The organism is Pontibacter brevis (assembly GCF_054779655.1).
The window spans coordinates 115,344-170,466 of record NZ_BAAGXV010000007.1 but is presented as its reverse complement, the minus strand read 5'-3'; the positions used below and the strand labels follow the sequence as shown (position 1 = coordinate 170,466).

General features: G+C 48.7%; 47 protein-coding genes and 1 pseudogene. 21 read left to right on the top strand and 27 right to left on the bottom strand.

Translation table 11 applies throughout. The features are described from left to right. Positions 1-292, top strand: a pseudogene (locus ACYVB1_RS02095) (transposase); the annotation flags it as partial. 26 nt (positions 293-318) lie between these two features. Here the strand turns inward: ACYVB1_RS02095 and lepB are convergent. The 14 genes from lepB to dinB form a co-directional block, all read right to left on the bottom strand. Continuing rightward, positions 319-1,425, bottom strand: coding sequence for a signal peptidase I (lepB, locus tag ACYVB1_RS02090; protein ID WP_460920003.1), 1,107 nt, complete (start codon positions 1,423-1,425; stop codon positions 319-321). A gap of 15 nt (positions 1,426-1,440) precedes the next feature. After that, positions 1,441-2,157 carry a 4-hydroxy-tetrahydrodipicolinate reductase gene (dapB, locus tag ACYVB1_RS02085; protein WP_460920001.1) on the bottom strand — a complete coding sequence of 239 codons (717 nt, stop codon included), beginning with the start codon at positions 2,155-2,157 and terminating at the stop codon, positions 1,441-1,443. Next, positions 2,154-2,819 (bottom strand): DUF5683 domain-containing protein, encoded by a 666-nt coding sequence (locus tag ACYVB1_RS02080; protein ID WP_460919999.1) that lies wholly within the window; start codon positions 2,817-2,819, stop codon positions 2,154-2,156. Before ACYVB1_RS02080 ends, dapB begins: the two co-directional genes overlap by 4 nt. Before the next feature lie 9 nt (positions 2,820-2,828). Next, entirely contained in the window at positions 2,829-3,743 is a 915-nt protein-coding gene (locus ACYVB1_RS02075) for a ParB/RepB/Spo0J family partition protein (RefSeq protein WP_460919997.1), read from the bottom strand. A 12-nt stretch (positions 3,744-3,755) separates the two neighbouring features. Further along, on the bottom strand, positions 3,756-4,538 hold the full coding sequence (locus tag ACYVB1_RS02070) for a ParA family protein (protein WP_460919995.1): 783 nt from the start codon (positions 4,536-4,538) through the stop codon (positions 3,756-3,758). Positions 4,539-4,546: 8 nt separating this feature from the next. Next, the gene (locus tag ACYVB1_RS02065) at positions 4,547-5,227 is read right to left on the bottom strand and encodes a metal-dependent hydrolase (protein WP_460919993.1); all 681 of its coding nucleotides are present in this window, start codon (positions 5,225-5,227) and stop codon (positions 4,547-4,549) included. A gap of 379 nt (positions 5,228-5,606) precedes the next feature. Next, positions 5,607-6,485, bottom strand: coding sequence for a YsnF/AvaK domain-containing protein (locus ACYVB1_RS02060; RefSeq protein WP_460919991.1), 879 nt, complete (start codon positions 6,483-6,485; stop codon positions 5,607-5,609). 46 nt (positions 6,486-6,531) lie between these two features. Continuing rightward, on the bottom strand, positions 6,532-7,086 hold the full coding sequence (locus ACYVB1_RS02055; protein WP_460919989.1) for a YsnF/AvaK domain-containing protein: 555 nt from the start codon (positions 7,084-7,086) through the stop codon (positions 6,532-6,534). Positions 7,087-7,446: 360 nt separating this feature from the next. Beyond that, positions 7,447-7,935 (bottom strand): DUF6438 domain-containing protein, encoded by a 489-nt coding sequence (locus tag ACYVB1_RS02050; RefSeq protein WP_460919987.1) that lies wholly within the window; start codon positions 7,933-7,935, stop codon positions 7,447-7,449. Between the two features lie 10 nt (positions 7,936-7,945). Beyond that, on the bottom strand, positions 7,946-8,554 hold the full coding sequence (locus tag ACYVB1_RS02045; RefSeq protein WP_460919985.1) for a hypothetical protein: 609 nt from the start codon (positions 8,552-8,554) through the stop codon (positions 7,946-7,948). A 95-nt stretch (positions 8,555-8,649) separates the two neighbouring features. After that, positions 8,650-10,479: a membrane protein insertase YidC gene (yidC, locus tag ACYVB1_RS02040; protein WP_460919983.1), complete on the bottom strand. Its 1,830-nt coding sequence runs from the start codon at positions 10,477-10,479 to the stop codon at positions 8,650-8,652. Positions 10,480-10,507: 28 nt separating this feature from the next. Then, the gene (locus ACYVB1_RS02035; protein WP_460919981.1) at positions 10,508-12,121 is read right to left on the bottom strand and encodes a CTP synthase; all 1,614 of its coding nucleotides are present in this window, start codon (positions 12,119-12,121) and stop codon (positions 10,508-10,510) included. A 304-nt stretch (positions 12,122-12,425) separates the two neighbouring features. Beyond that, on the bottom strand, positions 12,426-14,918 hold the full coding sequence (locus tag ACYVB1_RS02030) for a zinc-dependent metalloprotease (RefSeq protein ID WP_460919979.1): 2,493 nt from the start codon (positions 14,916-14,918) through the stop codon (positions 12,426-12,428). 221 nt (positions 14,919-15,139) lie between these two features. Continuing rightward, positions 15,140-16,261 carry a DNA polymerase IV gene (dinB, locus tag ACYVB1_RS02025; protein WP_460919977.1) on the bottom strand — a complete coding sequence of 374 codons (1,122 nt, stop codon included), beginning with the start codon at positions 16,259-16,261 and terminating at the stop codon, positions 15,140-15,142. A 100-nt stretch (positions 16,262-16,361) separates the two neighbouring features. On the opposite strand from dinB, the gene ACYVB1_RS02020 reads away from it, so the two are divergent. The 4 genes from ACYVB1_RS02020 to ACYVB1_RS02005 all read left to right on the top strand — a co-directional run bounded on the left by ACYVB1_RS02020 (position 16,362) and on the right by ACYVB1_RS02005 (position 20,799). After that, positions 16,362-17,660 carry a PQQ-dependent sugar dehydrogenase gene (locus ACYVB1_RS02020; RefSeq protein ID WP_460919975.1) on the top strand — a complete coding sequence of 433 codons (1,299 nt, stop codon included), beginning with the start codon at positions 16,362-16,364 and terminating at the stop codon, positions 17,658-17,660. 89 nt (positions 17,661-17,749) lie between these two features. Continuing rightward, positions 17,750-18,433, top strand: a complete 684-nt coding sequence (locus ACYVB1_RS02015) for a type 1 glutamine amidotransferase domain-containing protein (RefSeq protein ID WP_460919973.1) — start codon at positions 17,750-17,752, stop codon at positions 18,431-18,433. Positions 18,434-18,734: 301 nt separating this feature from the next. After that, positions 18,735-19,616 (top strand): cysteine synthase CysM, encoded by an 882-nt coding sequence (cysM, locus tag ACYVB1_RS02010; protein WP_460919971.1) that lies wholly within the window; start codon positions 18,735-18,737, stop codon positions 19,614-19,616. 328 nt (positions 19,617-19,944) lie between these two features. Next, on the top strand, positions 19,945-20,799 hold the full coding sequence (locus ACYVB1_RS02005) for a pirin family protein (RefSeq protein WP_460919969.1): 855 nt from the start codon (positions 19,945-19,947) through the stop codon (positions 20,797-20,799). Between the two features lie 146 nt (positions 20,800-20,945). Here the strand turns inward: ACYVB1_RS02005 and ACYVB1_RS02000 are convergent, their stop codons facing one another. Then, positions 20,946-23,393, bottom strand: a complete 2,448-nt coding sequence (locus ACYVB1_RS02000) for a zinc-dependent metalloprotease (protein WP_460919967.1) — start codon at positions 23,391-23,393, stop codon at positions 20,946-20,948. A 483-nt stretch (positions 23,394-23,876) separates the two neighbouring features. Here ACYVB1_RS02000 and ACYVB1_RS01995 point away from each other — a divergent pair, with 483 nt between their 5' ends. The 10 genes from ACYVB1_RS01995 (at position 23,877) to ACYVB1_RS01950 (ending at position 34,837) form a co-directional block, all read left to right on the top strand. Continuing rightward, the gene (locus tag ACYVB1_RS01995; RefSeq protein ID WP_460919965.1) at positions 23,877-25,556 is read left to right on the top strand and encodes a GMC oxidoreductase; all 1,680 of its coding nucleotides are present in this window, start codon (positions 23,877-23,879) and stop codon (positions 25,554-25,556) included. A 47-nt stretch (positions 25,557-25,603) separates the two neighbouring features. Beyond that, positions 25,604-27,070, top strand: a complete 1,467-nt coding sequence (locus tag ACYVB1_RS01990) for a Gfo/Idh/MocA family protein (RefSeq protein WP_460919963.1) — start codon at positions 25,604-25,606, stop codon at positions 27,068-27,070. Between the two features lie 77 nt (positions 27,071-27,147). After that, complete coding sequence (locus ACYVB1_RS01985; RefSeq protein WP_460919961.1) at positions 27,148-27,711, top strand: gluconate 2-dehydrogenase subunit 3 family protein; 564 nt, start codon at positions 27,148-27,150, stop codon at positions 27,709-27,711. A gap of 128 nt (positions 27,712-27,839) precedes the next feature. Further along, a complete protein-coding gene (locus ACYVB1_RS01980; protein ID WP_460919959.1) occupies positions 27,840-29,009 on the top strand; it encodes a Gfo/Idh/MocA family protein in 1,170 nt (389 codons plus the stop codon). 8 nt (positions 29,010-29,017) lie between these two features. Further along, a complete protein-coding gene (locus ACYVB1_RS01975) occupies positions 29,018-30,070 on the top strand; it encodes a sugar phosphate isomerase/epimerase family protein (RefSeq protein WP_460919957.1) in 1,053 nt (350 codons plus the stop codon). 20 nt (positions 30,071-30,090) lie between these two features. Beyond that, positions 30,091-30,687, top strand: coding sequence for a c-type cytochrome (locus ACYVB1_RS01970; RefSeq protein ID WP_460919955.1), 597 nt, complete (start codon positions 30,091-30,093; stop codon positions 30,685-30,687). An 82-nt stretch (positions 30,688-30,769) separates the two neighbouring features. Then, positions 30,770-31,435 carry a 3-keto-disaccharide hydrolase gene (locus ACYVB1_RS01965; protein ID WP_460919953.1) on the top strand — a complete coding sequence of 222 codons (666 nt, stop codon included), beginning with the start codon at positions 30,770-30,772 and terminating at the stop codon, positions 31,433-31,435. Positions 31,436-31,649: 214 nt separating this feature from the next. Then, on the top strand, positions 31,650-32,915 hold the full coding sequence (locus tag ACYVB1_RS01960) for a nucleoside permease (protein WP_460919951.1): 1,266 nt from the start codon (positions 31,650-31,652) through the stop codon (positions 32,913-32,915). A gap of 24 nt (positions 32,916-32,939) precedes the next feature. Continuing rightward, on the top strand, positions 32,940-33,827 hold the full coding sequence (locus ACYVB1_RS01955) for a hydroxypyruvate isomerase family protein (RefSeq protein ID WP_460919949.1): 888 nt from the start codon (positions 32,940-32,942) through the stop codon (positions 33,825-33,827). A 53-nt stretch (positions 33,828-33,880) separates the two neighbouring features. Further along, positions 33,881-34,837, top strand: a complete 957-nt coding sequence (locus tag ACYVB1_RS01950; protein WP_460919947.1) for a sugar phosphate isomerase/epimerase family protein — start codon at positions 33,881-33,883, stop codon at positions 34,835-34,837. Between the two features lie 118 nt (positions 34,838-34,955). Here the strand turns inward: ACYVB1_RS01950 and ACYVB1_RS01945 are convergent, their stop codons facing one another. Continuing rightward, entirely contained in the window at positions 34,956-35,579 is a 624-nt protein-coding gene (locus tag ACYVB1_RS01945) for a class I SAM-dependent methyltransferase (RefSeq protein WP_460919945.1), read from the bottom strand. A 100-nt stretch (positions 35,580-35,679) separates the two neighbouring features. Between ACYVB1_RS01945 and hutU the strand changes: the two genes are divergently transcribed. From hutU to hutG, 3 genes are read left to right on the top strand one after another with little or no spacing between them, the layout of a single operon-like run. After that, positions 35,680-37,392, top strand: coding sequence for a urocanate hydratase (hutU, locus tag ACYVB1_RS01940; RefSeq protein WP_460919943.1), 1,713 nt, complete (start codon positions 35,680-35,682; stop codon positions 37,390-37,392). A 19-nt stretch (positions 37,393-37,411) separates the two neighbouring features. After that, positions 37,412-38,668 carry an imidazolonepropionase gene (hutI, locus tag ACYVB1_RS01935; protein ID WP_460919941.1) on the top strand — a complete coding sequence of 419 codons (1,257 nt, stop codon included), beginning with the start codon at positions 37,412-37,414 and terminating at the stop codon, positions 38,666-38,668. A gap of 31 nt (positions 38,669-38,699) precedes the next feature. Further along, positions 38,700-39,674 (top strand): formimidoylglutamase, encoded by a 975-nt coding sequence (hutG, locus tag ACYVB1_RS01930; RefSeq protein ID WP_460919939.1) that lies wholly within the window; start codon positions 38,700-38,702, stop codon positions 39,672-39,674. Between the two features lie 104 nt (positions 39,675-39,778). Here the strand turns inward: hutG and ACYVB1_RS01925 are convergent, their stop codons facing one another. The 9 genes from ACYVB1_RS01925 to ACYVB1_RS01885 form a co-directional block, all read right to left on the bottom strand. Continuing rightward, entirely contained in the window at positions 39,779-40,192 is a 414-nt protein-coding gene (locus ACYVB1_RS01925; protein ID WP_460919937.1) for a hypothetical protein, read from the bottom strand. A gap of 80 nt (positions 40,193-40,272) precedes the next feature. Further along, entirely contained in the window at positions 40,273-41,193 is a 921-nt protein-coding gene (locus ACYVB1_RS01920; RefSeq protein WP_460919935.1) for a hypothetical protein, read from the bottom strand. A gap of 88 nt (positions 41,194-41,281) precedes the next feature. Then, on the bottom strand, positions 41,282-42,157 hold the full coding sequence (locus ACYVB1_RS01915) for an SMP-30/gluconolactonase/LRE family protein (protein WP_460919933.1): 876 nt from the start codon (positions 42,155-42,157) through the stop codon (positions 41,282-41,284). A gap of 68 nt (positions 42,158-42,225) precedes the next feature. After that, a complete protein-coding gene (locus tag ACYVB1_RS01910; RefSeq protein ID WP_460919931.1) occupies positions 42,226-43,338 on the bottom strand; it encodes an AMP-binding protein in 1,113 nt (370 codons plus the stop codon). Between the two features lie 194 nt (positions 43,339-43,532). Beyond that, positions 43,533-44,012 (bottom strand): DoxX family protein, encoded by a 480-nt coding sequence (locus ACYVB1_RS01905; RefSeq protein ID WP_460919929.1) that lies wholly within the window; start codon positions 44,010-44,012, stop codon positions 43,533-43,535. A 197-nt stretch (positions 44,013-44,209) separates the two neighbouring features. Further along, entirely contained in the window at positions 44,210-44,674 is a 465-nt protein-coding gene (locus ACYVB1_RS01900; protein WP_460919927.1) for a DoxX family protein, read from the bottom strand. Positions 44,675-44,849: 175 nt separating this feature from the next. Continuing rightward, the gene (gene menD / locus ACYVB1_RS01895; protein ID WP_460919925.1) at positions 44,850-46,553 is read right to left on the bottom strand and encodes a 2-succinyl-5-enolpyruvyl-6-hydroxy-3-cyclohexene-1-carboxylic-acid synthase; all 1,704 of its coding nucleotides are present in this window, start codon (positions 46,551-46,553) and stop codon (positions 44,850-44,852) included. A gap of 188 nt (positions 46,554-46,741) precedes the next feature. Next, the gene (locus tag ACYVB1_RS01890) at positions 46,742-47,950 is read right to left on the bottom strand and encodes a chorismate-binding protein (RefSeq protein WP_460919923.1); all 1,209 of its coding nucleotides are present in this window, start codon (positions 47,948-47,950) and stop codon (positions 46,742-46,744) included. 5 nt (positions 47,951-47,955) lie between these two features. Continuing rightward, positions 47,956-48,381 (bottom strand): PaaI family thioesterase, encoded by a 426-nt coding sequence (locus ACYVB1_RS01885; protein WP_460919921.1) that lies wholly within the window; start codon positions 48,379-48,381, stop codon positions 47,956-47,958. A gap of 53 nt (positions 48,382-48,434) precedes the next feature. Here ACYVB1_RS01885 and ACYVB1_RS01880 point away from each other — a divergent pair, with 53 nt between their 5' ends. Next, a complete protein-coding gene (locus ACYVB1_RS01880; RefSeq protein ID WP_460919919.1) occupies positions 48,435-49,064 on the top strand; it encodes a histidine phosphatase family protein in 630 nt (209 codons plus the stop codon). Positions 49,065-49,178: 114 nt separating this feature from the next. Further along, positions 49,179-50,885 carry a pyruvate dehydrogenase complex dihydrolipoamide acetyltransferase gene (locus ACYVB1_RS01875; RefSeq protein WP_460919917.1) on the top strand — a complete coding sequence of 569 codons (1,707 nt, stop codon included), beginning with the start codon at positions 49,179-49,181 and terminating at the stop codon, positions 50,883-50,885. A gap of 176 nt (positions 50,886-51,061) precedes the next feature. On the opposite strand, the gene ACYVB1_RS01870 is transcribed toward ACYVB1_RS01875, so the two are convergent. After that, complete coding sequence (locus ACYVB1_RS01870) at positions 51,062-52,363, bottom strand: DUF2254 domain-containing protein (protein WP_460919915.1); 1,302 nt, start codon at positions 52,361-52,363, stop codon at positions 51,062-51,064. 427 nt (positions 52,364-52,790) lie between these two features. Here ACYVB1_RS01870 and ACYVB1_RS01865 point away from each other — a divergent pair, with 427 nt between their 5' ends. Then, a complete protein-coding gene (locus tag ACYVB1_RS01865) occupies positions 52,791-54,299 on the top strand; it encodes a Do family serine endopeptidase (protein WP_460919913.1) in 1,509 nt (502 codons plus the stop codon). 186 nt (positions 54,300-54,485) lie between these two features. Here ACYVB1_RS01865 and ACYVB1_RS01860 read toward each other — a convergent pair whose 3' ends face one another. Next, positions 54,486-55,064: a DUF7009 family protein gene (locus ACYVB1_RS01860; RefSeq protein ID WP_460919911.1), complete on the bottom strand. Its 579-nt coding sequence runs from the start codon at positions 55,062-55,064 to the stop codon at positions 54,486-54,488. Positions 55,065-55,123: the final 59 nt, after the last annotated feature.

Genomic DNA, 55,123 nt, shown 5'->3' with positions numbered 1-55,123 from the left:
AGAGCAGAGCTTCCGATTCTCCAAATCAGAGCTGGGAATGGAGAGCTGCCGGCTCTGGTTCTGGGAAAACAGGATGAAGCTGCTGCAGACTGTGACGCTGGTGTATGCTTTCCTGCTCTCTTTGCTCGAGGAGCGGCTAACAGAAAGGGTGAAGCAACTGCTGCGGCAGGGCTGCCATAGAACAGGAAAGCGGTATAGAGAAGCCTCTACACCGCTTTACCGTATCCGATTGGCGCTGGCCAACATCCTCAATGAATTTACCGCCTACTCCCGGTTAAAAAGTTCGGGATGATTCATGTTTTTTGTGTTTTATTTGAATTACTCTATTGACTTAAAGATTCGGTTCCAGCGGATTCTGCTAAAGAGACTGCCTTCAGGGTTGGTAGACATCCATATCATCACGGCCTTACCTACAATATGGTCTTCCGGTACATAGCCCCAATAACGGGAGTCCATGGAGTTGTGGCGGTTATCGCCCATCATAAAATAATAGTTCTGCTTAAAGGTATATTCGTTTACTTCACTGCCATTGATAATCAGTTTTCCGTCACGTACCTCTGCATTCTCGTTGCGCTCATATTCCAGAATAACCTTTTCGTAAAAAGGCAGCGTTTCAGGGGTGATTGCCACCGTAGCGCCTTCTTTCGGAATATAGATTGGACCGTAGTTGTCTTTGTTCCATTCATAACGGCTCGGCAAATGCGGGAATACTTCCGGGTCAGCCTTGCCAGCCAAGTCCTTCAGCAGAATAACATCAGTGATGAAGTTTAGCTTTGCCATTTCTGCAGCCAGCTCCGGTGATGCATCCACCACGTATCCGTTTTCATAAGGGTAGACGTCGCGCAGGTTGATATTGCGGTCCTGGAAAAACTTCTCTGAAAGCTGCGTATTCGGCACCAGCAGGTATTTATACTGCACCCTTTCTGGCGCGGAAACCGCATTTCCGTTGATATACACCTGCATATCTTTTAACTGCAGCGAATCGCCGGGTAAGCCGATAGCACGTTTGATGTAGTTGGTTCGCAGGTCGGCAGGGTGTTCTTCTTCCGGTGGGTAATTGAAAACCACCACATCGTTGTGCTTTACCTCAGAAAAACCAGGAAGGCGGTGCGGCTCCAGTTGGATGGCATCGGAATAGGAGGGGATGTTAGTGCCCCAGATAGTCTGATGCGTTAAAGGAACCTGTAAGGGTGTAATGGGGGTGCGCGGACCGTAGTGCAGCTTGCTTACAAAAAGGAAATCGCCTACCAGCAAAGACTTCTCCATAGACGGAGTAGGAATGGTATAGGCTTCAAATGTTGCCCAGCGGATTAAACTGGCTGCCACCACTGCAAAAAGAATTGCGTCGCCCCACTCACGGGCAAAGCTCTTCTTTTTTTTCGGTGCCTTTGTCACTGGTTCTTTTTCCCAGAATTTCACTTTCATCTGCAATAGCTATGGTTACAGGTTTAGCATGTCCTTCATGCCATACACGCCCTCGCGGCCAACCAGCCACTCCGCTGCCATTACGGCACCTTCGGCAAATCCTGCGCGGCTGTGGGCTATATGGCCGAGTTCGATTTGGTCTACCTCAGAGCTGTAGGTAACAATGTGTGTGCCCACTACATCCGGTTCACGCTCTGAAGCAATGTTTAATTTAGTTTTTTCTTCCGGATTATCAGACACCCATCCTTCTAAATTTGTGTAGCTGGACAAAATGCCTTCTGCGGCAGTGATACCGGTACCGCTTGGTTTATCTACTTTCTGCAGGTGATGTACCTCCTTAATGGATACATCATAAGCCTTGTAAGCCTGCATTTTACTAGCAATGTATTCATTAAAATGAAAGAACAGGTTAACACCCACGCTATAGTTTGAAGCATAAAAGAAGGCTCCTTTCTGCTTGAGGCACAAAGTAACGGCTTCCTCAAACTTGTGCAGCCAACCCGTAGAGCCAGATACCACCGGAATGCCGTGCACCAGGCAATACGATACATTGCCGAATGCAGACTCAGGATGTGTGAATTCAATGGCTACGTCTGTGTTCTCAGAAGTATAATTTTTTAATTCATCAGCATTATCATGGTCTATTTTGCCAATGATGTCGTGGCCTTTTGCCAAAGCCGTCTGCTCAATGGTTCTACCCATTTTGCCGTAGCCTATCAGGAGAATTTTCATTTGGTTCGGGTGTATAATGTAAATGTTATAGCAGGTGCCATGGAGTTATTGACAGAGGCAACAGGTACTATACCGGGATTAATGCGTAGTGCCAGATTATCACTCACGTCAAACTCCTTGAGGTGGGCATGTACGTAAGCTTCAGCAATCTGCAGCGCATGGGCACCAATAGAAAGTAAAATGGTCAGATCCCTGTTGCGGCGGTAATAGTCACGGCGGTACTTCAGGTTATTGTAAGCGGAGCTACCCGGTGTTGTTCCGTTGCTCACTCCCAGGTAGGGGTGGTCCGCGTATTCATCCACAGTGTTTGGGTCGCCGTCTACTCGCTGAATAATAGCGGTTCGGTAACTTTCGTAATTCTGGTGGTTGTTAAACAGGAAGTAGCCGAGCACGGCACCCGTTGCATAAACTATTGGTACTTTCCAGTACGCCCTGTTGTAAAACTGCCCGGCTCCAGGCAGAATAGCGGAATATAAAGCCGCTTTGCCTGGCCGGTCCAGGTCTTTGAGATTGCTTAAAAAGAAGCCTTTTTCTTGATTTAGCGTGTCAGGAACAAGCACGCGCACAGAATCTGCACCCTCGGTTATTACCTGCGCGCTAGCAGGAGTATAGCAAAGCAGTATACCCAATAGCAGTGCGGCAATGCCGGTGTACAGCCTCATGTAATTTTCTTAGTAGTTTAAAATATCCAAAATACGGTTCAGCTCGTCCACCGACAGGAAAGGGATTTTGATCTCACCCTTTCCGTCGTTGTTTGCCTTTACCTGTATTTTAGTGCCGAACTGGGAAGACAGACGTGATTCTACGTTTTTCAGTTCTCCCTCGTATTTGTTGAACTGCAGCTTTTGCTGTGGGTCTGGTTTTTTATTGGCATTCTGTAGGTTCCGTACCAGCTCCTCTACTTTACGAACAGACAGTTCCTTGGCAACTACTTCTTTAAATACATCCAGCTGTTTCTCTACTGTATCAATATTGATAAGTGCGCGGGCATGACCCATGCTGATAACGTTGTCGCGCAGGGCAATCTGGATATCCGGTGGCAGCTTTAGCAGGCGCAGGTAATTGGTAACGGTCGTACGCTTTTTACCTACACGGTCACCTAATTCCTCCTGCTTTAAACTGCACTCCGACAGCAGGCGCTGATAGGAGAGGGCAATTTCAATTGCATTCAGGTTTTCACGCTGAATGTTTTCAATGAGGGCCATCTCCAGCATCTGCTGGTCGTCTGCCTTGCGGATGTAGGCAGGAATAACGGTAAGGCCGGCAATTTTCGATGCCTGGTAACGTCGTTCACCTGAAATCAGCTGGTAGCTGTTCTGGTCTAATTGCCTTACCGTAATGGGCTGTATAATTCCCTGTACTTTAATAGACTCCGCCAATTCTTCCAGCGCTGTTTGGTCGAAGTGGGTACGCGGCTGGAAAGGGTTTGTCTGGATTTGATCTATGGCTATATCTGCGATGGTATTAACTTCGTTTATAGTGGAAGACTCGGTTTTCCCAGTGTATTTGTTACCCTCCAATAGAGAGCCAAGACCTCTTCCGAGGCCGCCTGTGCGTTTAACTGCAGGTTTTTTGTTGTCAGACATGTAATGGTAAAATTATTTAGCCAGCGCTACACTGTTCTTCTCTGCAATTTCGCGGGCTAAGTTAAGATAGCTCAGGGCACCCTTGCTTTCTGCATCATGCAGCAGGGCAGGTATACCAAAGCTTGGAGACTCGCTCAATTTCACGTTTCTAGGAATGATGGTATCGAACACCATCTGCTGGAAGTGTGTTTTCACTTCTTCCACTACCTGGTTGCTCAGGCGCAGGCGCACATCGTACATCGTCAGCAGGATACCTTCAATGGCTAAATCTGTATTGAGGCGCGACTGGATGATTTTGATCGTGTTCAGGAGTTTGCCTAAGCCCTCTAGGGCGAAATACTCACACTGCACCGGGATAACCACGGAGTCTGCGGCTGTAAGTGAGTTCACAGTGATTAATCCCAAAGAAGGGGAGCAGTCGATGATAATGTAGTCGTAGTTTTGCTTCAGGCTTTTCAGGGCCTCCCGCATTTTTTCCTCGCGGTTAGGCACGTTGATCATTTCAACCTCTGCACCCACCAGGTCGATATGCGATGGGATGAGGTCAAGGTAATCAATGTTTGGCGATTGCAGGATTATCTCCTCCGCTTTTACATCCTCCACCATGCACTCATAGATGCTGCTGGTAATAGTAGCCGGATCGAAGCCCAGACCGGAAGTGGCATTTGCCTGCGGGTCTGCATCGACGAGTAAAGTCTTGAATTCGAGAGCTGCCAGGCTTGCCGCCAGGTTAATGGCGGTGGTGGTTTTACCAACCCCACCTTTTTGGTTAGCAACCGCAATTATTTTTCCCATTATAAAAATTAGAGATTTATAGTTTGACCTATCTCCATCAAAATAAGTTCCTTGTCTACCATCTTCGCCACTTCCTTCACCTGTTCTTTGTCTATCCTGATGTACGGGAAGGTATCGTAGTGCATCCCAATCACTGTGTCTACCTGCACAAAGTCAGCGGCAACCATGGCATCATGTATATCCATTGTAAAGTTATCGCCGATAGGAAGCAGTGCAAAATCCAAATCAAACTGCTCCGGTATAAGCTTCATGTCGTAGGTCAGGGCTGTGTCGCCGGCGAAGTAAAAAGCCTGGTTTTCTGTTTCTACGACAAAGCCTGCTGCAATCCCGCCGTTTGAACCGTCTGGCAAAGAACTGGAGTGCACAGCGTTGACCATTTTCACCGTGCCGAAAGGAAGCGTCACCTTGCCTCCAATGTTCATAGGGTGTGTGTTTTCTACTCCTTTGTTACCATACCAGGTCGCAATCTCATGGATGGCAACAATGGTGGCTTTGTTATTATTGGCAATCTGCTCTGCATCGTGCACATGATCCTGGTGGCCATGGGAGAGCAGGATATAATCCGCTTTTATGTCGTTAACGTCTATTTGGGAAGCTAGCTCGTTTGGGGAGATGAACGGATCGAACAGCACGCGATGCGCTCCGATTTCAAATAAGAAACAAGACTGACCGTAGTACGTTATTTTCATAGTGTTACTGTTTTAGGGTTTTCTTGAGCTTTGCAAGATACTTTAAACTTGCACAAAGATACATTTTTTTACCCATAAAGGCTGATGCAATTCTGAACTGGCTGTATATTTTTATGCACATGCCGGAGCACTTAATTGCCAATAGTAGCCCTCTGAAAATACAACGGACAAACAAGTTGTTCGGTATATTCTCCCGTGATTTTCCACCGCCTCAGGCAAGAGACTTCCCCCGGCAGCTTACAACCTGTTAGTGCATGCCAAAGGATTAGAAGCTGCCTTTGGCAACTTCCTTTTCTTGTGCAAACAAAAATAGGGCAGCTGATGAATTTCAGCTGCCCTATTATGCTTAACAGTGCAAATCTACTGTCAGAAAAGCATTTTACTTAGTTGCAGGACCCGTCTTCGGGTCGTTCTTTGTATTTATCTTGTCAACCTCTACATCCTGCTTTTTCACGGTATCGCGAATGGTTTCTTCGCGTGTGCTGGTTTGCTTGCCAATGTTTACTTCTTCTACCACGCGGGCTTGTTTGTCTACCATTGGTACCTCTGCACGCTCTATAAATTCTTTGTCACCTTTCTTGAAAGTGGCTAAGTCTTGCTCGTTAGCAGGGCGGTTTACCGGGTTACGTTCAACACGTACGTGCTCTTCACGCAGGCGCAGGTGCTCTTCTACCGGTTTTTCGATAATGCGGCTTCTCAAGCGTACGCCGCCTGTTTCTACTTCCCGCTTCCCTACTTTCATTTGCTCCTGCACTACAGGTATAGAAGAGTTAATCCATTGTGCTCTCTTCTCACGTGGCATAGACTTGTACTTTTCGGCACGTTCGTCCACATCTATAGCTCCACATTTGTCAAGTAGTTCCGCTGCACGCTGTGCCTGGTCTCTTGTTTCGGCATGTACCGTTACAATAGAACCATGCTGGGCAACTTCAGAATACTTATTCCTATCATCGTTATCTGTAAACAAGGAGCTAAAGAAGTTACCGTCGTTATCTGTTCTGTTTGCGGCAGATGCGTTCGGGTTAGGTGTTGTGGTTGCATTCGGACCAGTTGCTGTAGAAGCAGTTGGATTTGGTCGGTCAGCAGTTGTGTTTGCAGCAGTAGCAGTGTTTGCTGTGTTCGCCGTATTGTTATCTCTTGCGCCTCTTACGGCAATGTCAATGTTATTTTCTGGGATGCCGTTAGACATTAGCTGTTGTGCTGCCATCTGAGCATCTACTCCATAATCGAATATTCCTATTACTGTTTGTCCTTTCATAGTTTGGTTATTTTTGGTTTATGTTATACATTGTCAAGTCTGTTTCTCAGACTTTGTTTGGGTTTTCTTTGTCTAAGTCAACCCGGCTTACTTTCACTTCTTCTTTTCGAAGTGTGATGTGTTGATTTTCGTGGGTTTCGTGCCTGCGTTTTGTTACGTGCAGTTCCTCTACCAGCTTCAGGCGCTTCACAACAACCAGTTCTTCCTTTAGTACAGGAATGATCATTACTTCGCCTTCATGGCGAACAGGGGGTGGAGGCGTATCAACGTATTCATTTATCGGAACCCGCTCAACACTTACTTCCTCATGAACAGTCGGGACATCTACCGTAACTTCCTCCTCGTGCACATCTTTATGTACATGCACGCTGCCTGTCTCTACAGTTTTTTTGTCTATCCTGACCTGTTCTTCTACTACAGGAATCATCTCAGGCTGCTGCCTGTCCCGAGCATTTCTGTCTGCTGTGTCTGTCTCCCTCACCGGCTTGCCGGCAAGGTTGTCAGGCTCATTTGTAACTGTTTTAGAGTTGCTGTTCAGTGTCCCGCTTTCCCTGAGTTTCTGCTCAAACTCAGATTGTATTTTATTTGATGAATCCTTCATTTTATTTGAGTATGGCCATATAAAAATATAGCTTTGCCGAGTTCTTGATTATTAAACTTTCTATATTTTCTTACGGCGCTAAGTAGTAATTGTTGGGAAAAATACGGAATCAGTACAATGAGAGGCTGTAGGATGCAGGCTTGATTTCTCCTCTTTCTCAGTAGATTGTACCCATACTTGCTGCTCCAGGATCGGCACCAAAACATAGGTATGTGGTGAATCCAGTGCAATAAATAAGCGAGAATGTAGCAATTAAGTGGGTTAAAGAAGCAGAAACAGGAGGTAAGGACAGGCCACGGTGAGACACCTACATGTTGCTCGTAATTTATCGGAACAAGAAAGTGAAAGCATTGCTATGTACTAATACGTAGGTGTTTTTTTCTCTTCTGCCCGTTGCCATATTATCTGATGAAGCCACTCCTGAAACTTTATCAGCTGCCGGGGACCACCTTCCTCATGCTTCACCCGCTTTGCCTCTTTGCCAGCCTCAAAGAAAGTAAGGTAGGTGGAGGAAATATCACTCCACTGCGTGAGGTACCTGTCTTGTAACTTCTTATAGTCTAAAGCCGCAATTTCTCGTTTCAGTTGTTGCAGTTCTTTATCCGACAACTGTAGCTGTAAGGTATCCTGGGCGAGTGCGTTTTTAAATTCAACAAACGAGATGCTGCCGTTATCATAGATAGTGGCGTTATAGGCGGGGCAGTTGCCAAGGCAGGGTGTTTTCTGAAAGAGCAAAAGCAGTTCTTTGTCCTGAGCTGCGGCTGCGTTAGGCATTCCTTTTCCCGTGTTACAACTCATGACAAGCATCCACTGGAAGCTTATGAGGAAGAAAACAACTACTCTTCGCATGTTCGTTTTGCTATTTTACTTCCGTATCAGTCAGCTTTCGGAACTGGTCGTCTTCAAAGATATAAGCTTCAGGCTCACAGCCACGGCATTCATTGTAGTTAAGGGTTGAATCAGGCGGATTGATGATAAAAAGGCGGCTATCCGGTGCATAGCTTGCTCCTGCACTGCTTTGTAGTTTGTCCAGCACCTTGCCGTTTTCCCTGTCTACCACATAATGCTGCTGGCAGCTGGTGCCACAGCCAACTGTTACCACCGTATACCTTCCAGCGAAATTTATACCTGCTTCCAGGCCTTCTCTCAGGGCTCTCCGGTAGGTGCGGGTGTCGGCGTGGCTGCTTTCGTCCAGAGGAGCTAGTCTGCCCCTGTACATGTCGCCTACGTCATACCGCCCGCTGCGCTCGTACTCTTCCATCGTGATGCGGTACCGCTGGTAGAGGTCCGGGTTCTGGTTGTCCGAGATTGGCATGGTCACCGAATCCTTTTCCAGTTGTTTGGCCAACTCCGGGTGCGTGCTGGCAATAGAGCCCTCTTCTGTGTTAGACTGGCAACTGACTATAGTTAGCGACAAGAGGAAAAAGAGCAGCTTCGCTGATTTAGATTTCTGTAACATCAAATTCATAGTACCTCTACATACGGGCCATGCACAAGTATAGCCAATAAAAAAGCCTCTCCGCATCCGGAAAGGCTTTTTTTATATAGATGTATAGGCTAAGCTTATTTCTTTGCTTTACGCTTCAGTTGCTCTTTCTCAGAGGCCTGACGCATTGCTTCCTGCATACGCTCGGCAAAAGAAGGCCCACCTGTTTTTTTCTTCTCCTTTATCTTGTGCTTGTTCTCTTCCAGTTTCGCTCTTACTGTGCCTTCATCTACAAACGCGCGGATAGCAGCCTGCTGACCAAATGTTACAATGTTAGAAACGAAATAGTAGAAAGAAAGACCAGCAGGGAAGGAGTTCAGCACGAACATGAAGATAACAGGCATCAGGTAGCTGTAAAACTTCATTGGGCCCTGCATGGTGTTCATCTGGTTGTTAGACCAGGTATATAGGATGGTAGAAGCTGTCATGAGCAACGTAAACATACTCACGTGGTTGCCATAAAACGGAATCGTGAACGGCAGCCTGGCAAACACATCGTAAGTAGAAAGGTCACTTGCCCACAAGAATGCCTCCTGGCGCAGTTCAATAGAGTTCGGGAAGAAGTTGAACATCGCAAACAGGATAGGTATCTGCAGCAGCATTGGTATACAGCCACTCATCGGGTTTACCCCCATCTCCTGGTAGAGTTTCATCGTCTCCATCTGCGTCTTCTGCATGTCTCCATCATTGCGCTCCTTGATGGCGTCAATCTCTGGCTTCAGCACCTTCATCTTCGCCATCGAGATGTAAGACTTGTAAGTCAGCGGGAAGAGAATGGTTTTAATGTAGAGCACCAGCAGCATGATGATGATGCCGTAGTTGGTGATGTAGTTCTCCAGGAAGTCGAAGGCAGGGATGATCAGCCACTTGTTTACGTAAGAGAAAATTCCCCAGCCCAAGTCAAGGTTCCTGTCGAAATCGTTGCCGATTTGTTTCAGGATGTTGTAATCATTCGGGCCGAAGTAGAACATAAACTCCCCGTTGCCTGATAATACATCCTGTGCTGGTATCTGAATCTGGGAGGCCAGGGTTTTCACAACAGTGGTATCAGCCTCATCCACAGAAGTCTCCATTTTGGCGCCGGCAAACTGGTTGCCAGCAATAATACCCGCTGTAAAGAAGTTCTGCTTGTTGGCTACCCACTTTAGTGGTTGCTCTACTGTTTCTGTTTCCGTTGTTTCCGAAATAGAAAGGTAGTCAAAGTCCTCTTCAGCAGTATAGTAGTTGATAGTTGACTTTGCCCGGTTCTGCTTCAGGTCACGCTCCAGTTGCTTCAGCTTGTCAGTCCAGGTGAACGTCATGGTATTTCCACTTACCTGATTTGCCAGACCTTCGAAGTTAAGCTTGTAGCCCATCAGGAAGTTCTCATCATACAGCGTATACACCTGCTCAATATACTGGCCATTGCCCAGTTGCGCCTGGAAAGAGATTGTTTTGCCCGAGATGCCGTTCTCCCCCTGTACCTCTCTTACATCAGAAGCTGTAAAATACAAATCTGAAAACTTCACCGCTTTCCCATCATTGGTGGTGAAGGCGATATCTGTATTGCTGCTTTCCCTGTCGAAGAGCACCAGTGTGTCGCCCTGGTACGTTTTGTAGTTCTTCAGCAGCACTTCCTCTACCTGTCCGCCTTTGGAGCTGAAGGTAACGCGCATGTTCTGGTTTTCGAGAGTTGTTGTTGTCGCCTCACCGGTTGCGGCAGCGCCAAAAGCACCCAGAGCGCTAGCTCTGCGGGCCTGTGCCAGCGAGTCGTCTTCCACAACTGCTGTTTGCTGCAGTTGTTCTACCTTGGCTGTGTCCTGTATAACCTCCGCTTGCTGGGCTGGTTCCGGACTTGAAAAGAAGAACGTGTATGCCAGTAGCAACACGGCAATCAATCCAAAGCCAATTGCTTGATTTCTATCCATTTACTAAAGTTTGAAGTGTTATTTGTGCTTATTTAGATTTAGCGTTATTAATGGCCGCTTTTACAAACTTTACAAAAAGCGGGTGAGGGGTCAGCGCGGTACTCTTTAACTCCGGGTGATACTGTGCCGCAACAAACCAGGGGTGGTTCTGCAGTTCTATAACTTCCACCAGGCCTGTATCCGGGTTGATACCGGAAGCAACCATGCCTGCCTCTTCAAAGGCGGCCAGGTACTTGTTGTTGAATTCATAACGGTGCCTGTGGCGCTCCGTAACTTTAGACTTCCCATAAATAGAATAAGCCTTAGAACCTCTTTTTAGTTCACAGGTATAGGCGCCTAATCGCATTGTTCCGCCCATTTGTGTCACCTGTTTCTGGTCTTCCATCATGTCGATGACAGGGTGTGGCGTGTCCGGGTGCATCTCAGTAGAGGCGGCACCCTCTAAGCCCAGCACATTTCGTGCAAACTCCACTGCGGCACACTGCATGCCCAGGCAGATACCCATGAACGGTATATTGTTCTCCCGCACAAAACGGATAGCCTCTATCTTTCCTGCAAACCCCCGCTCGCCAAAGCCGGGTGCCACCAAAACAGCGTCCATGTGCTTCAACAGCGTGGGAACATTGTCGTTGTTAAGGTTCTCGGACTGGAACCACTTGATGTTGACTTTGCACTCATTGGCAGAACCCGCGTGCACAAAAGACTCTATAATAGACTTATACGCATCCGGCAGTTCTACATATTTACCTACCAGTGCAATGTTCACCTCAGCGGTAGGGTTCTTTAATCGCCCCAGGAAGTCTTTCCAGCTATCCAGGTTTGGTTCTGCCTTGTGTGGCAGCTTCAGTTTGCTGATTACGCGCTCATCCAGCTTCTCTTTTCGCATCAGCAAGGGTACGTCGTATATCGTTTCAGCGTCCAGAGACTCAATTACCGCGTTTGTTTTCACGTTACAGAAAAGCGCGATTTTCTTGCGCATTTCTGCAGGAATAGGGTGCTCTGAGCGGCATACCAGTATGTCCGGCTGAACACCAGCCTCAGATAAGGTGCGCACGGAGTGTTGTGTTGGCTTTGTCTTCAGTTCGCCGGCTGCCCGCAGGTAAGGCACCAGTGTCAGGTGAATCACAGCGGTTTCGTGCACACCCAGTTCCCAGCGTAACTGGCGCAAGGCCTCGATAAACGGCAGTGACTCGATGTCACCCACACAGCCACCAATTTCTGTGATCACAATGTCAAACTCTCCCGTCTGCCCTAAAAGCAGCATGCGGCGCTTTATTTCGTCTGTGATATGGGGTATTACCTGTACTGTTTTGCCCAGATAAGCTCCCTCGCGCTCCCGCGTAATCACATGGTTGTAAATGCGCCCGGTGGTCACGTTGTTTGCCTGTGATGTAGGGGTATTAAGGAAACGCTCGTAGTGCCCGAGGTCCAGGTCGGTTTCAGCGCCGTCTTCGGTTACAAAGCATTCGCCGTGTTCGTAAGGGTTCAGCGTGCCCGGGTCGATGTTAATGTAAGGGTCGAATTTTTGAATAGTTACAGAGAAACCTCTCGCTTGTAGCAGTTTAGCAAGAGAAGCGGAAATGATACCTTTTCCGAGAGAAGATGTTACGCCGCCTGTAACGAATATATATTTAGTAGCCATAAGTTAGGGTAAGTCTTATGGACTGCAAAGGTACGGTAATTATTTTATTATCCTGACGATTATCCAACAGATGTAACAGCACTTAGGATATCTTTCTTAATATTCAAGCTGATTGCAGAATTATTCAGCAGCAGGGGCGGGGCTGGTTCGAATGCTGGTACGACAGGTTTTTCCTGCAGGTTATCTGGTTTACAACCCATAAGAGACAGTATCCTTAACAAATTTAAAGCGCACAAATACTATAAAACAAAACCGCCCCAATCATAGATTGAGGCGGTTCATTCCGTTCAGTTGCAACTACAGCTTAACTATTGGGGTCAAGTATTGCGTCGATGCGTACCACGGCATCCTGCAGGTGATACTTTGTCATGGTGTCTTTGGTCTTTGCCAGCGAGCCTTTTATCTGGTTACGCAGTGTGTTCAGCTCTCCACGTACCATCGGGCGGATATCAGACTGCGACACTTTAACAGGGGTAGCCCCCATAAAAGAACGTGCTCTGCCTGATACCTCAGCCGGCTCTTCCTTCATCAGGTATTCCATGCGCTCTATATAGCCACGCTGCAGGTTGCGGCGGTACATGTCGATGGTCTTGCCTGTGGCTATTTCTGACCAGATACCGGTACGTAAATCAGCCATCATTTCCGGCAGGGTGTAGGTTTTGTTGCCCAACATTGCCTGCGCCTCCAAAATGCGCGCCATACGACCTGGCTCCAGCACGTTGTTCAGCACGTTTACCTGTGCGTTACGCACACGGTCAACTGTACCGGCAGACTCAATTTTGCGCAGGATGTTTTCGTCCAGCATCCAGGTAGGGGTGGCAAAGCTCTGCTCGTTCAGGAACTTCATCGCCCGCTGCTGCTTCTCCTTCGGCACGGTGCTGTAAACGTCACCTTTCTGATCGTAGGTCTTGTAGTTTTCGTACACGCCGCCAATGTTGCTGGTCACGTGGCCCATGTAGCGGTTCCACTGGCCCAGCACCTGCAGGTACATTTCCTCCAGGTCACTGTAGTCCTTGTTGTCCTCGGCTGTCCAGGCAATCAGGTTTGGTACAACACGCTTCAGGTTGGCAATACCATAGGCGCTGGCCTTCATGGCGTCGTCGCCGAGATCTTCTGTCTGGGACGATGGATCTGTCGGGCGCCCCATCTGCCGTCCAAAGCGGTACATCGGGTCATTTTCATGCTCCTTGATCCAGGCGGAAAGCTTTTCTGTGTTGTCTGAGCCGTTTTTCTCCGGGAAGTAGGTATAACCCCATTTAACAGCATGTTTATCATACACACCTATGGCAGGCATCAAAGCTACGCCTTTGTCTTCGGGCTGTGCCACATAGTTAAAGCGGGCATAGTCCATAATGGAAGGGGCAGTACCCATTGTTTTAGTGAATTCCGGGTCACGCAGCTTTTCTACCGGGTAAGCGGAGCTGGAGCCCATGTTGTGCGGCAAACCCAGGGTGTGGCCTACCTCGTGTGCGGCCACAAAGCGAATCAGTTCACCCATCACCTCGTCTTTGAACTTTACGCCACGGGCATCCGGGTTAACGGCTGCTGTCTGGATGAAGTACCAGTTGCGCAGCAGGTTCATCACGTTGTGGTACCAGCCGATATCGCTTTCCAGGATTTCACCGGAACGCGGGTCGTGCACGTTAGGGCCGTAGGCGTTCTGCGTTTCAGAAGAGAAGTAGCGGATAACGGAGTAGCGGACATCCTCCGGGCTGAATTCCGGGTCTTCCTCGTATGAAGGCGGGTCTTTGGCCACAATGGCATTTTTAAAGCCAGCCGCTTCAAATGCTTTGTTCCAGTCCTGTACGCCCTGCTTCAGGTAAGGGCGCCATTTCATCGGGGTGGCCGGGTCGATATAGTAAACAATCTGCTTCTTGGGCTCTACCAGTTCGCCACGGGTGTAAGCTTCTTCGTCTTTTGGCTCCAGTCTCCAGCGCACAATATACTTGCGGGTAGCCGCACGCTGTTCATCTGTGCCATAATCAGTTTGAGAAATAGTGAAGTAACCCACACGCTGATCAAATTTGCGGGCAGCCATCGGGTTCTTCGGGAGCAGTACCATGGAGTGGTTCAGTTCCAGTGATATGGTACCTGTCGTTGAATTAGATGGGGCATCCGAGGCGTCGTATGTCATGAGCGAGCGCGCCTCAATGTTCAGCGGGAAGCTTTTAACACTTTCAATGAAGGATCTCTTATCATCCAGCTTCTTCACCTTGTATTTGTCGCGGCGGTCTTTGTCCAACCCGAGGGCAGGCACATCCTTCGAGAAGAAGTCTGTTACCTCTACCACCTGTGTTCCCTGCCCGTACGCTTTAATGTCGAAGGCCTGTACAACAGGTGCTAAATTAGAATTCTGAATGGAGTTAAAAATCTCCAGTGTGTCTGCGGCAACGTTTTCAGTAGAAATCACGCGAAGCAGCACACGGTTCCCTTTTTTCTCCCAGCGCAGCATCTGCGTGTTCAGTTCTTCTCCACCATACCCGATGTTATTAGCGGTTTTGGCAATGCGGCTCACCATCAGCATGTCGCGGTTCAGGAGCGTGTCTGGTATTTCGTAGAAATACTTTTCATCCATGCGGTGTACCTTAAAAAGACCATCGTCTGTCACAGCTTTCGCCGTAATCACCTCGGCATAAGGCTTTGGGGCACCGTCATCTTTCTTAGCTGGTGTACTGGCAGTAGCCTCTTGTTTGGCTTTGCCTTTTTTCTTGTCCTTCTGGGCTGTGGCAGGTGAGGCCAGTGTGCAACCTGTCAGGAGTAGCGCTACAATGGGCGCGCAGTGTAATTTTTTACGCATCGGGTTTGTTAAGATTGGTTTGTTAGGTTGGTTATGTGTTAGGTTGATAATTCGAAAATAGAGATTTGTGTTGAAACTTCTACTGCCGCTGCAGCTTTTGTTAAGACTCCTCGCTGCGTGGAAGGTTTAACGGGAAAAACAAATTGTTTTTCTCTTTGAAGGAAGAAGAGGAGCATAAGGTTCCGGTGAGGGGCATTTTGCAACATTGCGCTGCCTGTTTTTTAGAATTCGATGGTGAATTGATAGCCTTCCTGCTTGTCATGCTGGTAAAGAAGGCTGGACACGGAGATGCCGAGCAGGCGTACCGGGTATTGCGGCAGCTGCGGTGCGCGCAGCAGGTCCCGGGCAATGGTGAAGATGGCATCAGCAGAATAAAATTCGCTGAGGTAGGTTTTGCTGCGGGTATTCTGCGTAAAATCAAAGTACTTGATTTTGACCGTTACCGTTTTGGCGGTTGCTTTCAGCCGTGCCATGTCCTGGGCCACTTCTTCTGCCAGGTACTGCAGGCGATCCAGCATGTCCTGTTCCTCTGTCAGGTCCACATCAAATGTGCGCTCTGACCCTATAGACTTACGGATGCGGTGCGGCTGCACTTCCCGGTCGTCCTGGGCACGGGAGATGCGGTAGTAGTAACGGCCTACCTTCCCGAAGTTACGCACCAGTTCCTGCTCTGAACGCTGTCGCAGGTCGGCGCCCGTCGCAATGCCCATGCTTTGCATTTTGGCTGCTGTCACTTTGCCGATGCCGTGGAATTTTTCGATGGAGAGCCCTGCAACAATGTCTTCCGCTTTATCCGGCGTAATAAGCGTGAAGCCATTTGGTTTGTCCATATCAGATGCAAGCTTCGCCAGGAACTTATTAAAGGAAACACCCGCCGAGGCGGTTAGCCCCGTTACCTCAGTAATTCGCGCTTTGATTTCTTTCGCTATGATACTGGCGGACGGCATGCCAATTTTGTTTTCCGTCACATCCAGGTACGCCTCATCCAGCGACAGGGGCTCAACCAGGTCAGTGTAAGAAAAGAAGATCTCCCGGATTTGCCGCGACACCGCACTATAAACCTCAAAGCGTGGCTTCACGAAGATGAGCTGCGGGCAGCGTTGTGCCGCAATTTTAGAGGCCAGGGCCGAATGCACACCAAACTTACGTGCTTCATAACTGGCTGCTGCCACCACGCCCCGTTCTCTTGAACCACCCACCGCCACAGGCTTTCCACGAAGCTCCGGGTTGTCACGCTGTTCCACCGACGCAAAAAAAGCGTCCATGTCTACGTGGATGATCTTTCGGATGGTTTGGTTCAAGGCAGGACGGTTAATAAATGGCAATTTACAAAATAACAGCATTCGTACGCCTATAAGCAGGTTCACTTGTCCTGCGGTACCCCTGTAAAGACGGAATTACCCGTATAAACTTTTTTAACCAACCAGTAAAGAATAAAACAGGATGAAAACACCTATCAGAATACCGCTTCTTGCGGTCTTTGCAACAGCTATGCTCTGGAGCTGCAGTGAGTCGCGGCAAACAGTTGAGCAGGCTACCACCGCTGCCACTTCTTATAACCCGGATGCCGATACCGTTGCCACCGCCGTCAACCAAAACCTTGTGCTCCCGGCACCAGACACTACCCACCGGGCTGAGAAGCGCAGCGAAACCATTGGCTGGCCAGCAGGCAAAACGCCCGTGGCCCCCGCTGGCTTTACCGTCAGCCGGTTTGCATCTGATTTGAAGCACCCCCGCAGGATATACGTTGCTCCGAACCAGGACATTTTTGTGGCAGAGTCAGATGACGAGGAGAAAAGCGCAAATCAGATTACGCTGCTCCGCGATACAAACCACGATGGGCAGCCCGAAACAAGGGAAGTATTCCTGTCGGGGGTGAAACAACCGTATGGTATGCTAGTACTGAACGGCTATTTCTATGTGGCGCTGGTCGATAAGCTGGTGCGGTACCCTTACAAAGAGGGGCAGACAAAGATGACAGCCAAAGGAGAGCAGATTCTGAGCCTGCCGGCCGGTGGTTATAACCACCACTGGACACGCAACATCATTGCCAATCCACAGGGCACCAAAATCTATGTGTCCGTTGGTTCGGCCAGTAACGTGGGCGAATACGGTATGAAGGAAGAAGAACGCCGTGCCAATATACTTGAGATAAACCCAGATGGCTCTGGCGAGAGGGTGTACGCCAGTGGCCTGCGCAATCCGGTCGGCATGGATTGGGAACCGAACACCAATGTGCTGTGGACAGCGGTGAACGAGCGCGATAAAATAGGGGATGAGCTGGTGCCGGATTATTTAACCAGCGTGAAAGAAGGCGGTTTTTATGGCTGGCCCTACGCTTATTTTGGCCAGAACATCGATCCTCGCCGCAAAGGGGAGCGACCAGATCTGGTGCAGAAAACAATTGTGCCGGATGTGCCTTTAGGAGCGCATACCTCCTCTCTTGGCCTGGCTTTTTATGATGGCGCTACCTTTCCTGACAGGTATAGGAACGGGGCTTTTGTGGGACAACATGGCTCCTGGAACCGTTCAGAGTTTGCCGGATACAAAGTATTGTTTGTGCCGTTTCAGAACGGGAGGCCCAGCGGAAAGCCAGAGGATTTTCTGACAGGTTTCATTGCAAACGCAGAGCAGAATGAAGTGTATGGAAGACCGGTAAGTGTCGAAGTAATGGCAGACGGTGCCATGCTGGTATCCGACGATGAAAGCGGAACTATCTGGCGGGTCACGGCTCAGCAATAAAAAGTTTGTGCTACTTTCTTTTGAACAGCAGGCAGGACAGCCGTATAGGTACTAGAAGTAACAACCAATAATCAATAACAACAATAGCTATGAAGAAAGTACTTTTTGTATTAACCTCTCATGACAGACTAGGCGATACAGGGCATAAAACCGGATTTTGGGTAGAAGAGTTTGCCGCTCCCTACTATGTGCTGTCTGATGCAGGCGTAGACATAACTTTGGCATCACCGGCAGGAGGCCTGCCGCCGATTGACCCGAGCAGCGAAGCACCTGGTGCCCAGACAGAAGCCACCAAACGTTATTATGACGATAATCAGTTACAGGAGAAACTGTCCCAGACCGTGAAGCTGAGCGAAGTTAAAGCGGATGACTATGATGCCGTTTTCTACCCGGGTGGGCACGGCCCGCTGTGGGACCTGACCAACAGCGAGGATTCCATCAGGCTGATCGAGCGCTTTGCCCAGCAGAAGAAACCAATAGCGGCCGTATGCCACGCGCCGGCTGTGCTCGCAAAAGTTAAAGGGCCGGACGGTGAGCCGCTGGTAAAGGGCAAGAATGTAACTGGGTTTACCAACACAGAAGAAGAGGCTGTGAAGCTGACAGAAGTAGTGCCTTTTTTACTCGAGGACAAACTCAAAGAACTAGGTGGCCATTACTCCAAGGTAGAAGACTGGCAGCCGCATATTGTCCGTGACGGGATACTGATAACCGGTCAGAACCCTGCTTCATCAGAAGGTGCAGCAGAAGAGTTGCTGAAACTAATGAACAGGTAGGAAGCTTTTTGTTGAATTATTTTCAAATCCCGCCAGGATGTTTTGCCCTGGTGGGATTTTTATGTTAAACAGCTTTGTGCTCTAGATGTAATGACCATACAAAATCCCACCACTGAAAGCAGGTCAAGCGTTTATTCAGAGAAAGAGTGGAGCTGAAGAAAGCCTTCTTTTATGTGCTTCAGCTGCAGGAAGGCTTTCGGAGCAGGCTTCTGGAAAGCTCTGAGCTTAATTCTTTACCTGATTTCCAACAAACCCCTTACTTTTGTGGTTAAGGATAACTATATATCACATAGTAACACAAATGGCTACTCTATTAGATTTAATAGGCAACACCCCCATGGTGGAGCTGCAGCATATAAACACAAAACCCGGTGTTAAACTCTACGCAAAACTGGAGGGTAATAACCCTGGCGGTAGTGTGAAAGACCGCGCCGCCTACGGCATGATAAAGGGAGCGCTGGACCGGGGCGAACTGAAACCGGGTGTAAAACTGATTGAGGCAACCAGTGGCAACACCGGCATCGCACTGGCCATGATTGCGCGTCTTTTTGGTGTGGAGATAGAGCTGGTGATGCCAGCAAATGCGACAAAGGAGCGGGTGCTTACAATGGAAGCCTATGGCGCCAAGGTGACACTTACAGCCGCTGAAAACTCTATGGAAGGGGCGATTGATTATGTAAATGAGAAAGTGGCGCAGGGAGGTTACCTTTTGCTGAATCAGTTTGCTAACGAGGATAACTATTTAGCGCACTATAACTCCACGGGGCCTGAAATATGGCGGGATACCGATGGCGAAGTCACTCACTTCGTTTCTTCTATGGGTACTACGGGGACCATCATGGGCGTTTCGCGCTACCTGAAAGAGCAAAACAGCCAGGTGCAAATTGTGGGTACACAGCCTGTAGAGGGTTCACAGATACCGGGTATTCGCCGCTGGCCGCAGGAGTACCTGCCTAAGATATTTGAGAAAGAGCGCGTGGATATAACCATCGATGTGTCGCAGGAAGAAGCCACGGCGATGACCAGGCGCTTAGCTAAAGAGGAAGGTGTTTTTGCTGGTATGAGCAGCGGCGGGGCTGTGTTTGCGGCCACTAAACTGATAGAAGAATTGGAAGAAGGAGTAGTGGTCTGCATTATTTGCGACCGCGGTGACCGCTACCTGTCCTCAGACCTTTTTGCCTAGGCGCAGGCAGGAAATAAATTATTGCCTTAAGCCGGACAAGCAGCTCGCAACTGCCTGTCCGGCTTTTTTTTTGCGCTAGGGGCTATCATATATTTATAACTGGTTTTGAGGTCACGACGAATAACCAAGTGGTAGTAACATTACCTTGGCTTTAAATAAACCTTGCCTGCATCACAATTTTCAAACATTAAAGCAAATTGAGGAGTTAAAATAAGACTCAGGCGGTATACGGCGCTGTAAGTGTACTAAATCGCCTGTCCTGCTTGCTATTTTATATGTACCTACATTAAATTAGCAGGTGTCCAAACAAAACCGAATACTGACAAAGATGAGAAAGATAAAAAAGAAACATAAAGCCATTAGCGCTCCTATCGGAAACCTGATTACGTACCGGGCCCTTCCGACGCGGGAGGTGGAGTACATTGATCCGTTCCTGTTTCTGAACCACCACGGTCCGCAGACTTATCAACCCAATAACACAGGGCTGCCTTTCGGACCGCACCCGCACCGTGGTTTCGAAACCCTCACCTTTATTCTGGAAGGAGACATCATGCACCAGGACACCGGTGGCGGCAAAAGCGTGATTGAAAAAGGCGGCGTACAATGGATGACGGCTGGCTCGGGCCTGATACACGCTGAAGTTTCCTCAGATAAATTCAAGCAGGAGGGTGGCCCCATGGAAATCCTGCAGTTGTGGTTTAACCTGCCAGCTAAATATAAGATGGTAAAACCCAACTACATTGGGTTGCAGCAGGACCAGATACCAACAGCTACAGAGCATGATGGTAAAGTGAAGGTAAACGTTATCTCAGGCAAATGGGGAAATGTGCAGGGGCCAATTGAATCACTAGGTGGTATAGATATGACAAGTATCGAGCTTCAGAAAGGGGGGACCTTTACGACACAGGTGGCTGCCAAACGGAATATTTTTTTCTATGTGGTGCGCGGAAAGGTAAATGTAAACAATGAGCCGGTAGAAAAGCTGCACCTGGTGGAATTCGACAATGATGGAGATGAAATAAAGGTGGAGGCTCTGGAAGATGCTGTCATACTTTTTGGCCACGCCGTTCCTTTCAACGAGCCTGTTGTGGCACATGGTCCTTTCGTGATGAATACAGAACAGGAAATACAGGAAGCTTTCCGGGACTACCAGCTGGGAAAAATGGGCAGCTGGCAGGAATAAGCCTCACTGCTTGTATGGCATCATGAAGGCTGCCAGCATATAGACGCAATGGCACTTTTTAAGTGTTACTAATTGTATACATATTAAACAGAAGCGCCCCTGCCAAATATGCTGGCAGGGGCGCTTCTGTTTAGATGCTACTTCTGTTAGTTACATCCTATTTCTCCGCTTCCAATCGGGGCACCAGGTGCTAGTTCTTTGTGTTGCGGAAGCTTTACGGTTTCCATGCCCGGCTTTTCGATACGCTCCAGGGCGTAAATAAGGTGTGCCTTGTAAGGGCTGTCACCCATGCGGCGGGTCTGGCGCTGGAGGTAATCTTTCAGGTTATTCAATGTCAGGTTTGCCACAGCGCGTGCCTGGTAAGAGGTGTTCTCATTGTAGGCCAGTGCCAGCAGGTGCGTTAGCATAACCTGTTCCGTTTGCTGTTGCACCTGTCCTTCCAAGCCATTTTTGCGGGGCGCTTTGAAGGTGGTTTTCACCAGTTGCTCGGTTACATCGCTAAGACCTAACGTGTTGTTTCTTGCCTGCAACTCAACGAGCCGCGCTGCGCGCTCTGGTTGCAGTAGCAGGCTAAGGGTAAAGTCAGCCGAGGCCTCGGCTGCAGCCAATGGATCGAACGTAAGGCCTGTGCGCTTATTGAACAGTTCGCGTGAAGGACGGTAGCCAGGCGGGCGTGGCGGAATCAGTTTGATGATATGCTCCGGCACAGTGAGTACCTCCGGCTGCAGCGTGGCCAACAGCGCATCTAGCGCTTGCTGTTGTGTTTTTTTATCCAGGGGCTCTGTTATTGTTTGCTTGTCTCCGCGAACAGCATAAGTATAATTTACGCCACCTACTAATTTGGAGGTAGCCTCTGTCTGGTAGCGGTGGTAATTATATATCGGTACCAGTACATCCTCTAGCAAAGCATAGGGCACCCCCGGCTTTATATTGTCAGGAGAGAAATTCTGCAGCGCTTTCTGGCGCACAGCAAGCACATGCTTCAGTTCTTCCGCGGCATCCGGACCATTATCCCACAGGTGGGCCTGCGGGTGCGCGCCACCCGTGGCTCTTGCATCGCGGTCAGAGATAAACTGCAATCCCCGATCAATGCCGGCCAGCAGGATTTTATTCAGTGCCTGCTCCTCGATTGCCTCCTGCGGGAAGTCCTGGTAACCATAGGCAACTGCTACTTTGTCCCATTCCCCGATGCCGGTGGCATAGGCGTTGGATAAGTTCAGGTTGCCGCCTTTGTCCAACTGTACCAGCGGGTGCGGGTAATCCATAACCGAGGCGCGGTCGCTCACGCTGGCGGCATAGTTGTGCATAATGCCCAGCGTATGCCCCAGTTCGTGCGCCGACAACTGCCGGATACGGGCGAGCGCCATCTTCATCATTTCCTCTGATGCAGGTTTTCCATCCGGGTAAGGAGACAACAGCCCTTCCGCAATCAGGTAGTCCTGTCGCACGCGCAGAGAACCCAGCGAAACATGTCCTTTTATGATTTCCCCGGTGCGCGGGTCTGTGACCGTGGCGCCGTAAGACCAGCCGCGTGTGCTGCGGTGCACCCACTGAATCACATTATAGCGCACATCCATAGGATCGGCAGAGTCAGGCAGAATTTCCACTTTGAACGCATCTTTGTAGCCGGCAGCCTCAAAAGCCTGGTTCCACCAGCGGGCGCCTTCCAGCAAAGCTGTTCGGATTGGTTCCGGTGCACCATTGTCTACATAGTATACAATGGATTCCACTGCTTCTGAGCGGGCAGCACCCGGGTTCTTTTTCTGCAGGCGGTGGCGGGCAATAAAACGTTTCTCTATGTCTTCACCTACAGGCGTGGCATAATCATAATAGGTGATGCCGAAGTAACCTGCCCGCGGATCCATTTTACGGGGCTTGTAATTGTTATCCGGAAGTTGAATAAAGGAGTGGTGCTGTCGCATGGTCAGGGCCTGCACGTCCGGGGCCACTTCGCGAACATAACGGCCTGCATCCTCGCCACCGGTAAAGGTGAGCATGGCTTCGAACTCTGTGTTTTCCGGGAAGTTTTTGGTGCGGGGCAGGTAGAGGGCGGAGCGGCTGGCATCGAGCCGGTAATTACCCTGCCTGCTGCCCTTCAGGCTTCCAGTCACATCATGGGCGTCGCGGAGCAGGAAGTCAGTGGCATCCACTAATACACGGCTGCCTTCTTCCGCCTCTGCTTTGAAGCCCCATAGCACAGACTGCGCAAAAGACTCTTCCACGGCGCGGGCTTCGTTTTTGTTTGTGGTGTTGGCGCGGTAGCTTAAGTTTGGTTGTACCAGCATGACTTTAGGACCGATTTTTCGGAAAAAAACTACCCGCTCGCCACCTAGTTGCCCCCGGTCCAGCCCTATATCATTAGATCCTAATCCGGCGGCGAGGGAGTTCACATATAAAAAGTCAGTATTAAAGCGGTTGATTTCAAGCCAGACTTTTCCTGCGGTTTCATCCCAGTAGAAGGTAAAGAAGCCGGGGTAGCGTTTCATGCCTTCTGTTTTGGAGGCAATGCTGGGCAGCTTCTGAGCTATTGCTACATGGGCCATAAAAGGCAGCAACAGCAGCAGTAGACTGATTTTGCAAAGGGTGTTTCTCATGTTTATTTGTTGTTGAAAAAAGGAATTGGTCCTGTAAGTTACTATTTTATCAGCATCCCAAAAACTGAAAGGCAATGGTACGCAGCAGGCAATATTGCTTTTGAAAAAACACATAAATGAAAGTGGGGGCTCCCTCACAAGGATTCGTCATCATCAATAGAAAAGAGCTGCACAAGGTCTAAAAAATAATGAAGCAGGAGCACGGGCAGATTCAATGTTCAACCATTGTGCTAATCTTAAGGTAATGAGCAGGATCTGTGACTACTAAAACATTATTTCCTCTATATTTAAGCTTCACTATTGTAGTGAGTACTCAGATACAAACCCAGTATTTCGCTGTGTAACTTGTTTTTGATTAATTAAAACTTTATACTTAATCGTTCATTTCTCATGCTGCGGTTCCTGAATGCCTTTTTGGTACCTCGTGCTACATCATGACAACTTTTATTCTACTTGACCTTTTATAGCTAATCACCCTGAATTATGGCTGAAAATGTATATGATGCAATTGTAGTAGGTTCCGGAATATCCGGCGGTTGGGCTGCCAAGGAGCTTACCGAGAAAGGCCTCAAAACTTTAATGCTGGAGCGTGGCCGGAACATAGAGCACGTGAAGGATTATGTAAATGCGACCAAGGCCCCTTGGGAGTTTGAACACCGTGGTGGCCGCACACAGGAAATGATTGAAAATTACCCTGTACTAAAGCGGGACTATGTGCTGAATGAGCGAAACCTGGAATACTGGGTAAACGAGAAAGAGAGCCCCTATGTCGAGGTGAAGCGCTTCGATTGGTATCGCGGCTACCATGTGGGAGGAAGGTCCCTGATGTGGGGCCGCCAGAGCTACCGTTTAAGTGACCTGGATTTCGAAGCCAATGCAAAAGACGGCATTGCTGTGGATTGGCCAATCCGTTATGCTGACGTTGCCCCCTGGTACAGCTACGTAGAGCGCTTTGCAGGAATCAGCGGCTCCAAAGATAATATCCCGCACCTGCCAGATGGAGAGTTTATGCCTCCGATGGAGCTGAACTGCGTGGAGAAGGATGTGGCTGCGCGCCTGAAGGAACATTATAACAACAACCGCCACATGATTATCGGGCGGGTTGCGAATCTTACCCAGCCTCACCATGACAGAGCCAACTGCCAGTATCGTAATGCCTGCTGGTTGGGCTGCCCGTTTGGTGCCTACTTCAGTACTCAATCTGCTACTTTACCGGCTGCCATGGCTACCGGCAACCTTACCCTGCGTCCTTTCTCAATCGTTACCCGCGTTCTTTATGACAAAGACACGAAGAAAGCGAAAGGAGTAGAGGTGCTGGACGCGGAGACGAACCAGACGTATGAGTACTTTGCCAAAGTTGTGTTCCTGAATGCTTCTGCACTGAATACTGCCTGGGTACTGATGAACTCTGCTACAGATGTATGGCCAGAAGGCCTGGGCAGCAGCAGCGGTGAGCTGGGCCACAACCTGATGGACCACCACTTCCGTACAGGGGCTACCGGTACGGTAGAGGGCTACGAAGATAAATACTACTACGGCCGCCGTCCGAACGGTATCTATATTCCGCGCTACCGAAACATCGGAGACGACAAGCGCGACTACATCCGAGGATTCGGGTACCAGGGTAGTGCCGGTCGTGAGGGCTGGAGCCGCGAAATTGCCGAGATGAATGTCGGTGGCGAGTTCAAAGACGCCCTGACAGAGCCAGGGCAGTGGACTTTCGGTATCAACGGCTTTGGCGAAACCCTGCCTTACCATGAAAACCACATCAGGCTGGACAAAAACACAAAAGATAAGTGGGGGCTGCCCGTGCTGGCCATTGATGCTGAGATAAAGGAAAACGAGCGCAAAATGCGCAAGGACATGAGCGAGGATGCCAAAGAAATGCTGGAGATAGCCGGTCTGAAAAATGTGAAAACTTACGATGCCGGTTATGGCTTTGGCCAGGGGATCCACGAAATGGGAACGGCCCGCATGGGAAGAGACCCTAAAACCTCTGTGTTAAATGCCAACAACCAGGTGTGGGATGCACAGAACGTTTACGTAACAGATGGCGCTTGTATGACCTCTGCAGGCAACCAGAACCCATCCCTCACTTACATGGCGCTTACCGCAAGGGCAGTAGATCATGCGGTAGGAGAACTGAAGCGACAAAACATTTAAGCCAGAGGGCTTAACTGTCCGATTTATAAGTGCATAAGAATAAGGTTATGTCTGAAGAAAAAGCATCCGGCTCAGCCGCAAGCAGTTCAAGAAGAAATTTCATAAAAGCAGGCGCTGTGGCAGCAGCCGGTTTCATGATTGTGCCACGCCATGTGTTGGGAGGCCCCGGCTTCCTGGCACCCAGCGATAAGTTAGTGATAGCCGGTATTGGTGTTGGCGGTAAAGGGGAAAGCGATCTGGCTAGTTTTTATAAGAGCGGGAAAGCCGATATCGCTTACCTCTGCGACGTAGACGACAGAAGAGCGGCCAAGTCCCGGGCTAGTTTCCCGAAGGCGAAGTATTACAAAGACTACCGCGAAATGCTGGACAAGGAGGCAAAACACATTGATGCCGTTTCCATATCCACTCCAGACCATAACCATGCGGTGCAGGCCATGGCTGCGATGCAGCTGGGCAAGCACGTTTATGTGCAGAAGCCTTTAACGCATGATATCTACGAGGCCCGTGCCCTCACCGATGCTGCCAAACGCTATAAAGTGGTGACCCAAATGGGAAACCAGGGTGCTTCCGGAGACGGAGTGCGCCAGTTACGCGAATGGTATGATGCCGGTGTGATTGGCGACGTGCATACCATCTATGCCTGGACAGACAGACCGGTTTGGCCCCAGGGTATTTCATGGCCTACCGGCAAAGCTGAAGTGCCCCAGGGTTTGGACTGGAACCTGTGGCTGGGTACTGCCCCGGAAAAGGAGTATGTTGAAAAGCTGGTGCCCTTTAACTGGCGTGGCTGGTGGGACTATGGCACCGGTGCACTCGGCGACATGGGTTGCCACCTGATCGAAGCCCCTTTCAGTGTGCTCGGTCTGCAATATGCCACTGATGTACAGGCCAGTGTGGGCAGTGTGTACGTGGATGAGTTTAAGCGCGGGTACTTCCCGGAAAGCTGTCCTCCGTCCAGCCACGTGACCCTAACGTTCCCTAAAACAGCCAAAACAAAAGGGCCCGTAAAACTTCATTGGATGGATGGCGGTATACAGCCGGTACGTCCGGAGGAACTGGGACCAAATGAACTGTTTGGCGACGGCGGAAACGGCACCTTGTTCATTGGTACGAAAGGCAAAATGATGTCCAGTACTTATGCTGCCAATCCACGCCTGCTGCCGCTTTCCAGAAACGAAGAAGTAAAAGTAAAGAAAACTTTATCGCGTGTTCCAGGCGGTGCCGACGGGCATTATGCGCAGTGGGTGGAAGGTTGTATTGCAGGGTACGGCAAGAAAGAACTGAGTGCACCTTTCGAAATCTCCGGACCACTAACAGAAGCCCTGCTCATGGCAAACCTTGCTATTAGAGGCTACGACATCAGAAAACCTAAAGCTTCCGGCGAAGGGTATGACTATCCGGGCAGATCAGCAAAACTGCTCTGGGATAACAAGAACATGCGCATCACCAATTTCGATGAAGTAAACCAGTTCGTGAAGCGAGATTACAGAAATGGCTGGAGCCTTGGAGTTTAAAAAAAAACGGCACAGCAAAAATGATATTGCCGTGCCCCAAAACGAAACAATTTATTAACGCTGTCATTTAAAACAACATGAACAGACGAGAAGCTATATCAGCCGTAGCCTGGTTAATGGGCGGTACTTTGATCAGTGCCGATCTCCTGGTATCCTGTACTTCCAGAAAACTGGAGGTAAGTGATTTATTTCAGCAGGAGCAGGTTGCGCTATTAAACGAAGTTGGTGAGACTATTCTGCCTGCTACTGATACACCCGGAGCCAAGGCGGCTAACGTAGGGGAGTTTATGGCGGTTATGGTGAGAGACTGCTATTCCGCAGAAGATCAGCAAGTATTCACCGAGGGCATTAAAAAACTGAATGATGCCAGTGATGAGCAGTTTGGAAAAAGCTTTATGGAGCTGAACCCGGAGCAACGCACTACCCTGGTGAGAGCGCTCGATAAGGAGCAGCAGGAGCACATGCGAACAAAAAAAGAAGGGGATCCGAACCATTACTTCAGGATGATGAAAGAACTTACGCTGTTGGGATATTTTACCTCTGAGGTTGGTGCTACCCAGGCGCTCCGTTTTGTGGCTGTACCAGGCCGCTACGATGGCTGTATGCCGTACAAAAAAGGCGACAGAGCCTGGGCTGTTTAGCGGGCTGCACCATTCTATACATGAACATTTATCTTTTGCGCCTGCTTAATGCGTAAAGGGTAAATGTTTTATTTACAGCTTATTACCTTTTACAAAATAAAACTACAACTAACAAAAAACACCTTTTAATGCATCAAAAATTAAGATTAGGAATGATCGGCGGTGGCCAGGGTGCCTTTATTGGTGCTGTTCACCGTATTGCGGCTCAGATTGATAATCAATATGAGTTGGTGTGTGGTGCTTTCAGCAGCAATCCTGAAAAGTCTAAAGCTAGCGGCGAAGAGCTTGGCTTGTCACCGGAAAGGGTTTATGCTTCTTACCAGGAACTGTTCGTAAAAGAAAAGCAGCTTCCGGAAAACGAGCGGGTGCAGGTAATCAGCATTGTTACACCAAACCACGTGCATTTTGAACCAGCCAAGCTTGCTTTGGAAAGCGGTTTCCATGTCGTGCTGGATAAGCCAATGACTTTCTCCCTGGCGGAAGCCCTGGAACTCCGTGAGGTAGTAGAACGTACGGGCATGCTGTTCTGCCTGACTCACACCTATACCGGCTATCCTATGGTGAAAGAAGCGAGGCAAATTGTAGCTTCCGGTAAATTAGGTAAAATCCGGAAAGTCTATGTGGAGTATCCGCAGGGCTGGCTGAGTACATTCAAAGAAGGAGGCGATAACAAACAGCTTAAGCAGGCTTCCTGGAGAACAGACCCAAAGCAAAGCGGTATTGCCGGTGCTATGGGGGATATAGGTACCCATGCTTTTAACCTTGCAGAATACGTAACAGGCTTAGAGGTAACGCAAATCAATGCAGATATTAATGTAGTGGTGGAGGGCCGTCAGCTGGATGACGATGGTGCTGCGCTGCTTAAATTCAATAACGGAGCCAGTGGGGTTCTTTTCGCCACGCAGATTGCAGCAGGTGAAGAAAACAACGTGAAAATCCGGGTGTATGGCGAGAGAGGTGGTTTAGAGTGGCAACAGGAGGATGAGAATACCCTAAAGCTGAAATGGCTCGACCGGCCCGCTGAAATTTACCGCACTGCCGGCGGGGAATACCTGTCCTCTTATGCGCAGCACAATACCCGCACCCCGGGCGGTCACCCGGAAGGGTATCTGGAGGCGTTTGCTAACCTGTACCGCAATTTTGCCCTGTGCGTGAAAGCCAGGATGAAGGGTGAAGAACCACAACCAGAGTGGCAGGACTATCCTGGTGTACAAGAGGGTGTGCGTGGCATGGCGTTCATCGAAAACGTAATCGCCTCAGGCAAATCAGACCAAAAATGGATTGACTTTACTATATAAAATAAACTATGACAACGATACAAGGACCAGCCATATTCTTAGCACAGTTTTTAGGCGATCAGCCACCTTTTGATAACCTGGAGTCTATCTGCCGCTGGGCGAAAGGCCTTGGGTATGAAGGCGTACAAATACCAACCTGGGATACGAAATATTTCGATGTGCAAAAGGCAGCAGAAAGCAAAACCTATGCAGATGAGATCAGAGGCATTGTTGAAGGACAGGGCCTTAAAATTACAGAACTGTCCAGCCACCTGCATGGCCAGTTAGTGGCTGTGAACCCTGCATACGATACTTTGTTTGACGGCTTTGCTCCGGAGCAATACCGCAACAACCCGAAAGCACGTACAGAGTGGGCCGTGCAGCAATTGAAAAATGCTGCAAAAGCATCCCAGAACCTGGGGCTGAATGCGCACGGTACCTTTAGTGGCGCTTTATTATGGCATACTGTTTACCCTTGGCCTCAGCGTCCTGCAGGTTTAGTTGAAGCTGGCTTCAAGGAACTGGCCAACCGTTGGACTCCAATCCTGAATGCTTTTGATGAAGCAGGTGTGGATTTATGCTATGAAATTCACCCGGGCGAGGATCTGCATGATGGTGTATCTTATGAGATGTTCCTGGAGGCTGTGAACAACCATTCAAGAGCCTGCCTGCTGTACGACCCATCACACTTCGTGCTCCAGGCAATGGATTACCTCTCTTACATAGATCATTACCATGAGCGTATCAGGATGTTCCATGTTAAAGATGCTGAATTTAACCCTACTGGTAAGCAGGGCGTGTATGGGGGCTACCAGAGCTGGGTAAATCGTGCCGGTCGTTTCCGTTCGTTAGGCGATGGACAGGTAGACTTTGGCAGTGTGTTCAGCAAACTGACAGCTTATGACTTCAAAGGTTGGGCAGTGCTGGAGTGGGAGTGCGCGCTGAAGCATCCGGAAGATGGTGCCCGCGAAGGAGCCATGTTCATCCAGGATCATATAATTCGCGTAACAGAGAAAGCCTTTGACGATTTTGCAGCTTCAGGTGTAGATGAAGCAAAAAATCGCACTATATTAGGCTTATAACTTTAAACAAAAGAAAACGCATGAAAAAAGTTTGGATGGTCATCAGCTGCTGTGCTTTTATGGCGGCATGTGGTGGTTCAGAAACCACAGAAGGTGAGGATTATTATAACAGAGACAATACAGCTGAAACACCTGTTTACAGCGATTCTACTTCTGAAGCAGAAGTTAGTGCTTCTACCCGCCAGTCGGAGGTGGATACCAGTTTAAATAATATCGGCACCGATCGGACAGATGCTCCTGCTGGAGGAAATACAGGAGGTAGTACTGCTAACAATGCCGGTACTGCCGCTACAAGCACAGCAGCTGCCGGTGCGGGTGCCGGCGCTACAGCCAACAAGGCGGCTGCCAAGCAGGAAAACTACGAGAAAGGCAAAAACCTTATTGCCACTTCAGACTGCCTTTCCTGCCACCAGGTGGATAGAAAACTGGTAGGCCCTGGTTATGTAGAGGTTGCCCAGAAGTATGAGTTCAATGACAAGAACGTGGATTACCTGGCTGGTAAAATTATAGACGGCGGCGCTGGTGTATGGGGGCAGATACCGATGTCTCCTCATCCGGATCTAAGCCGTGAAAACGCCAGAGAAATGGCCAAGTATATCTTGTCGCTGAGAAAATAACCTTATGATACGTCAGCTCTTCTCCGCAGCACTGCTGTCTGCATTTCTTATCTCCTGTCAGTCATCTCAACCTGAAAGTGAAATGGCTGAGAATACAGAAGCACCGCAAGCCGCTTCAACTTCACAAGATGGTGAGTGGAAGCAATTGTTTGATGGCCAGACCACAAGTGGCTGGCATACATACGGTAAAGGCACTGCCGGCCAGGCCTGGAAGGCGGAAAACGGAACCCTGTATCTCGACCCTGCTGCAGGAGACGGAGCAGGCGGTGACCTGGTGACGGATGAAGAGTACGATAATTTTCACCTGAAGCTGGACTGGAAGGTGGCACAAAATGGGAATAGCGGGATCATCTTTTATGTAAAGGAGGATCCCGCTAAATTCCCGAACACCTATAACAGCGGCCTCGAAATGCAGGTGCTGGATAATGAAGGTCATCCGGATGCAAAAATCCACAAGCACCGTGCTGGCGACCTGTACGACCTGGTGGCAAGCAGCCCTGAAACTGTGAAGCCTGCCGGAGAGTGGAACCACGTCGAGATTATCAGCAAAGATGGCAAACTGGAGTTGTACCAGAATGGGGCACAGGTAGTAGATACCACACTGTGGGACGATAACTGGAAAGCCATGATTGCCGGAAGCAAGTTTGCAGATATGCCGGAATGGGGTACTTTTAAATCAGGCAAAATTGCCCTGCAGGATCACGGGGATGCTGTTTGGTATAAAAACATCATGATAAAGGAGCTTTAAGTAAAGCTTTAACACGATGAGGCAAATGGTTTACTCTCAGATGTTAACCTGTTTGCTCTTTAAGTATAGTATTCCCTTTCTCTATTTCCTTTCCTGCCTTACTTAAGTACATGAAAGCAGATACAGAAAACTAATAAAGGTAAAAGCATTCTTTACTTTACTGCCATTCCTCTGATGGCAGGTGTTTTGAACTCATATGTTAACCTAAACAACCATGCATCCGGTTACCCGTGTAAAGCTTTCTTTCATGATGTTCCTGGAGTTCTTTATCTGGGGGGCATGGTTTGTTACACTGGGTACCTATCTGCTATCGGAATTAGGCACCTCTGCCACACAAGTAGGAGTTGCCTTTCTTACACAATCTATCGGCGCTATAGCCGCTCCGTTCATTATTGGTCTCATCGCAGATCGTTTTTTCCCTGCACAGCGCATCCTGGGTGTGTTGCACCTCATCGGTGCCGCCTTACTTTGGTATTCCTTTGTTGCGGCTGACTTCGATACTTTTTATCCTGCCATTCTGATGTACATGATCCTGTACATGCCCACGCTGGCGTTGGTGAACTCTGTATCGTTTCGTCAGATGCAGGATCCCAGCAAAGAATTCCCGCCTATTAGAGTATTGGGTACTTTGGGTTGGATTGTGGCCGGCTTAACTATCGGCTGGCTTAATTGGGAGCAGAACGGGAACCTGGGCCTGACTTTCCGGATGGCTTCTGTTGCTTCTGTGGTTCTCGGCCTTTTTAGTTTTACGCTTCCTAATACGCCACCCGTAAAAGGTGCGGGTAAAACAACCATTGGCGACATGCTGGGCCTGGAGGCTATAGGCCTTTTAAAGAACCGTTCTTACCTGACTTTTTTCCTGTCCTCTGTTGCCATCTGCATTCCTCTTGCCTTTTATTATAACTTCACGAACCCGTTCCTGAATGAGCTTGGAATGGATGCCGCTGCAGGTAAGCAGGCGATGGGGCAAATGTCTGAGCTTTTGTTTATGCTCCTGATGCCCCTGTTCTTTGCCCGGTTGGGTGTAAAGAAGATGTTGGCCATCGGGATGTTTGCCTGGGTACTTCGGTATGTGTTTTTCGCTTTTGGTGATACTGAAGCCAGTTACTGGATGCTGATAGGTGGTATTGTCCTGCATGGTATCTGCTACGACTTCTTTTTTGTAACCGGACAGATTTATACAGACAAGCTTGCTGGTGAGCGCTTCAAAAGTGCTGCACAGGGTATGATCACCCTGGCAACCTATGGTGTGGGAATGCTTATTGGTTCTCTTTTATCGGGCGTGATAGTAGATGCTTTCACATCAGCAGGAGGCGGCCATGAATGGCAGTCCATCTGGTTGATTCCGGCAGGAATTGCTGCAGCCGTTTTACTGCTATTCTTATTATTATTCAGAGACAGGGCAGCGGGACAAAAGACCGCGCCGCCGCCGCCATTGAACGCTACTACAGGGCGTAGAGAAGTTACCAGTATGCCTTAAGAATTTTCACCTAACCTCATCATAATGTCACAACACCCTAATCGTAGAACAGCTATAAAGAATGTATTGGCTGGTACTGCCGCTTTAACCACTACAGGTATGTTAAATCCTTTAATCGCCTGTGCCGACAACGCACAGTCCACTAAACTGAAAGGGAACATTAACCATGCTGTTTGCCGCTGGTGTTTCAACGGCCTGTCAGTGGAGGAGCTTTGTGTCGCAGCTAAGGGAATGGGTATAAAAGGGATAGACCTGGTGGGGCCGAAGGATTGGCCAATACTGCAAAAGCATGGGCTGCATTCCACAATGTGCAACGGGGCTGAAATCAGCCTTACAGAAGGGTGGAATGACCCGCAGTACCATGCACAGCTAATTAAAAATTACACGGACATGATCCCGCGTGTTGCCAAAGCAGGCTATACAAACCTTATCTGTTTTAGCGGCAACAGAAGAGGGATGGACGATGAGACAGGGCTTCAGAATTGCGCAGAAGGCTTAAAAAAGATATTGCCACTTGCAGAGAAGCATAAGGTGGTGCTGGTTATGGAGCTGTTGAACAGCAAGATAAACCATAAAGACTATATGTGTGACCATACCGCATGGGGAGTTGAACTGGCAAAAAGAACAGGCTCAGAAAACTTTAAGCTGCTGTACGATATCTACCACATGCAGATTGATGAAGGAGACATCATCCGTACTATCAAAGACAGTCACCCTTACATCGCGCACTATCATACAGCAGGTGTACCAGGCAGAAACGAGATTGACGAAACGCAGGAGCTTTACTATCCTGCCATTATGAGGGCCATCAAAGAAACAGGGTTCAAGGGATATGTAGCGCAGGAGTTTATTCCTGTACGACCAGACAAGTTAGCTTCCCTGCAGCAGGCAATTCAAATCTGTGATGTTTGATTTCTTTTCAAGAATAAAATAAAACTATCCATCTATACTTCTAAAAGAGCATAATGAACAAAAGAAGATCTTTCCTTCGAGCAGCTGGTTTATTATCAGCCGGGGTTTTCATCACTCCATCCCTTATTTCCTGTAACTCTAACAATGAGGGCAACCAGGAAGCCGCTACAACTGATGCTACGGCAACAACAGGTACCGGTACCGGTACTAACAACACAGATAAAGCGATTGGTTTGCAGCTTTACTCGCTGCGTGAGCAAATTGGCAGTGAGGGCATTGAGTCTGTGATTGCAAAAGTAGCTGAGGCAGGTTATAAAAAAGTAGAGACCTATGGTTATTCTGCAGAAAACGGCTTCTTTGGCCTTGATGCAAGCGCATTCAATGACTTGTTGAAGTCGCATAATTTGACAAGCCCAAGCGGGCATTATGGCATGGACCCATATTTATCCGGTGGAAATGAGCAGTTGCTACAATCCTACATAGATGCTGCTAAAACCATTGGCCAAACCTACATCACCATACCTTACCTGGGCGACTCTCTCCGCCAGAGTGCAGATGACTACAGGAAACTTGCCCAGCGAATCAATGAGGCTGCCAAAAAAGTGAACGAGGAGGGGCTAAAACTGGCTTACCACAACCACGACTTTGAATTTAAGCAGTTTGGTGACACCACAGGTTACCAGATTCTGTTGCAGGAAACTGATCCTGAATTAGTGAAGATGGAGCTGGACCTTTACTGGGCCTACAGAGCGGATAAGGATCCTGTTGCCATGATGAATGAGAACCCGAACCGTTTTGTGATGTGGCATGTAAAGGATATGGACAAAAACGACCGTACCCTGAACACAGAGATCGGCAGTGGCAGCATCGACTACAAGTCGCTGTTTAACCAGGCTGCCTCCAATGTGGAGCATATTTATGTAGAGCAGGAAAACTTCGCCGCTAACATGGATCCATACCAGAGTATCCGGCAGAGCCATGACTATGTAGCTAACACATTATTGTCTTAACCTGATCATCTTCTGGTAAGCAAACTGCCAGAGCCAAATAAATGGAAGCCCCTGTGCTTATTGCTTTTAAAGCATATAGTGCAGGGGCTTTTTAACGGGAAAAAGTTTAGCAGTCGGGTTATCGCTTTTGCAGCACCCAGGTTGTCATACTTCTTTGCTGCTCCACCAGAACAGTCTTCACCGGTTCCAGCAATTCGGCGTTTAAAGATACCGCCAGTTCCCGCAGCAGTGCCTCATCCGCCAGAAACCAAATGTGGCCATGCGGCATCTGGTAATTTCGTTCGCTTACCTGTTCCAGCTTTCCTTCCATCCCGATGGTCGTGCTAAGGCGGCTAAACAGCATGCCACCCGGCTTCAGCACGCGCCACAGTTCCTGCACCATACTTCTGAAGTGGCGCTCGTCTCTGGCAAAGTGTAGCACCGCACTGCACAGTACTACATCAAAATAAGCATGGGGAAAGGGCAAAGCTGCCAAGTCAGAGACTATGAAATCTTTTCCTGGTTCTTCTCCGGTCAACTGCTTTGCCAATGCACCCGCCTGCCTGATGGCTTCTTCCGAGACATCGGCTCCATACACCTTTACCCCAGCCTGCAGCAGGTACTGTATGTTGCGTCCGGCGCCACAGCCTGCGTCAAATAATTTCATCCCTTCCCTGATACGGCCTTTCAGCAGCTGGTCGAACAGGTAAATATCGATATTCCCGAAAACAGCAGGCAAATTTGCAAGTGCAGGTACGTTCATAGAGGTTTTGTTTGATTCTGACTCAATTTAAGAGACTTTTTCTATACTATTTAGAGAAATTTTCGCATAATTGATTAGACGCTTCATAAAACCACAGACTATGAATACTATTCCTGTAACTGCTTCCTCACAGCATACCCGGCTCACAAAAGAACAGTTCCTGCAGAAATATGCCACGCACCCTACGTATCTTCCTCCGCGTGGTGCGGAACTGAACGCAAAAAACTGGCAGGCAGAAGCTGCCCTTCGCATGTTTTTAAACAACCTGACAGCCGAAGTGGCGGAAGCGCCTGCAGATCTGGTGGTATACGGTGGTACAGGACAGGCGGCACGCACCCCGGAAGATGCCCGCAGGATAGTAGAAGTGTTGCTGGAACTGGAGGAGGACGAAAGCCTGCTGGTGCAGTCCGGAAAGCCGGTGGGAAAGGTGCGGACGCACCCGGAGGCGCCGCGTGTGATGATTGCGAACAGTAACCTGGTGCCACACTGGGCGACGTGGGAACACTTTAACGACCTTCGCAAGCGTGGCCTTATCATGTATGGCCAGATGACGGCTGGCAGCTGGATTTACATTGGCACACAGGGCATTCTGCAGGGCACGTACGAAACATTTGTAGCCTGCGCAGAAAAGCACTTCCAGGGAGACCTGCGCCACCGGCTGCTGGTAACAGGCGGTTTGGGGGGCATGGGAGGCGCACAGCCTCTGGCAGCTACAATGGCCGGTGCCACATTTCTGGGAGTGGACATTGACCCGGAGCGCATCCGGAAGCGCCTCCAAACCCGCTATATCGATAAAATGACGTTTGACTACAAGGAGGCCATCGAGTGGGTACTGGAAGCAAAGGTAAATGGTGATGCAGTATCAGTAGGCCTGGTCGGCAATATAAGTGACGTGCTGGAACGCCTGCTGCAGGATAACATTGTTCCCGATATACTGACCGACCAGACTTCTGCCCATGATCCGTTAAACGGTTATGTTCCCGCAGGCTTGTCTTTGGAAGAGGCAAAGGCCTTACGGGCATCCAGGCCGGATGCGTATAAAGAACGTTCGCTTAAAAGTATGGCGCAGCATGTGCGATGCATGCTGGAGATGCAGAAAAGGGGGAGCAAAGTCTTTGACTATGGCAATAACCTTCGGGAGTTTGCGCAGCAGGGTGGGGAAGCGAAAGCTTTCCGGATTCCGGGTTTTGTGCCGGAGTATATCCGCCCTCTTTTTTGTGAGGGCAAAGGTCCCTTCCGTTGGGCTGCACTGTCAGGAGACCCGGAGGATATACGAGTAACGGATGAGGCGCTGAAATCACTCTTTCCTGATAACAGGCACATGATAAACTGGCTGGAGGAGGCGGAGAAAAAGGTGGCGTTTCAGGGACTGCCTTGCCGCATCTGCTGGCTGGGAATGGGTGAGCGCGAACAGGCAGGGTTGCTGTTTAATCAGCTAGTGCGGGAAGGGAAGGTCAAGGCCCCCCTTGTGATTGGGCGTGACCACCTCGACTGTGGCTCTGTGGCTTCTCCTTACCGTGAAACGGAAGGAATGAAAGATGGCTCTGATGCCTTATCAGACTGGCCCCTGCTCAACCTGATGGCCAATACCGGAGGAGGAGCCACCTGGGTTTCTTTCCACCACGGGGGCGGCGTTGGCATTGGCTATTCACAACATGCCGGAATGGTTATCTTAGCAGATGGTACCGACAGGGCCGGTCGTTGCCTGCGCCGTGTGCTGCACAACGATCCGGCACTAGGCATTTTCCGGCACGCAGATGCAGGTTACGAAACAGCGCAGGCCAATGCTGCAAAGTTTGGTTTAGACCTATAGATGAAACCAATGACGAACTATGAAATCAGAAAAGCCTAAAGCCATCTTAGTCGGCCCGTTCAGCCAGGTTCTGCCTATGAATGGTTTGCCGGGAACAGGCCCAATAAAAGACGCGCAACTGCAGGTGCTGGAACATGCCGCTGTCCTGGTAAAAGAGGAGAAAATTGTAAAGGTGGATTCCTTTCAGAAGCTGGAGCAGGAGGCGCAGGAACAAAATTACCACATAGAGAAGATAGAGCAGCCGATGGTGCTTTTGCCAGGGCTGATAGATGCGCATACCCATATTTGTTATGCTGGCTCCCGCGCCAAAGATTACGCCCTGCGGGTGTCAGGCGTATCTTACCTGGAGATAGCGCGTGGCGGCGGCGGTATACTGGACACGGTGCATAAAACCAGGGAGGCTACCTTGATAGAACTGGTAGACCTGCTGAAGAAGCGCTGTAACCGCCACCTTTCCGAAGGAGTTACCACCTGTGAAGTAAAAAGCGGTTACGGCCTTACGGTAGATGATGAATTAAAAATGCTGGAGGCAATCGCCTTGGTTAACAAACATCATGCGCTGGATTTGATACCTACCTGCCTGGCTGCTCATACACGTCCACCGGAGTATACTGATTCAGGTGTTTACCTGCAGCATCTGCTGGATGAGCTCTTACCGCAGGTGCAGGAGCAGGGTCTTGCAAACCGGGTCGATATTTTTGTAGAGGAAACAGCGTTCAACCAGAAACAGTCTTTGGAGTACCTGTTGAAGGCCAGAAAAATGGGCTTTGACGTAACAGTGCATGCAGACCAGTTCAGTACCGGTGGGAGTAGCGTAGCGGCTGAAGCTGGTGCCCTGAGTGCGGATCACCTGGAGGCCAGTGATGCAGGGGCTATCGCGCTGCTGCAAGAGGCAGGAGTGGTGGCTGTCGTATTGCCGGGTGCCTCGCTTGGCCTGGGAATGCAGTATGCACCGGCACGCAAGCTACTCGACAACGGGCTGTGCCTGGCCATTGCCACCGACTGGAATCCTGGTTCCGCACCGATGGGAGATTTGTTGACGCAGGCGGCGCTCCTTAGTGCTGCCGAAAAGCTTTCCACTGCAGAGACATTAGCCGCAATCACCTCCCGGGCTGCGCGTGCGCTGCAACTTACAGACAGGGGCAAGTTAGCAAAAGGTCTGTTAGCCGATATGATTGCTTTTCCGATAGCTGACTACAGGGAGATTTTTTATATGCAGGGCAAGTTAAAACCCGCTAAAGTCTGGAAGAGAGGCACCCTTGTACAGGCACAGTAGTGTTGTTTCATCATCTCTAACAATTGATTAAATGTATAAACCCGCATCAAGCCAGGCCTGGAAAGGACGCACAGATCCTCTTGATGGTGAACTGAAATATCGCTGGCACCAGGTCATACATTTTCTGGATTTAACCGGTGATGTACCTTCTGTGGCAGAAAATAATGTTGCCTTTGCTTTTATTGGCTTTTGCAGTGACGAAGGGGTGCGCCGCAACCAGGGTAGAACAGGGGCGGTTGAAGGACCTTTAAAGCTACGGGCTGCCATGGCTTCTTTTGCATACCACCTGCCACCACAAGCATTGCTCTGCGATGCCGGAGATGTGCTGTGCACAAACCAGAACCTGGAGGAAGCTCAGGAACAGTTAGGCAGAAAAGTGGCGCTGTTACTGCAAAAAGGCTATCGGCCACTCGTGCTGGGCGGCGGCCATGAAACAGCCTTTGGGCATTTTTTGGGGCTGGATAAGGCCACTGTGAAGTTGCGACTTGGCATTCTCAATTTTGATGCGCATTTTGATTTACGCAGTTATGCGCAGCAACCAAGTTCTGGTACGCCCTTTTTGCAGATGGCTGACAAGCTACAGGCACAGGGACGCGAGTTCATTTATCACTGCATCGGAATTCAGGAGCATGGAAACACTGGAGTTCTGTTTAAGGCAGCAGAAAAGCTGCAGGTAAAGTATGTACTGGCCGAGCGTGTAGAGGCGCGTCACCTACATGAGGTGCAGGTACAACTAAAGGAGTGGCTGGAGGAGGTGGAGGCTCTGTACCTGACAATAGACCTTGACGTGTTTGCTGCTGCTTATGCTCCCGGTGTCAGCGCCGTGAATGCCCTGGGGCTTCAGCCGCAAATTGTGCTACTGTTGCTGGAACAGGCCATCTCGAGCGGCAAACTGATTAGCCTTGATATAGCAGAGCTCAATCCAGGGTTTGATATCGACAACAGGACCGCGAAACTTGGCGCAGGATTGCTTTATCATACCGTAAAAGAGTGGGCAAAAGTATAGGAGTGGCTGGAGCAGGTTAGGGCTTTGGATGATGTAACTGCCAGGAGCAACCGTATCCTTAAATAAAAACCGCCTCACAGGAAGAAACTGTGAGGCGGTTTTTATTAGCGGCCGATTTTAAATTTGGTCCAGTAGGTAGTGTCGCTGGTCATAACTTCTACCAGGTAGGTGCCGGGTTTCAGTTTACCTAGTTTATAACGCCAACTGGTTCTGTTATCTTTAATGTTTACTGGCTTCTGATATACAACTTTTTGAGCTGTATTCTTGATGCTGAGCACAGCATCCTCTTTTAACTTTTGAGTAAAATCAAGCTGATAGGTGCCTTTGCCAGTATAAGAAAGATTTATTCCGGAAAGTGTCTCATAAGTATCTCCATGCTGTGCATCAGAGCTCAACAGCACCTGGTGGGTATGCTGCGTTGGCGCTGGACTTACAAGATTTTGAGCAGTACTGCTCAGGGAAAGTGCTGCTGCCAGCGGTAATGCGGTGGCTAGCGCCAGGGTATACTTCTGCTTCATCTTCATATTCCGTTCATAAAAGTACAGGTACAGCCGAAGATATGCAGATTTAAGGCCAAACTTTCTGAAATGGCTATTCTTCAGGAAGAAATTTGCAGTTGTTTAGTCATCGTGTTGTAGCACAGTTTATTACCTGTGTCTATTTTAACTCCACCAAGCCAATGTGCTTTGGGTTTAAAGGCTGCTTTGTTTTCTAAGACTTCCGCTCCCAATGAAGTTAGCTTTAGTTCATTCTTCTCTTCCACCAGTTCAGGATGCAGGTACTTCAGAAGTTGCAGAAGCTGCCAGTCACCAAATCCATATTCATGAAGTTGCTTCCAGAATTGTTGAAACAGCTGTTCTTTTGTGAATGCGCCCTGCTGTACGAGCCGCAACAGTGCCTTCTCTGGATGGCCTAATCCGTTAGCACAGTCCGGGAAGCGTTTCAGGTGTAGCGCTAAAGCCTGGCTAAGGTGAGGGGCCACAGCTTCTTTGTGCTGCTGTAGATAGCGCTGCATTTGTAAAGGGTCCGGTGAGCCGTAAAGGTGCCACAGTTCGTGTGCATGAGCTAGCTGAATGCCTGTTTGCTGTTGCCGGTTAAGAAACAGTTGTTGCAACTTATTCGGCTTCAGCAGCGAAACGGTTTGATCCAGGAGTGGTGTACAGACCGAGATGGCATTCGGTTGAAGTTGGTACAGACGATGCAGGAGGTACAAGAGGTTAACCCGGCACATCAAATCAGTATCAAACCACAGCACTACTTCAAAGAATCCACCTGCGGCATCTAACTTGGGAAGCTCATCCAGCACTTTCTTTTTATAAGCGGCGGCTGTTTCTCCGTATGTCTTTGTGATATAAGTTTGCCGCTTTTGCCAGAACGTTTCTTCCGGAACACTGGCCAAAGCAGGTCCTTCAGAAAGTATCTCCCGCCATACCATTACCTGCCCCGGAAGTCTGGCCGCCTGGAAAGCTGGGAGAGAGGCGTCACCATTCAGTATATGCAGGGTGGGGAGCTTTATCATCCTATATCATTTAGATTTACTATAACGCAATATAAAAAAGGCAGCAAACACCACCTGTGCTGCTGCCTTTTTCAAGGATGGGTGATGTTTATCGTTGTCTTATCCTGTAAGCTACTACTCTGTTATCCTTAAAGGTTGGTACCAGCAGCACCCCCAATCTGTCGGCATAACTGATGTCGGCGGTATTCATGTTCTGGCTCTGTGTGTTCAGTACGCTCCAGCTTTTACCATCACTGTTTATATAAAATATTTCACCGTCCCAGCTCGATACCAGGTAATTCCCTTCCCCGGCCTCCGCAATGCCGTCTGCTGCCTTTATTCCATCGGTCCAGTCAGTGAAATTTTTTGTCTCCGGATCCAGGAGCCGTACTTTGCCGCTGTTCTTAAAGGCTACAATCATACGGTTGCCATCTACGAATATCCCATTCGGGTTGTCGCGCCTGGTGTTGTCTATCCAGGTACTCACGCGGCCATTGCGAAGCTGGTAAATGCGTTTATGTTCTGAATCAGTTACAAACACAGTTCCATTATCATCCACGGCAATGCCATTCAGATTCCGGGCATTCTCGGCTTTGTATTTACCCAGCACCGAGCCCGACTGTGTTGAAATAGCTACAATCTCATCTACATCGGCCACATAGAGCACATTGTTATGTAAGGCTGTTCCTTTCGGGTCGTTCAGGCCAGATACCCAGTACAGTTCTTCTATCTCACCATTGGTGCCCAGGCGGGAGACGAAACCATCTCCGTCTTTCCGGTTACCAGACTGCTTGTTGATGTTTGTCACATATATGGTGTTGCGCACCGGGTCGTGTATCACTGATTCAGGAGTGCGGAAGGTATTGTCTGATGCCCAGGCCTGCTCCAGTTGGACAGGAGCCCTGGACGAAAAAAGCCTGCCGATACAGCTGTTCAGGCCAACCAGCAGGAAAATGAAGCATGCATTCTGAAGTAAAATTCGCATAACATATTATAATGTTGAATTATATATACTACGGCTTCAGGCTCCTGCTGTTGTAAATTGGCCGTTGCTTATTCGGTGTACAGGCCTAGCTTTCGCATAGTGAGCAAGCGCGAAACCTTACCTGTGGCTGTTACTGAAAAGGCAGGGCTGTAAATGATTTCCCTGGGTACTTCATACTTTTTCAGGCGCGTTTGAAGGCGGGCAAACATTTCTTTTTCTGTAGCTTCACTCATTGCCTCCCGCTCTAAAATCAGCACAATTCTTTCACCCAGCAGCTCATCTGGTTGCGCGGCAACAAAAAAGCGCGGTGAGGTTTCTGTTTCAGCCAGGGCGTCTGCAATGGCCGACTCCACTGTCTCAACCTGTACCTTCACACCACCGGTGTTAATGGTATTGTCTGCGCGACCGATCCAGCGGAAGCGGGTAGGAGTGAGAAGCTCTACGATATCGTTTGTAACCAGGAGCTCGTTATTTGTTATATCGCCTTTTATGGTCAGGCAACCGCGTTTATCAAGGCCAATCTGTATGTCGTCCAGCACCTGGAAATAATCTGTGGCTTCAGAGCCGTTCAGGCGGCGCACAGCTATGTGCGATACTGTTTCAGTCATGCCATAGGTGAGGTAAACAGGCGCCTTTATCTGCTGTATTTCCCGTTGCAAAGTAGCGGACACAGGAGCACCCCCCAGCAGAATTCCTTTCATCCTGTTCAGTTGTGGTAGCGCCTCCGGCATCTCCTGCAAAATAGTCTGCATTTGCATGGGCACAAAAGCGGCAAAGTCTATTTTCTCCTCACGGCTTACAAGCGACAGTGGGTTGCCAACCGGGTCAACAACAAGGGCATTTAAATCACCCATGAAAACACGCACCATCATCATCATGCCAGCAATGTATTCGGTGTTCAGGCAGACCAGGGAACAATCACCCTGCCGTAGGTTCAGGAGCTGAATCGTTCTGCGGGCACTGGCTTCCATTTGCTTGCGCGTCAGGTTAATGGTTTTAGGGGCACCCGTTGAGCCGGATGTCTGGATAGGAAACTCCTGAACACCGTTTAACCAGTTGCGGCAGAATTCAAGGGTTTTACTCTCATAGCCGTCCAGGGGAATGCTGTTCCGGAACGAATATGCTGCTATCTCGTCGTAATAAAATTTCTTGCCGTTGAGCAGAAGATATTTTTCGTTCATGTAGTCGTTGATTAACAGTATGAGAATAAAACGGAAGGCCGGGTGGCGAAAGTTAAGCTTTTATCTGTCTTGCGTTACAAAAATGTACGTAAAGCAGCTTTAAAACAAGAGGAGCAGGCAAAGAAACCTTTCTTTGCCTGCTCCTTTTTTATTTCCTAGGCAGGTGGCTTTAGAATTTATTGTGAAACCAGCTGCTAAAGCCGGTGCATTTTCTTTTCCTCAGGTACATTGTCCTTTTTCTTTTCCCTGAGCACATAATCTGCTGAAAAGCGGCCTGAGCCAAAAACCAGAAAGAATATCAGCAGGGCAAGCACAATAATGGAAGACCAAAGTTCTGTGTTCTCAGAATAAAAGCCCCGGTCCGGGTTTATGAAGAACACTGCACCTATTAGTATCGGGATCTGGAAAAGAATGGCTACGCGTGTAACAAGCCCTATGGCAATGAGTACCCCACCTGCTAAATGTGCCATGGCCACATAATGTGCCAGCCCAGCAGACACCCATGGAAACTCACTTTTTCGCATGATGCTCAAAAGGGCCCCGGTATCCTGTATAAACATGATACCCTTTATAAACAAAAAAACTCCGAGCCCTACCCGGAGAAAGTCTAGCCAGAGCGGGTGGTGTGCATCAGACCAGCGCTCGATGCGGTACATGTTGTGTGTCAGGTTCATGGCTGTAACATTTAAGTAAAAAATTGATTTATAATTACTTAAACGAAAACAATTTTTATTTAGACATAACCTGCTCCACTGTTTTAAAGTGTCCTCTGGATAGGCTTTAAGACTTTTTATGAAAGGGGCTGCTTTTGGTACAATAAACTGGCTGTCGGAGAAATCTTTTATAAGAAAAACCAGGTGTTCGTCTTATATCATACCGTGTCATCTGGCTTCGGGTGTTTCTGCCGCAGGATTTTATTATCAACAGAATACCGTCCCGGGCCGACAATCATAAGGAACAGCAGCAGACCTGTGATAATAATTGATAGCCAAAGCTCCGTGTTTTGCATATGAACGCCACGTTGTGGGTTCACAATCATGACAGCTCCCAGTAGGATGGGAAACTGGCATAGCAGTGCCAGGCGGGTCAGGCAACCAAAGGCTATCATCAGTCCTCCCACCATGTGTACCGTGCTGGTAAGCAGCGAGGCATGTCGGGTACCAATTATATCCTGCCTTTCACTGAATATATAGAATACATCGCTGGTATATTCCAGGAACATCATTCCTTTGAAGAATAAAAAAAGACCAAGCAGAATGCGTAGACCATCCATCCAGACAGGGTTACTGGCGCTGTTAACGCGGGCGGAACTGTTTATCTCCTGTGTTAAACTCATGGCAAGAAATTAAATATGACAGGTGCTATATTTAGATATACGTTTTTATTGGCTTAATCTGTTGCAGAGCAGGATGTTATTCCTTATTTATTTTGGACCTAAAAAAATAGCAGCACCCGTTCCAGGAGTGCTGCTATTTAGATAATTCAGTTCAACGGTCTTTTAAATTAGCCTACTAATAGTCAATTTTCCTGACTTCCTGCCTGTATTTGTTGAAAGCATCTGCATTGGCAGGACTTTCAGTGAAAATCTCCAGTATGCCCGCTCCGGCTTCTGGTGAGAAGAAGGCGGGTAAGGTTTCCTCCAGTGCCTCTAAGGTATGCACCGGCATATAGTTCAGGATAAAATCCCGGGCAGTGTTTTCGGCATTCAGTGCCTGATACGTTTCAAAGTAAGGCTCCAGTTCTGGCTGCTGCTTTGGCCCATCTATCAACCGGAAAATGCCGCCAGCATGGTTGTTCAGTAGTACAATGCGCAGGTTCTGGGGCAGGTAATTGTGCCAAAGCCCGTTCCTGTCATAGAAGAAGGCAAGGTCACCGGTGATGAGGGTCGTTATTCCGGTACTGACAAGGGCGCAGCCGACAGCAGTACTGTTACTACCGTCGATGCCGCTGGTGCCCCGGTTGGCATACACCTGGACGTGCTGCGCTGTTTGCAGCGCCAGTATGTTGGCATAGCGTACCGACATGCTGTTAGCCAGGTGCAGGTGACTTTGCTGCGGTAAAGCCTGCAGCACCCGTGCTGCTACCGCTAACTCACCGTAGTTAGCCCCGGAAACATACTGCTTTAAAAAGTTGCCTGCTTTTTCATTCATTCCCTGCCACTTTGCAGCATAGTGCTTAGTGGCTTTTTCTTCAGTACCTGCCATGCTGGCGAAAAAGGAAGCCGGTGTACAGCGTATGATGCTGGTTAAAGTCTGGAAAGTGTCGGCTACATCTCCAGCAGCCTGCAGGTGCCAGTGTGCCTGAGGCTTGTGTTTCCGGAGGTACAGCTTCAGGCTTTTGGAGATGATGGACTTGCCAAAGGTAATCAGCAGGTCCGGTTGCAGTGCTGCGAGTTTTTTTTCATCAGGGCAGGAGAAGATAGCATCCTGGTAGCGTATCACCATTTTGCTTTGCTGCACATTACTGATGATGTCTCCTACAGCTACAGCACCTCTTGTTTTGATGAAGGTCTCCAGATTTTGCAGCAACTGCTGATCTGGTTTGTCCTGACCAGCCACTATAAGCACACGTTCGTACTGCTGCAGTTCGTGCTGTAGCCGCTGTACCTGCTGGCTGCTCAGTTCAAATGTGTTCTGCGCTTCCTCGATTACTTTAATGCCTTCATCAAAAGTTACTTCTTCATCAGGGGCAGGATAAAACGGCTCGCGTAGCGGCACATTGATATGCACGGGGCCCGCGGGGAAAGCCACCGCCTGATTTAAAGCATCGGACACCATGCGTTCACTATGCCATACAGCATCCGGATGAGAAAAGTCTACAGGAAAAGTATAACTCTTCTTGATGTGCTGCCCGTACACCTGCTGCTGCCGGATGGTTTGTCCGTCCAGTTGATCAACCCACTCCGGAGGACGGTCGGCTGTGAGCACCAGCAGCGGCACCTGCTGAAAGAATGCTTCTGCTACGGCAGGAGCATAGTTCAGGGCTGCCGTGCCGGAAGTGCACACCAGTACCGTTGTTTTTCCTGTAGTGAGGGCCATACCCAGTGCAATAAAAGCAGCTGCACGTTCATCGCTGACCGTACGCACCTTCAGTTTTGGGTGGCGGGCAAAGGCAATGGTAAGGGGGGCACAGCGGGAGCCAGGGGAGAGCACCACCTGCTCTACACCTTTCCGGGCACATATTTCCGCTATATTCACAACAGGCTGGATGATCATTTTTCCTTGTTCGTTTAACGTTTTCGTTGCTTGTGTTCGGGTATCTCATGGAGTGCATTCCGTTAAAGATTCTTCCAGTTCATTCAAGGTAAATAGAGTATAAATCAAAAAGCTTTCACATACTTATCCTCTCTTAAAAACGAAACACTAAAAACCAACAACGAATAACGAGCAACGAAAAGCGAAATTTAAAATTGTTGAAGAATCCGCTGCATGGCTACCATTTTATGCTGCGTTTCCATCCATTCTTTAATTGGGTCAGACTCAGCCGTAATACCTGCGCCAGCGTAAATGATGGCTTTGTCTTTTAGCAATTGCATGCAGCGCAGGTTCACGAATAAGTGTGTGCCTGCTTTACTGTTAACAGGACCTAAGAACCCGCTGTAGTAACTACGGTCATAGCCTTCGTGTTCCAGTAAAAACTGCAGTGCGGGCGCTTTGGGTAATCCGCAGACAGCAGAAGTAGGGTGCAACAAGCGCAGCATCTCTGTTCCCAGGCTCGGGAAATCCACCTCTTTCAGATCAACTTTGAAGTCGGTGCGCAGGTGCATCAGGTTGCCTGCCACCACAGTGCGCGGACCTATTTCGGTATACTCGCGCAAGCGCAGGCTTTTGAAGCAGAGCAGGATGTAGCGTTCCACCATGGCCTGCTCTTCAATTTCTTTCTGTCGCCAGATAGCGTCGGCTACACTCTCGGTAGCAGGCTGTGTACCTGCCAGCGCCACTGTATGGAAAACCTGTTGCTCATTTATACTTACCAGAATCTCAGGAGAGGCTCCAGCCCAGGTTCCCACGCCCGGAACCGAAACAATTGAAACAAAGGCCCGTGGGTGCTTCTGGCACATCAACTCAAAGACAGCTGCCAGGTCCAGGTGCAAGGGCAAGGGAAGTAGGCTGTTGCGGGATAGGACCACCTTCTCCATTTGCTCCTCCTTTATCGCAGCTACAGCCGCCGCCACAGCTTCCTGAAAATGCAAATCCGACTGCTGCTGCACGCCAGCGTTTGAAGTATGCCAACTCCGGTGATGTGGAACTGAACCCAGCTCCATAGCTTGCATAAAATCCGTTACCTCAGGTGCGGGCGCATCGGCCGCCGGGGTAAGTTTACCTGTTCCCTGGTTACAATAAAGATCCGCTTTGATAAAAAGGTTAGGAGTTAACTCACTTTCCTGAAAAGGGCAGAAGAGAAAGCCGAAGGGGCTGTTTTCAAGTGTCGGAGGCGTAGGGGTGAAGCTTTCCTGAAGCGACACAGCGACATGTGCTTCCTGAGTATGAGGCAACCGCCAGGCTGCTACTGCTTTCCCCTGCCCGATGGCCGTATGAATTACAGGAGCTAAGGTGTTGAAGTGTGCCTCTGCACCAGTTGCATCACTTTCTGAAGCAGTAGCTTGTTCCATAATGTTTATTTTTTGTCTATTACAGCCACTGTCATACGGCTGATGCATACCAGGTCGCCTGCTTCGTTTGTTATTTTTGTTTCCCAAACCTGTGTCGTGCGCCCGGCATGAATGGCCGTGGCTTTGGCATAAACCCAGCCTTCCCGGATACCCCGGATATGATTTGCATTGATTTCTAAACCAACACAGGCCTTTTTTGTTAAATCTACCTGAAGGGCAGCCCCCATGCTTGCCAGCGACTCCGCCAGTACAACAGAGGCGCCTCCATGTAAAAGCCCCATTGGCTGGTGCGTGCGGTGGTCTACCGGCATTTTTCCGCAGATGTAATCATTGCCTACCTCTGTGATTTCGATGCCCAGGTATTCCATCATGGTATTTTTACACCACTGCTTTACCTGTTCTAACGTACTATTATTTTTGTGTGTAGACATGTATGCCTAATTTGGGGCTGGATTAATGTATAAAAGGCAAAAGTAGAAGAATTTTGAGTATTAAGAAAGTATACCTCATCCGCCACGGTCAGACAGATTATAACCTGCAAAGCATCGTACAGGGCAGTGGCATAAACTCCTCGCTTAATGAGACGGGGCAAACCCAGGCCAGGCTGTTTTTTGAAAAGTACAAGGACGTTCCTTTTGATAAAGTGTATACCTCTACGCTGCAGCGCACCAAGCAGACGGTGCAGGGGTTTCTGGACCTGGGGCTGCCGCATGAAGAGCATGCCGGGCTCAATGAGATACACTGGGGCACCCGCGAGGGAACCCGCATGACTCCGGAGGAAGACGAATACTATTACAACATGCTGCTAACATGGCGCGAGGGTAACTGCGATGTGTGTGTAGAAGGAGGGGAGAGCCCTGAACTGGTGGCTGAACGGCAGAAGCCGTTCATTGACCTTATGTTGAGCCGGCCAGAGGAGGAAACGATATTAATCTGTATGCACGGGCGTGCCATGCGTATTATGCTGTGCAACCTGTTGCGCTACCCACTACGCTGTATGGACCAGTTTGAGCACCTGAATACTTGCCTTTACCTGCTGGAATATACCGGTAGTATGTTCACTGTTAAGAAGTATTGTGATGTAACGCATCTGGAGGAAGCGTTACCCGTTTAAAGGCTTTGAACAAATTAGAACCATATAGTTTGAATAAAATATTTTTAAATCTAAATTTGGGCTGATATATCAAGACGAATAGACCAACTGGGCGAATAATATAAGACAAAATTTATGGCTGAAGTTATAAGAATGCCCAAGATGAGTGACACGATGACTGAGGGGGTGATTGCATCTTGGCTTAAGAAAGAAGGCGATAAGGTGAGCTCCGGCGACATCCTGGCCGAGGTTGAAACCGACAAGGCTACTATGGAGCTGGAATCTTACGAAGATGGCACCCTGCTATACATAGGGCAGAAAAAGGGTGACACGGTACCAGTGGATGGTGTGCTCGCCATTATTGGTAAAGAAGGAGAGGATATCTCTGATTTGCTGGATGAGTTAAAAGGCGGTGGCAGTAAGCCAGCAGCAAAAGAGGAGCCGAAAGAAGACAAGCCGGTAGAAACAAAGCCTGCTGCGTCTAAAGAAGAAGCGCCTGCGAAACCAGCAGTAGATGTTAGCAGCATCAATGCAAACATCATCAGAATGCCTAAGATGAGCGACACCATGACAGAGGGAGTGCTTGTTAGCTGGCAGAAAAAACAAGGTGACAAAGTGAAGTCTGGTGATATCCTGGCTGAAGTGGAAACTGACAAAGCAACCATGGAGCTAGAGTCTTATGAAGACGGAACACTGTTATACCTGGGCGTTAAAGAAGGGGAGTCTGTAGCTGTTGATGCAATTATTGCTATCATCGGTCAGGAAGGAGCTAATTATAAAGCCCTCCTTGATGCCGCCTCTTCCAATAACCAGTCGCGTGAAGAAAACGCTAAAACAGACGAAAACATCGAAACCCGTGCGGAGACTGTTTTCGAGGACAAAGTAAACGAAACTACTGTACCGGGACCAGAGTCTGCAGAGACAGGTGCTTCCAGTGGCTCAAGTGACAACGGAAGAATCAAGGCTTCTCCGCTTGCCAAGAAAGTAGCACAGGAGAAAGGCTATAATATTTCTCAGATAAAAGGCACAGGTGAAGGTGGTCGCATTGTGCTGCGCGATATTGAGAACTTTACACCATCTGCAGCGCCACAGCAGAAAGCCACAGACTCCAAACCGAGTGCACCACAGGCTGCCCCTGCTATTCCACAGGGAGTTCCTACTGAGGAGTACGAAGAGGTGAATGTGTCACAGATGCGTAAGGTAATTGCCCGTCGTCTGTCTGAGAGCCTTTTCACTGCTCCTCACTTCTTCCTGACCATGTCTATTGATATGGACAAGGCGATGGAAGCCCGTGTAAGCATGAATGAGGTGTCGCCGGTTAAAATATCTTTCAACGACCTGGTTATCAAAGCTGCTGCAGCCGCACTTCGCCAGCATCCAGCAGTGAACTCTTCCTGGTTAGGTGATAAAATCCGTTATAACAAGCACGTAAATATTGGAGTGGCCGTTGCGGTAGAAGAAGGCCTGCTGGTGCCAGTGATACGTAACGCTGATTTCAAATCCATTTCTGCTATCTCTGCGGAAGTAAAAGACCTTGGAGGTAAAGCAAAGAGCAAGAAACTGCAGCCTGCGCAAATGGAAGGCAGCACGTTCTCTATTTCTAACTTGGGCATGTTCGGTATCGACGAATTCACCGCTATCATCAACCCGCCAAATGCTTGTATCATGGCAGTAGGTGGTATCTCGCAGGTACCTGTTGTGAAGAATGGTGAAATAAAAATTGGTAACGTGATGAAAGTAACGCTATCCTGCGACCACCGAGTGGTGGACGGTGCGGTAGGCTCTGCTTTCCTTCAAACGTTCAAGAACCTGCTGGAGAACCCGGTGAGAATTCTGGTTTAACCTGATATTCGAAATAAACAGAGAAGCCTCTTCTGCTCACGCGGGAGAGGCTTCTCTGTTTATATGCCTGCAGAGTACGTAAAGCGGTTAATTATATTTTTGCACTAGCTGTAAGTTATTTCCTTTTGCTGCGACTAATTTAAAAGACCATTGCGTTATTCCACGCAATGCAGCGCTTATGACATGCGCTCTCGCCTGGCACTTTGTATCAGAACTTTAATATAGTCCATGTCTTCCTGAGCTATCATTTCTTGTTTTGAGGCTTCTTCGATAGAATTCAGCTCTTTTTCCAGCAGCTTTTTGTGCTTGTCCTGTTCATCGCGTTCGCTTATTTTGCTAATCAAAGTGATGAGACGTGTCTGTACAGCGACATCCTTTGTAGAATAGGCCCGAATGCTGGCTGTACACATATAAAAAATCTTTTCGAAAGGTATAGGCCCGTAGATAATACATGGCATGCCATCTTCGTGCTGTACCACCTTAAGTCGTCCCCCTAGTTCCTGCAGCCTGCAAAGCAGGTCCATGAGGTAGTCTATCGCCTGTATAGCCGTACCAGGGTCATTTACGCCCGGGCTCAGGGCTTTAACGGCTATTTCAGTTAAGTGCTTGAAGCCATAGATAAAGTTATCCTCCACTTGTTCCTGGTGACGGAGAATAATGTTCTCCTCCAGCAACTCCTGTATCTCTTCGTTCAGGGGTTTATTAATCTTTACAAAAGGGTCCCCTTTCAGCAGGTACATTCCCTGGTCTTTCAGAAACCTTATTTTCAAACCCAGCTTTTTGGAGCCTTTCATCATTTCCTTTGTTGTAACCGTATCAAAGTATCCGGAGTCCCAGGCTTTCACCACATAGAACTCTTCCTGCTCTTCCCAATTCTCATGGTAACTGCCACTGCTGAGTTCTCTGTCCAGAACATTTCTTGTGTTGCGATAAATATTGTTAATGATGTTGCCGATTTGAATCTCGTTAGAAATTTTGTGTATGAAGTAGATAAAGCTAAGAAGGCTGGCAAAACCAAGGAACATACCCAACATTGCTGATAAAAGAGGCACTTCGAGTCTCGACGACATCGTCTGAACATCGCTGAGCACGACAATAAGAAAGCAGATGGTGCCTATAATAGTGCCAAGCACAATCTGGCTGCCCCTTTTACTGACCAAGTCCGGCAGTAACCTGGGAGAAAAGCTGGAGGTAACCTGCGTTAGCACAATCATGATCATGGCAAAGGTAAAAGTTACGAGGCTGATCAAACCGGTTAGCAGGGATGACAGCAGACTGCGGGCAGTGTTAGCATTGTCTATTTTGAGAAAAGGCAAATAGTTCATGATGGACTCACCCACAGAGATTCTGTCGAGGTGGGTAGAGATCCAGGAAAGTACCAGCAAGCTAATGGTTATCACCATAGGGTAAAAAGCTATGCTATTTATAACCTGGGTGAACGCTTTTTTAAGAGAGTACTTTGTTTTTGCGATTTTCATGGTACAATAGAATATAAGCAGTACGGGGTGCTTCCGATCGGAGGATGCCAGATAAGAGGCCAGGTGAAAACAAGCCAGCACATGTAGCTGTTGTTTTTCACTGTTTGGTGGTTGGATGTTTGAAAAACGTAAATTAAAAGCGCAGGTTTATCTTATTTTTACCTGTCCTGCTGCAGTTGTAAGCTCTCCTGTAGGAACTTCCTGAACTCTGGCATTAATCATTGCCTGGCTACTATTCAGGATGCTGGCGTTTCGACTAACAAACTCGTTGTCCAACAGTACCAGGGGTAAACCGCTTCGCACACCAGTTAGTATGAGTTGAAAAATTTTTGGTATAGTATTTGGAAAACAACCATCTGTATGCAGACATGCACGTCAGCAGCATACAGATTGAACTCTGAAGACATTACAGACTATACAAGAATAAATGAAAGCTAAACAATTTATTGCAGGCATGACCCTATCTGCCTTATTAGGAGGCGGCATTGCAGCAGGTGGTTATAAACTGTTGGACAATAACGCCCTTTATACCATGCAGGAGCAATTGCAAATGCCACAAGTACGCTACACCAGTGATATGCGCAGCAGCTCACCCATCGTACCGGAAGGATTGAATTTCCTTAAAGCAGCACAGTCCGCCACGCCTGCCGTTGTACACGTGATGACGGAGTATAGCAGCAGAGGCTCAGCCAGCCGTGACGGCGAAATGGATCCTTTCCTGCGTGAGTTCTTTGGTGATAGAATGCCAAAGCAAAAGCAGCAGAGGCCACAAGGTGTGCAGAGAGGCTCAGGTTCCGGTGTCATTATTGCCACCAACGGTTACATTGTTACAAACAACCACGTAATCGACAAAGCAGATAAAATCAAAGTGGTGCTGGATGATAAGCGCACGTACGAAGCGAAACTTGTAGGTACAGACCCAACAACAGACATTGCATTACTTAAAGTTGAAGCCGATAAACTGCCAACCGTGCGTTACGGCAACTCAGACGATTTGCAGGTGGGAGAGTGGGTGCTTGCGGTTGGTAACCCTATGAACCTTACTTCAACTGTAACAGCTGGTATTGTGAGCGCGAAAGGCCGTAGCATCGACATCCTTCGTTCTAACAACCCTGAGCAGCGCTACAGCATCGAGTCCTTTATACAGACAGATGCTGCTGTGAACCCTGGTAACTCCGGTGGTGCCCTTGTGAACCTGAACGGTGACCTGATTGGTATCAATACTGCCATTGCCTCCCAGACAGGTTCTTTTGCAGGATATTCCTTTGCAGTACCTTCTACTATAGTAAGTAAAGTGGTAGACGATTTGCTGAAGTACGGTGAAGTGCAGCGTGCCCTTTTAGGAGCCGAAATCCGTGAAATAGATGCAGAATTTGCGAAAGAGAAAGGACTGAAAACACTGAATGGTGTTTACCTGGCGAATGTGGCTCAGAACAGCGGCGCCAGTGAAGCCGGCCTTAAGTCAGGAGATGTTATCACTGCCATTAACGGTGCCGCTACAAAGAAATCATCGCAGTTACTGGAGCAGGTGGCCCGCTACCGCCCTGGCGATAAAGTAAAAGTGACTTACGTGCGTGACGGTAAAGAAAGAACTGCTGACGTAACACTAAAAAACATGAACAACAGCACTGAGCTGGTAAAGCGAAGTAAAGCTGAAGCAGTTTCTTTTGAAGGCGCTCGGTTTGAGCCAGTAGCAAAGCAGGAAATGACGAAGCTGGGTATTACCGGCGGTGCTAAAATTGCTAACGTAAAAGGCAGTAAGTTCAGCGATTCAGGTATGAAAGATGGCTTCATCATTACGCGCATCGACAAGCAGCCGGTAAATGTGCCTTCCGACGTTGAAAAATACCTGAAGGACTATGACGGTGGCGTTGTATACCTGGAGGGAATATATCCTGACGGTCTGAAGGCTTACTACCCAATCGGAAAAGACTAATCTATAAAGCATAATTAGTAAAAGAGCTTCTGCAGCATGGCAGAAGCTCTTTTTGTTTTGAGAGAAACTTATGCTAATTGCAGTCGTATGGGCTGCGCATTAGGGGATCCGAAAACAAACAACATAGCTTTAAGCGCTGGCAAATCAATAACATGTATTTTTAGCTACAGTTATCATAACCCCCACTTAACAAATTCCCTTCGGATTAGGATAAGCACCAACATTATCTTCCCCAGGTCTATCCTGACAGATAAAGTCCTTTTCTACCAGCAGAACAATCTCACGCCCATATCCTGTATCTACGTTTGCATCAAAGCCAACCAGTTCTGTGCTTGTCCATTTCTGCGCTACTTGCTGCGGCACATAGATTGTCGTGGTGCCTGCCTCAAAGGTGATTGTAAAATCTGTGCTAGAAGATACCTTCAGTCTAAATCGGAGTTGTTGGGAAGGCTCAGGTCCGAATTCAGTTACCTCTGTTATCTGGCCATGTTGTTGAAAGTGATTTACTTCTGGTTGCTTTAAACGGAAACGCATGGTGTTACTTTGGATTCTGACTTTCATAAGGGTTGATTTTGAATGTGAACGCTGGTATGACGCTAAATGTAAAGTACCTCTAGGACTTTCATGATACGCAATATTTTGTAACAAAACGTTAAGTTGTGCAATTCTGTCTTCTGATGTAATAAAAGAAACAATCTTCTTTGGATATACAAAAAATAGCAGTTGCTGCTGTTTCAAAAAAATTAACGCCAACTTAAGAAGCATACACACCCTCCTGTTCAGGCATATTGGCCTCCAGCAAAGATATGATGAGCCATGCCGAT

Bases quoted from the DNA above. Each gene is read 5' to 3' on its own strand.
- lepB (WP_460920003.1), bottom strand. From the start codon at position 1,425: ATGAAAGTGAAATTCTGGGAAAAAGAACCAGTGACAAAGGCACCGAAA.
- dapB (WP_460920001.1), bottom strand. From the start codon at position 2,157: ATGAAAATTCTCCTGATAGGCTACGGCAAAATGGGTAGAACCATTGAG.
- ACYVB1_RS02080 (WP_460919999.1), bottom strand. From the start codon at position 2,819: ATGAGGCTGTACACCGGCATTGCCGCACTGCTATTGGGTATACTGCTT.
- ACYVB1_RS02075 (WP_460919997.1), bottom strand. From the start codon at position 3,743: ATGTCTGACAACAAAAAACCTGCAGTTAAACGCACAGGCGGCCTCGGA.
- ACYVB1_RS02070 (WP_460919995.1), bottom strand. From the start codon at position 4,538: ATGGGAAAAATAATTGCGGTTGCTAACCAAAAAGGTGGGGTTGGTAAA.
- ACYVB1_RS02065 (WP_460919993.1), bottom strand. From the start codon at position 5,227: ATGAAAATAACGTACTACGGTCAGTCTTGTTTCTTATTTGAAATCGGA.
- ACYVB1_RS02060 (WP_460919991.1), bottom strand. From the start codon at position 6,485: ATGAAAGGACAAACAGTAATAGGAATATTCGATTATGGAGTAGATGCT.
- ACYVB1_RS02055 (WP_460919989.1), bottom strand. From the start codon at position 7,086: ATGAAGGATTCATCAAATAAAATACAATCTGAGTTTGAGCAGAAACTC.
- ACYVB1_RS02050 (WP_460919987.1), bottom strand. From the start codon at position 7,935: ATGCGAAGAGTAGTTGTTTTCTTCCTCATAAGCTTCCAGTGGATGCTT.
- ACYVB1_RS02045 (WP_460919985.1), bottom strand. From the start codon at position 8,554: ATGAATTTGATGTTACAGAAATCTAAATCAGCGAAGCTGCTCTTTTTC.
- yidC (WP_460919983.1), bottom strand. From the start codon at position 10,479: ATGGATAGAAATCAAGCAATTGGCTTTGGATTGATTGCCGTGTTGCTA.
- ACYVB1_RS02035 (WP_460919981.1), bottom strand. From the start codon at position 12,121: ATGGCTACTAAATATATATTCGTTACAGGCGGCGTAACATCTTCTCTC.
- ACYVB1_RS02030 (WP_460919979.1), bottom strand. From the start codon at position 14,918: ATGCGTAAAAAATTACACTGCGCGCCCATTGTAGCGCTACTCCTGACA.
- dinB (WP_460919977.1), bottom strand. From the start codon at position 16,261: ATGCTGTTATTTTGTAAATTGCCATTTATTAACCGTCCTGCCTTGAAC.
- ACYVB1_RS02020 (WP_460919975.1), top strand. From the start codon at position 16,362: ATGAAAACACCTATCAGAATACCGCTTCTTGCGGTCTTTGCAACAGCT.
- ACYVB1_RS02015 (WP_460919973.1), top strand. From the start codon at position 17,750: ATGAAGAAAGTACTTTTTGTATTAACCTCTCATGACAGACTAGGCGAT.
- cysM (WP_460919971.1), top strand. From the start codon at position 18,735: ATGGCTACTCTATTAGATTTAATAGGCAACACCCCCATGGTGGAGCTG.
- ACYVB1_RS02005 (WP_460919969.1), top strand. From the start codon at position 19,945: ATGAGAAAGATAAAAAAGAAACATAAAGCCATTAGCGCTCCTATCGGA.
- ACYVB1_RS02000 (WP_460919967.1), bottom strand. From the start codon at position 23,393: ATGAGAAACACCCTTTGCAAAATCAGTCTACTGCTGCTGTTGCTGCCT.
- ACYVB1_RS01995 (WP_460919965.1), top strand. From the start codon at position 23,877: ATGGCTGAAAATGTATATGATGCAATTGTAGTAGGTTCCGGAATATCC.
- ACYVB1_RS01990 (WP_460919963.1), top strand. From the start codon at position 25,604: ATGTCTGAAGAAAAAGCATCCGGCTCAGCCGCAAGCAGTTCAAGAAGA.
- ACYVB1_RS01985 (WP_460919961.1), top strand. From the start codon at position 27,148: ATGAACAGACGAGAAGCTATATCAGCCGTAGCCTGGTTAATGGGCGGT.
- ACYVB1_RS01980 (WP_460919959.1), top strand. From the start codon at position 27,840: ATGCATCAAAAATTAAGATTAGGAATGATCGGCGGTGGCCAGGGTGCC.
- ACYVB1_RS01975 (WP_460919957.1), top strand. From the start codon at position 29,018: ATGACAACGATACAAGGACCAGCCATATTCTTAGCACAGTTTTTAGGC.
- ACYVB1_RS01970 (WP_460919955.1), top strand. From the start codon at position 30,091: ATGAAAAAAGTTTGGATGGTCATCAGCTGCTGTGCTTTTATGGCGGCA.
- ACYVB1_RS01965 (WP_460919953.1), top strand. From the start codon at position 30,770: ATGGCTGAGAATACAGAAGCACCGCAAGCCGCTTCAACTTCACAAGAT.
- ACYVB1_RS01960 (WP_460919951.1), top strand. From the start codon at position 31,650: ATGCATCCGGTTACCCGTGTAAAGCTTTCTTTCATGATGTTCCTGGAG.
- ACYVB1_RS01955 (WP_460919949.1), top strand. From the start codon at position 32,940: ATGTCACAACACCCTAATCGTAGAACAGCTATAAAGAATGTATTGGCT.
- ACYVB1_RS01950 (WP_460919947.1), top strand. From the start codon at position 33,881: ATGAACAAAAGAAGATCTTTCCTTCGAGCAGCTGGTTTATTATCAGCC.
- ACYVB1_RS01945 (WP_460919945.1), bottom strand. From the start codon at position 35,579: ATGAACGTACCTGCACTTGCAAATTTGCCTGCTGTTTTCGGGAATATC.
- hutU (WP_460919943.1), top strand. From the start codon at position 35,680: ATGAATACTATTCCTGTAACTGCTTCCTCACAGCATACCCGGCTCACA.
- hutI (WP_460919941.1), top strand. From the start codon at position 37,412: ATGAAATCAGAAAAGCCTAAAGCCATCTTAGTCGGCCCGTTCAGCCAG.
- hutG (WP_460919939.1), top strand. From the start codon at position 38,700: ATGTATAAACCCGCATCAAGCCAGGCCTGGAAAGGACGCACAGATCCT.
- ACYVB1_RS01925 (WP_460919937.1), bottom strand. From the start codon at position 40,192: ATGAAGCAGAAGTATACCCTGGCGCTAGCCACCGCATTACCGCTGGCA.
- ACYVB1_RS01920 (WP_460919935.1), bottom strand. From the start codon at position 41,193: ATGATAAAGCTCCCCACCCTGCATATACTGAATGGTGACGCCTCTCTC.
- ACYVB1_RS01915 (WP_460919933.1), bottom strand. From the start codon at position 42,157: ATGCGAATTTTACTTCAGAATGCATGCTTCATTTTCCTGCTGGTTGGC.
- ACYVB1_RS01910 (WP_460919931.1), bottom strand. From the start codon at position 43,338: ATGAACGAAAAATATCTTCTGCTCAACGGCAAGAAATTTTATTACGAC.
- ACYVB1_RS01905 (WP_460919929.1), bottom strand. From the start codon at position 44,012: ATGAACCTGACACACAACATGTACCGCATCGAGCGCTGGTCTGATGCA.
- ACYVB1_RS01900 (WP_460919927.1), bottom strand. From the start codon at position 44,674: ATGAGTTTAACACAGGAGATAAACAGTTCCGCCCGCGTTAACAGCGCC.
- menD (WP_460919925.1), bottom strand. From the start codon at position 46,553: ATGATCATCCAGCCTGTTGTGAATATAGCGGAAATATGTGCCCGGAAA.
- ACYVB1_RS01890 (WP_460919923.1), bottom strand. From the start codon at position 47,950: ATGGAACAAGCTACTGCTTCAGAAAGTGATGCAACTGGTGCAGAGGCA.
- ACYVB1_RS01885 (WP_460919921.1), bottom strand. From the start codon at position 48,381: ATGTCTACACACAAAAATAATAGTACGTTAGAACAGGTAAAGCAGTGG.
- ACYVB1_RS01875 (WP_460919917.1), top strand. From the start codon at position 49,179: ATGGCTGAAGTTATAAGAATGCCCAAGATGAGTGACACGATGACTGAG.
- ACYVB1_RS01870 (WP_460919915.1), bottom strand. From the start codon at position 52,363: ATGAAAATCGCAAAAACAAAGTACTCTCTTAAAAAAGCGTTCACCCAG.
- ACYVB1_RS01865 (WP_460919913.1), top strand. From the start codon at position 52,791: ATGAAAGCTAAACAATTTATTGCAGGCATGACCCTATCTGCCTTATTA.
- ACYVB1_RS01860 (WP_460919911.1), bottom strand. From the start codon at position 55,064: ATGCTTCTTAAGTTGGCGTTAATTTTTTTGAAACAGCAGCAACTGCTA.